Source organism: Pararobbsia alpina (assembly GCF_902859895.1).
GTDB classification, from domain to species: domain Bacteria; phylum Pseudomonadota; class Gammaproteobacteria; order Burkholderiales; family Burkholderiaceae; genus Pararobbsia; species Pararobbsia alpina.
In genome coordinates, this window is record NZ_CADIKM010000004.1 from 112,332 (window position 1) to 168,762 (window position 56,431).

54 protein-coding genes and 4 pseudogenes (2 of these 58 only partly in view) are annotated in these 56,431 nt (G+C 63.0%); 27 read left to right on the top strand and 31 right to left on the bottom strand.

Features of this window, described 5'->3' with window-relative positions:
- Positions 1–572, top strand: partial view of a class 1 fructose-bisphosphatase gene (locus tag HV670_RS06270; protein WP_175103806.1) — the 3' portion only. It extends 430 nt beyond the left edge of the window; the window shows 572 of its 1,002 coding nt (coding positions 431–1,002); the start codon falls outside the window, past its left edge; its stop codon occupies positions 570–572.
- Positions 573–617: 45 nt separating this feature from the next.
- Here the strand turns inward: HV670_RS06270 and HV670_RS06275 are convergent, their stop codons facing one another.
- Complete coding sequence (locus HV670_RS06275; RefSeq protein ID WP_246257067.1) at positions 618–896, bottom strand: hypothetical protein; 279 nt, start codon at positions 894–896, stop codon at positions 618–620.
- A 164-nt stretch (positions 897–1,060) separates the two neighbouring features.
- Between HV670_RS06275 and HV670_RS32005 the strand changes: the two genes are divergently transcribed.
- A complete protein-coding gene (locus HV670_RS32005) occupies positions 1,061–2,155 on the top strand; it encodes a 3'-5' exonuclease (protein ID WP_175103807.1) in 1,095 nt (364 codons plus the stop codon).
- Positions 2,156–2,313: 158 nt separating this feature from the next.
- Here HV670_RS32005 and HV670_RS06285 read toward each other — a convergent pair whose 3' ends face one another.
- A complete protein-coding gene (locus HV670_RS06285; RefSeq protein WP_175103809.1) occupies positions 2,314–2,907 on the bottom strand; it encodes a nitroreductase family protein in 594 nt (197 codons plus the stop codon).
- A 357-nt stretch (positions 2,908–3,264) separates the two neighbouring features.
- Between HV670_RS06285 and HV670_RS06290 the strand changes: the two genes are divergently transcribed.
- Complete coding sequence (locus HV670_RS06290; RefSeq protein WP_175104086.1) at positions 3,265–3,585, top strand: DNA-binding protein; 321 nt, start codon at positions 3,265–3,267, stop codon at positions 3,583–3,585.
- Positions 3,586–3,819: 234 nt separating this feature from the next.
- On the opposite strand, the gene HV670_RS06295 is transcribed toward HV670_RS06290, so the two are convergent.
- Positions 3,820–4,236: a hypothetical protein gene (locus tag HV670_RS06295; protein ID WP_175103811.1), complete on the bottom strand. Its 417-nt coding sequence runs from the start codon at positions 4,234–4,236 to the stop codon at positions 3,820–3,822.
- A gap of 391 nt (positions 4,237–4,627) precedes the next feature.
- On the opposite strand from HV670_RS06295, the gene HV670_RS06300 reads away from it, so the two are divergent.
- Positions 4,628–5,992, top strand: a complete 1,365-nt coding sequence (locus HV670_RS06300) for an MFS transporter (RefSeq protein ID WP_175103812.1) — start codon at positions 4,628–4,630, stop codon at positions 5,990–5,992.
- A 308-nt stretch (positions 5,993–6,300) separates the two neighbouring features.
- Positions 6,301–6,462 carry a hypothetical protein gene (locus tag HV670_RS06305; protein WP_175103814.1) on the top strand — a complete coding sequence of 54 codons (162 nt, stop codon included), beginning with the start codon at positions 6,301–6,303 and terminating at the stop codon, positions 6,460–6,462.
- Between the two features lie 91 nt (positions 6,463–6,553).
- Here HV670_RS06305 and HV670_RS06310 read toward each other — a convergent pair whose 3' ends face one another.
- Positions 6,554–6,817 carry a hypothetical protein gene (locus HV670_RS06310; RefSeq protein ID WP_175103816.1) on the bottom strand — a complete coding sequence of 88 codons (264 nt, stop codon included), beginning with the start codon at positions 6,815–6,817 and terminating at the stop codon, positions 6,554–6,556.
- A 593-nt stretch (positions 6,818–7,410) separates the two neighbouring features.
- Between HV670_RS06310 and HV670_RS06315 the strand changes: the two genes are divergently transcribed.
- Positions 7,411–7,857 (top strand): PA2169 family four-helix-bundle protein, encoded by a 447-nt coding sequence (locus HV670_RS06315; protein WP_175103817.1) that lies wholly within the window; start codon positions 7,411–7,413, stop codon positions 7,855–7,857.
- 164 nt (positions 7,858–8,021) lie between these two features.
- Here HV670_RS06315 and HV670_RS06320 read toward each other — a convergent pair whose 3' ends face one another.
- Positions 8,022–8,360 (bottom strand): BON domain-containing protein, encoded by a 339-nt coding sequence (locus HV670_RS06320; protein WP_175103819.1) that lies wholly within the window; start codon positions 8,358–8,360, stop codon positions 8,022–8,024.
- Positions 8,361–8,455: 95 nt separating this feature from the next.
- Positions 8,456–9,121, bottom strand: a complete 666-nt coding sequence (locus HV670_RS06325) for a BON domain-containing protein (RefSeq protein ID WP_175103821.1) — start codon at positions 9,119–9,121, stop codon at positions 8,456–8,458.
- 560 nt (positions 9,122–9,681) lie between these two features.
- Here HV670_RS06325 and HV670_RS06330 point away from each other — a divergent pair.
- A complete protein-coding gene (locus tag HV670_RS06330; protein WP_175103822.1) occupies positions 9,682–11,265 on the top strand; it encodes an RNA polymerase factor sigma-54 in 1,584 nt (527 codons plus the stop codon).
- Positions 11,266–11,304: 39 nt separating this feature from the next.
- On the opposite strand, the gene HV670_RS06335 is transcribed toward HV670_RS06330, so the two are convergent.
- From HV670_RS06335 to HV670_RS06370, 8 genes are all read right to left on the bottom strand, one after another.
- The gene (locus HV670_RS06335) at positions 11,305–12,204 is read right to left on the bottom strand and encodes a YihY/virulence factor BrkB family protein (protein WP_246257068.1); all 900 of its coding nucleotides are present in this window, start codon (positions 12,202–12,204) and stop codon (positions 11,305–11,307) included.
- Between the two features lie 123 nt (positions 12,205–12,327).
- Positions 12,328–12,549: a hypothetical protein gene (locus HV670_RS06340; RefSeq protein WP_175103826.1), complete on the bottom strand. Its 222-nt coding sequence runs from the start codon at positions 12,547–12,549 to the stop codon at positions 12,328–12,330.
- Between the two features lie 136 nt (positions 12,550–12,685).
- Entirely contained in the window at positions 12,686–12,919 is a 234-nt protein-coding gene (locus tag HV670_RS06345) for a hypothetical protein (protein WP_175103827.1), read from the bottom strand.
- Positions 12,920–13,151: 232 nt separating this feature from the next.
- Positions 13,152–14,546: a sigma-54-dependent transcriptional regulator gene (locus HV670_RS06350; RefSeq protein WP_175103829.1), complete on the bottom strand. Its 1,395-nt coding sequence runs from the start codon at positions 14,544–14,546 to the stop codon at positions 13,152–13,154.
- 250 nt (positions 14,547–14,796) lie between these two features.
- Positions 14,797–15,156: a hypothetical protein gene (locus tag HV670_RS06355; protein ID WP_175103830.1), complete on the bottom strand. Its 360-nt coding sequence runs from the start codon at positions 15,154–15,156 to the stop codon at positions 14,797–14,799.
- On the bottom strand, positions 15,153–15,524 hold the full coding sequence (locus HV670_RS06360; protein WP_175103832.1) for a phage holin family protein: 372 nt from the start codon (positions 15,522–15,524) through the stop codon (positions 15,153–15,155). Before HV670_RS06360 ends, HV670_RS06355 begins: the two co-directional genes overlap by 4 nt.
- Before the next feature lie 15 nt (positions 15,525–15,539).
- Positions 15,540–15,857, bottom strand: coding sequence for an ElaB/YgaM/YqjD family protein (locus HV670_RS06365; RefSeq protein WP_175103834.1), 318 nt, complete (start codon positions 15,855–15,857; stop codon positions 15,540–15,542).
- A 34-nt stretch (positions 15,858–15,891) separates the two neighbouring features.
- Positions 15,892–16,272 carry a hypothetical protein gene (locus tag HV670_RS06370; RefSeq protein ID WP_175103836.1) on the bottom strand — a complete coding sequence of 127 codons (381 nt, stop codon included), beginning with the start codon at positions 16,270–16,272 and terminating at the stop codon, positions 15,892–15,894.
- Between the two features lie 396 nt (positions 16,273–16,668).
- Between HV670_RS06370 and HV670_RS06375 the strand changes: the two genes are divergently transcribed.
- Positions 16,669–17,751 (top strand): sigma-54 interaction domain-containing protein, encoded by a 1,083-nt coding sequence (locus HV670_RS06375; RefSeq protein ID WP_175103848.1) that lies wholly within the window; start codon positions 16,669–16,671, stop codon positions 17,749–17,751.
- A 206-nt stretch (positions 17,752–17,957) separates the two neighbouring features.
- On the opposite strand, the gene HV670_RS06380 is transcribed toward HV670_RS06375, so the two are convergent.
- Together HV670_RS06380 and HV670_RS06385 are read right to left on the bottom strand one after the other, a co-directional pair.
- On the bottom strand, positions 17,958–19,307 hold the full coding sequence (locus tag HV670_RS06380) for an ABC transporter ATP-binding protein (RefSeq protein ID WP_175103849.1): 1,350 nt from the start codon (positions 19,305–19,307) through the stop codon (positions 17,958–17,960).
- Between the two features lie 10 nt (positions 19,308–19,317).
- Positions 19,318–21,063 carry an ABC transporter permease gene (locus tag HV670_RS06385; RefSeq protein WP_175103850.1) on the bottom strand — a complete coding sequence of 582 codons (1,746 nt, stop codon included), beginning with the start codon at positions 21,061–21,063 and terminating at the stop codon, positions 19,318–19,320.
- Positions 21,064–21,265: 202 nt separating this feature from the next.
- Here HV670_RS06385 and HV670_RS06390 point away from each other — a divergent pair, with 202 nt between their 5' ends.
- Positions 21,266–23,005, top strand: coding sequence for a sensor domain-containing diguanylate cyclase (locus tag HV670_RS06390; protein WP_175103857.1), 1,740 nt, complete (start codon positions 21,266–21,268; stop codon positions 23,003–23,005).
- A gap of 96 nt (positions 23,006–23,101) precedes the next feature.
- Positions 23,102–23,368, top strand: coding sequence for a hypothetical protein (locus HV670_RS06395; protein WP_175103859.1), 267 nt, complete (start codon positions 23,102–23,104; stop codon positions 23,366–23,368).
- A gap of 137 nt (positions 23,369–23,505) precedes the next feature.
- Here the strand turns inward: HV670_RS06395 and mog are convergent, their stop codons facing one another.
- Positions 23,506–24,147 carry a molybdopterin adenylyltransferase gene (mog, locus tag HV670_RS06400; protein WP_175103861.1) on the bottom strand — a complete coding sequence of 214 codons (642 nt, stop codon included), beginning with the start codon at positions 24,145–24,147 and terminating at the stop codon, positions 23,506–23,508.
- A complete protein-coding gene (yjgA, locus tag HV670_RS06405) occupies positions 24,134–24,739 on the bottom strand; it encodes a ribosome biogenesis factor YjgA (protein ID WP_175103863.1) in 606 nt (201 codons plus the stop codon). The genes mog and yjgA overlap by 14 nt, the downstream gene beginning before the upstream one ends.
- A gap of 73 nt (positions 24,740–24,812) precedes the next feature.
- Between yjgA and pmbA the strand changes: the two genes are divergently transcribed.
- A complete protein-coding gene (gene pmbA / locus HV670_RS06410; protein WP_175103865.1) occupies positions 24,813–26,171 on the top strand; it encodes a metalloprotease PmbA in 1,359 nt (452 codons plus the stop codon).
- A 204-nt stretch (positions 26,172–26,375) separates the two neighbouring features.
- Here pmbA and HV670_RS06415 read toward each other — a convergent pair.
- The 6 genes and pseudogenes from HV670_RS06415 to HV670_RS06440 form a co-directional block, all read right to left on the bottom strand.
- A pseudogene (locus HV670_RS06415) lies at positions 26,376–26,807 on the bottom strand (dihydrofolate reductase); the annotation flags it as partial.
- A 167-nt stretch (positions 26,808–26,974) separates the two neighbouring features.
- Positions 26,975–27,280, bottom strand: coding sequence for a hypothetical protein (locus HV670_RS06420; RefSeq protein WP_175103868.1), 306 nt, complete (start codon positions 27,278–27,280; stop codon positions 26,975–26,977).
- Entirely contained in the window at positions 27,264–28,724 is a 1,461-nt protein-coding gene (locus HV670_RS06425) for a sigma-54 dependent transcriptional regulator (RefSeq protein WP_425511390.1), read from the bottom strand. Before HV670_RS06425 ends, HV670_RS06420 begins: the two co-directional genes overlap by 17 nt.
- Before the next feature lie 105 nt (positions 28,725–28,829).
- Positions 28,830–29,313, bottom strand: a pseudogene (locus tag HV670_RS06430) (hypothetical protein); the annotation flags it as partial.
- On the bottom strand, positions 29,207–29,926 hold the full coding sequence (locus HV670_RS06435; protein WP_175103872.1) for a hypothetical protein: 720 nt from the start codon (positions 29,924–29,926) through the stop codon (positions 29,207–29,209). The pseudogene HV670_RS06430 and the gene HV670_RS06435, both read right to left, overlap by 107 nt.
- Before the next feature lie 299 nt (positions 29,927–30,225).
- A complete protein-coding gene (locus tag HV670_RS06440) occupies positions 30,226–30,468 on the bottom strand; it encodes a hypothetical protein (RefSeq protein WP_175103874.1) in 243 nt (80 codons plus the stop codon).
- A 595-nt stretch (positions 30,469–31,063) separates the two neighbouring features.
- On the opposite strand from HV670_RS06440, the gene HV670_RS06445 reads away from it, so the two are divergent.
- Positions 31,064–32,443, top strand: a complete 1,380-nt coding sequence (locus HV670_RS06445; protein ID WP_175103876.1) for a sigma-54 dependent transcriptional regulator — start codon at positions 31,064–31,066, stop codon at positions 32,441–32,443.
- Between the two features lie 12 nt (positions 32,444–32,455).
- Here the strand turns inward: HV670_RS06445 and HV670_RS06450 are convergent, their stop codons facing one another.
- From HV670_RS06450 to HV670_RS06460, 3 genes are all read right to left on the bottom strand, one after another.
- Positions 32,456–33,289 (bottom strand): thymidylate synthase, encoded by an 834-nt coding sequence (locus HV670_RS06450; protein WP_175103877.1) that lies wholly within the window; start codon positions 33,287–33,289, stop codon positions 32,456–32,458.
- Positions 33,290–33,396: 107 nt separating this feature from the next.
- Entirely contained in the window at positions 33,397–34,680 is a 1,284-nt protein-coding gene (locus HV670_RS06455) for an ATP-binding protein (protein ID WP_175103879.1), read from the bottom strand.
- A gap of 29 nt (positions 34,681–34,709) precedes the next feature.
- Positions 34,710–35,435, bottom strand: coding sequence for a response regulator (locus HV670_RS06460; RefSeq protein WP_175103881.1), 726 nt, complete (start codon positions 35,433–35,435; stop codon positions 34,710–34,712).
- A 193-nt stretch (positions 35,436–35,628) separates the two neighbouring features.
- Here HV670_RS06460 and HV670_RS06465 point away from each other — a divergent pair, with 193 nt between their 5' ends.
- The 6 genes from HV670_RS06465 (at position 35,629) to HV670_RS06490 (ending at position 41,801) form a co-directional block, all read left to right on the top strand.
- Positions 35,629–36,186 carry a Spy/CpxP family protein refolding chaperone gene (locus HV670_RS06465; protein ID WP_175103883.1) on the top strand — a complete coding sequence of 186 codons (558 nt, stop codon included), beginning with the start codon at positions 35,629–35,631 and terminating at the stop codon, positions 36,184–36,186.
- Positions 36,187–36,923: 737 nt separating this feature from the next.
- Positions 36,924–37,697: an ABC transporter substrate-binding protein gene (locus tag HV670_RS06470; protein WP_175103885.1), complete on the top strand. Its 774-nt coding sequence runs from the start codon at positions 36,924–36,926 to the stop codon at positions 37,695–37,697.
- 144 nt (positions 37,698–37,841) lie between these two features.
- The gene (locus HV670_RS06475; protein WP_175103886.1) at positions 37,842–38,528 is read left to right on the top strand and encodes an ABC transporter permease; all 687 of its coding nucleotides are present in this window, start codon (positions 37,842–37,844) and stop codon (positions 38,526–38,528) included.
- Positions 38,525–39,238, top strand: a complete 714-nt coding sequence (locus tag HV670_RS06480) for an ABC transporter permease (RefSeq protein ID WP_175103888.1) — start codon at positions 38,525–38,527, stop codon at positions 39,236–39,238. Before HV670_RS06475 ends, HV670_RS06480 begins: the two co-directional genes overlap by 4 nt.
- A gap of 34 nt (positions 39,239–39,272) precedes the next feature.
- Entirely contained in the window at positions 39,273–40,040 is a 768-nt protein-coding gene (locus HV670_RS06485; protein WP_175103890.1) for an ABC transporter ATP-binding protein, read from the top strand.
- Positions 40,041–40,676: 636 nt separating this feature from the next.
- The gene (locus HV670_RS06490; RefSeq protein ID WP_175103892.1) at positions 40,677–41,801 is read left to right on the top strand and encodes a porin; all 1,125 of its coding nucleotides are present in this window, start codon (positions 40,677–40,679) and stop codon (positions 41,799–41,801) included.
- A 60-nt stretch (positions 41,802–41,861) separates the two neighbouring features.
- Here HV670_RS06490 and HV670_RS06495 read toward each other — a convergent pair whose 3' ends face one another.
- From HV670_RS06495 to zwf, 3 genes are all read right to left on the bottom strand, one after another.
- Positions 41,862–43,790: a bifunctional transcriptional regulator/glucokinase gene (locus HV670_RS06495; protein ID WP_175103894.1), complete on the bottom strand. Its 1,929-nt coding sequence runs from the start codon at positions 43,788–43,790 to the stop codon at positions 41,862–41,864.
- Positions 43,768–44,457 (bottom strand): 6-phosphogluconolactonase, encoded by a 690-nt coding sequence (gene pgl, locus HV670_RS06500; RefSeq protein ID WP_175103895.1) that lies wholly within the window; start codon positions 44,455–44,457, stop codon positions 43,768–43,770. The genes HV670_RS06495 and pgl overlap by 23 nt, the downstream gene beginning before the upstream one ends.
- Before the next feature lie 91 nt (positions 44,458–44,548).
- A complete protein-coding gene (zwf, locus tag HV670_RS06505; protein WP_175103897.1) occupies positions 44,549–46,006 on the bottom strand; it encodes a glucose-6-phosphate dehydrogenase in 1,458 nt (485 codons plus the stop codon).
- 611 nt (positions 46,007–46,617) lie between these two features.
- Here zwf and HV670_RS06510 point away from each other — a divergent pair.
- The 5 genes and pseudogenes from HV670_RS06510 to hpaR form a co-directional block, all read left to right on the top strand.
- Complete coding sequence (locus HV670_RS06510) at positions 46,618–47,859, top strand: ABC transporter substrate-binding protein (protein ID WP_175103899.1); 1,242 nt, start codon at positions 46,618–46,620, stop codon at positions 47,857–47,859.
- A 236-nt stretch (positions 47,860–48,095) separates the two neighbouring features.
- Positions 48,096–48,962, top strand: a complete 867-nt coding sequence (locus HV670_RS06515; RefSeq protein WP_175104087.1) for a carbohydrate ABC transporter permease — start codon at positions 48,096–48,098, stop codon at positions 48,960–48,962.
- Positions 48,955–49,809, top strand: coding sequence for a carbohydrate ABC transporter permease (locus HV670_RS06520; protein ID WP_175103901.1), 855 nt, complete (start codon positions 48,955–48,957; stop codon positions 49,807–49,809). Before HV670_RS06515 ends, HV670_RS06520 begins: the two co-directional genes overlap by 8 nt.
- Positions 49,810–49,886: 77 nt before the next feature.
- Positions 49,887–51,005: an ABC transporter ATP-binding protein gene (locus HV670_RS06525; RefSeq protein ID WP_175103903.1), complete on the top strand. Its 1,119-nt coding sequence runs from the start codon at positions 49,887–49,889 to the stop codon at positions 51,003–51,005.
- A 269-nt stretch (positions 51,006–51,274) separates the two neighbouring features.
- Positions 51,275–51,694 (top strand): annotated as a pseudogene (gene hpaR, locus HV670_RS06530) (homoprotocatechuate degradation operon regulator HpaR); the annotation flags it as partial.
- 114 nt (positions 51,695–51,808) lie between these two features.
- On the opposite strand, the pseudogene HV670_RS06535 reads toward hpaR, so the two are convergent.
- Positions 51,809–52,746 (bottom strand): annotated as a pseudogene (locus tag HV670_RS06535) (glycerophosphodiester phosphodiesterase family protein).
- A 258-nt stretch (positions 52,747–53,004) separates the two neighbouring features.
- Between HV670_RS06535 and hemL the strand changes: the two are divergent.
- From hemL to HV670_RS06555, 4 genes are all read left to right on the top strand, one after another.
- Complete coding sequence (gene hemL / locus HV670_RS06540) at positions 53,005–54,288, top strand: glutamate-1-semialdehyde 2,1-aminomutase (RefSeq protein ID WP_175103906.1); 1,284 nt, start codon at positions 53,005–53,007, stop codon at positions 54,286–54,288.
- Positions 54,288–55,421: a bifunctional diaminohydroxyphosphoribosylaminopyrimidine deaminase/5-amino-6-(5-phosphoribosylamino)uracil reductase RibD gene (gene ribD / locus HV670_RS06545; protein WP_175103908.1), complete on the top strand. Its 1,134-nt coding sequence runs from the start codon at positions 54,288–54,290 to the stop codon at positions 55,419–55,421. The genes hemL and ribD overlap by 1 nt, the downstream gene beginning before the upstream one ends.
- 18 nt (positions 55,422–55,439) lie before the next feature.
- Positions 55,440–56,078, top strand: a complete 639-nt coding sequence (locus tag HV670_RS06550) for a riboflavin synthase (protein ID WP_175103910.1) — start codon at positions 55,440–55,442, stop codon at positions 56,076–56,078.
- Positions 56,079–56,263: 185 nt separating this feature from the next.
- Positions 56,264–56,431: the start of a hypothetical protein gene (locus HV670_RS06555; protein ID WP_175103911.1), read on the top strand. 180 nt of this gene lie beyond the right edge of the window; the window shows 168 of its 348 coding nt (coding positions 1–168); the start codon lies at positions 56,264–56,266; its stop codon lies off the right edge, out of view.

Genomic DNA, 56,431 nt, shown 5'->3' on the forward strand with positions numbered 1-56,431 from the left:
CCGAGCAGTCCTTCCTCCAGGAAGGCACGAAGCAGGTCGCGGCCGGCTACGCGGTCTACGGCCCGCAGACGGTGCTGGTGCTGACGACCGGTAACGGTGTGCAGTCCTTCACGCTCGACCGCGAACTGGGCTCCTGGGTGCTGACCACGCGCAATATGACGATCCCGGCAGACACGCACGAATATGCCATCAACGCGTCGAACGCGCGCCACTGGTATCCGCCGGTCACGCGTTATGTAGGCGAACTGCTCGCCGGCAAGGACGGCCCGCGCGGCGCCGATTTCAATATGCGCTGGACCGCGTCGATGGTCGCCGACGTCAACCGGATCCTGGTCCGCGGCGGCATCTTCATGTATCCGGCCGACAAGCGCGATCCGTCGCGCCCGGGGCGCCTGCGGCTGCTCTATGAAGCCAACCCGATGTCGTTCATCGTCGAGCAGGCCGGCGGCGCCGCGACGACCGGCACCACGCGTATTCTCGACGTCAAGCCCCAGCATCTGCACGAACGGGTCGCGGTCTTCCTCGGTTCGAAAAACGAAGTCGAGCGCGTGACGGGGTATCACGCGCCATAGTCTCTGACAGCTCGGTCCGAGCAGCGGTGTCGCGCGCCCTTTCGCTCAGCGCGCGCACCGCTGCTCCGTCCCCACGCAGCTGCCATCGCAGCCTTGGCAATAGTACCGGTCGTGGACACAGACCGCGTGCCAGGCCTGGCCCGCCCCGGCATCGGCAAGCGCCGTGCCGATGCGGCGGCCCGCCTCGGCCGCGAAAAACAGCGGTTCCCCGCCGAGCCCGCGGCTCAGCGACGGGTCGACCGAGTCACGACCGAATGCGTCTCGCAAGGCGTCGATAAACCGCGCGACCTCCGGCATTTCCTCACGAAGTGGCTTGGCACTCATTTATTCACCCGCTGCAGGTAAGGATAAGGTCGACGCATGAAACTTGGCCGCTCGAGGCGACAATGCTGGGCGAAAACAACTGACAACATGCGTGCGCGGCTTGCCCATAGCGACCGCACAGCAGATACTGTACAAATATACAGCACCCGGCGGTAGGATGATCAATGGAAAGTAACGCGGCCCCGGCTTCGGCTGACTTGCCGGAAGACCCGGTATTCGAGCAGATCCGGCAGGAGGTCGCCCGGCTCGGCCGCTCTCAAGACAATGCACGGCTCGACCGGCTGCTCGGCGAACTCGAGACGCCGATCGTCTTTGTCGACCTGGAAACCACAGGCGGCAATGTTCAACTCGACCGGATCACCGAGATCGGCCTGGTCGAGATCAGCCGCTCGGGCGTCGATTCCTGGACCTTGCTGGTCGATCCAGGGCAGGAGATTCCGCCCTTCATCCAGGATCTGACCGGCATTTCGAATGAGATGGTCCGGGGCCAGCCGGCTTTCGGCGCGCTCGCGGACAGCCTCGCGGCCCGGCTCGAGGGCAAGCTGTTCGTCGCCCATAACGCGCGCTTCGACTACGGCTTTTTGCAGCATTCGTTCGAACGGGCGGGCATTCGCTTCGAGGCGGATATGCTGTGCACAGTCCAGCTCTCGCGCAGGCTGTTTCCAACGGCCGCGCGGCATGGACTCAGTGCCCTGATCGAACGGTTCAGCCTCGAGCCCTTGGGACGCCATCGCGCGCTCGCCGACGCCGATCTCATCTGGCAGTTCTGGCAGGTGATCCACGCGCACCATCCCGCCGAACGCATCCAGACAGCGATCGAATCGCTGACGCGACGCCCCGCCAGGGAGACCAAGGAACCCGGGGATTCGACCCGGCAGGTCCAATCGACGGTAGCAGTGCAGTCGACGGTCGCCGCGCAGTCGACAGTTGCCATGCAGTCGATCGAGCCGATCCCATTGAGAGAGCAGATGCAGCAGACAAAGGATAGTGACGGGACCTCGCCGTTGACCGGCATTCAGCCAGGGCAACTGTCGAATTGGGGAACGGAAATGGCAGCAGATCTGGTAGCGGAATTCGCATTGGTCGGCGACAGCCCGCCGGCCCTGCGCAAAACACGAGCTTCGACCGAGCGTCCACGAGCACGTCGCCGCGCGGCGGAGCCGCTGGTCGCGCAAATGTCGTTCGAGTGGGGAGACTCGCCAAACGTCACCGGCGAGGAACGATCCCCCGACTCTGTGCCGCAGGCCGGACAAGGCTGATCAGGTGTGCCCGCAAGCGGCGTTATCCATGCCAGTTGCGTATTCGAAGCGACTCGTGCCACCGGCAATGCCGAGGTACGACGGGGGCCTCTGCGGCCGGATGCCCGTCGTTCACTTTGCAAGGGCCGCGCTCAGCTCTCGCGAACGCGGCACGTTCATCAGGGAATGAACTTGCCTTCCGAGGCGATCTCGGCGAGCAGCTTGCGGGAGCTCGGCGATTCGCGCTCCTGCAGCGCGGCAGGCAACACCGACTTGTCCCCCAGCTTGCCAATCGCAATCCCGGCCTCGACCGCGTAGTTCTCGGGCAGACCGAGTTCGGCGCGGATCTTGTCCTTCAGGATGCCGGCCATGCCGTGCGCGGGCCAGCCCGAGGACCAGGCCTGCAGGGCGAGAAACCCCCAGGCGGCGCCTGTATCGAACGAATGCGTCGGCCACGGTACTTCCGTGGTCCCGCCCGGCGGCAGCGAAGTCGTCTTCGAGAGCACGATCACGAGTGCCGAGGCGTTCTTCGCCCATGATTGATTGAACTCGTTGAGAAAGCCGAGAAACTGATCCCAGTGCGGCGTATTGCGACGCGCGTAGATGAAACGCCAGGGCTGCGCGTTGGACGACGAAGGCGCCCAGCGGGCGGCTTCGAACAAGGAGCGGAGTGTCGCTTCAGGAATCTCTTCACCACTGTAGGCACGCGGCGACCAGCGTTCGAGAAACTGCTTGTCGATCGGATGGTCGGCAGTGCGCGAATGAGTGCTCATGCGTGTGTCCTGTGTTATCGAGGGAAAGCTGCCGAAAGGCGACCGGTGGTCCGCTCCATGCCATGCCGTGAGGAACGACAGGCCCATGGGGACGGACCGATGGCCGTGTGCGGCACGAGCGCCGCAACGGATGTCATGGTACCTGCTTGTACGGAGGTTTCGGGGAAGCGGGAATCGCATCGGGCCGACTCGATGAGACGGGCTCACCGGCTAAGGCGTGATTCAAATCCGTTACGTTTTTGCACCGAACCCGCCGCAATGCCACGCCCAGCCCCGCACAAGCGCCTGCCATGGGACCTGGAACGGATCGTGCATCTGATCGCATGAGACGATCCACCAGGGGAAAGAATCATGACTATGCAAGCTCAACCCAATCAGGACGAAGAGCAAAAATTCCGTTCGATGCTCGATAAGCTGCTCGACTTCCCGCGCTGGACCTCGAAGCAGCAACTCGAGTTGGAAATGGCCCGCGATGCGGCGAACACCATGTTGCACGCGGCCGAATCGATGCGCCACGGCGCGCCCGATACCCTTGCAGCGCTGCGGGTATTGCGGCTCGCGAAAGCCGTCGACTATGTGCTGACTGCCCTGGCTGCCCAGCGCGACATCCGTCCAGCCACGCTGCGCGCCGTGTTCAATCTGGCGGGTCTGCCTGTCGATCCGGCCTACGGTCGTTGAGAAAGGTGACGTCCTCCCCTACTTGAAGGAAGGGAATTCCCACTTCAAGGTGCCGTATCTATCCGTGGGTCGCGGCTGCTGGTTTCCATCCCCGCACGCGCGTCGCTTCGAAATGGACCTCGCCCGGAATGCCGGTGGGTGCCGCATGCAGACGCATACCATCAGGCAGCATCGGCGATTTCGGCATATGGGAGCTGACCATCTTCGCGAGCAATGCCCACAACACCGGGTTCTTCACCGCGAAGTGGTACGGGCGCCGCCGTCGCACGGTATGGATGGCGGATGGGCCATGTCGGCACTGCCGTCGCCCGAGTTCACCTGGATGGGTATGGCCGTCATTCGCCGACGCCCGGCGGCGCGGCGGCGGACGCGCAAACGCGCGGCACGCGGGGTCATCACTTCGTACTGGGTGCAGTGCTCGAACAAGAGGCTGAACTCGTCATCCCCCACCTTGAGGTTGACGGTCGGCACGAGTGGAAACGCGCTCGTCTTGTTGAGTTCGTCAATATAGTTGCAGGCAGCTGATGTTTGCGCGAACGCGCGCGAGCGTCGCCGCTGTTCGCCGCGAGCCGCATTGCGACGCTGTTCACGCAACGATAGCCATGCCAATGCCGTACAGGCGATCGCCAGGATCGCTAGAAATTCCGCCATGCAAGCCTCCGCTGACCGTCGAAACGACTCGTCGAAGCGGGATGCTATCGGGTGGATTCAACTTTTTATGTGCTGTTCCGAACATCCCATCGCGTTCGGAAAGCAACTCTTCAGACAAAACTCAATCTTGCGCGCTGCCCTGTCCGGCGCCGACGTTCGCGGACTCCGAGACCGGTCGAACCCGACATCATGTGCGCAAGCGCACAAGCCGTGTATCGCTTTCGAAACATCTCCGGCAAACGCCTAGTGCGGTCCCTCGCTTCATGGCTCATCGGGATCCGCTCGACTCGATCACGCTCACGGGTCTGTACGAGCGCAAGTAACGCACACGAGGGAGCCAAACCCGGAGCTTCGCTACAATGTCGGCTTTGCCGCACTCTCCCGCCCATTCATGCTCCATCCCGACGGACTTCCGACGCCGCGCCGCTACTGGGCGTTGCTCGCGCTTGCGCTAGGCACCTCGCTCGCCGTACTCGATGGCGCCATTGCCAATATCGCCTTGCCCACCATCGGGAAGGTACTCCAGTCCGATCCGGCCACCTCCGTCTGGGTGGTCAATGCCTATCAGATGGCGATCATGATCTCGCTGCTGCCACTCGCGTCGCTCGCCGAACGGGTCGGCTATCGGCGCGTCTTTCTCAGCGGTCTCGTGCTCTTCACGGCGGCTTCGCTCGCCTGCGCGCTGTCGACGAGCCTTGGCACACTGATCGCCGCGCGGGTGATCCAGGGGTTCGGCGCGGCCGGCCTGATGAGCGTCAATATCGCGGTATTGCGAATGATCTTTCCGGTCAGGCAGCTGGGCCACGGCGTCGCGATCAATGCAAGCATCGTCGCGGTCGCCTCGGCGATCGGACCGACCATGGCCTCGGGGATTCTAGCGATCGCGAGCTGGAACTGGCTGTTCGCGGTCAACGTGCCGATCGGCATCGCCGCATTCGCGGTCGGCCTGCGCGCGCTGCCGAACAACGAACTGCACAACCGCCCCTATGACTATTTGAGTGCCGTGCTCAATGCACTGACTTTCGGGCTGGCGATTCTTGCCGTCGACGGTCTCGGCCATCGCGGCGGACAAGTCTGGGTCGTCGCCGAATTCCTTGGGGCGATCGTCATCGGCATCATCTTCGTGCGACGCCAGCTCTCGCAAGCCGCCCCGCTGCTGCCGGTCGACCTGCTGCGCATTCCGCCGTTCGCGATGGCGATCGGCACCTCGGTCTGCGCGTTCATTTCGCAGATGCTGGCCTTTGTGTCCCTGCCCTTCTATCTGCAAGACGCGCTCGGCCGCTCACAGGTCGAGACCGGACTGCTGATGACACCGTGGCCGCTGACGATCGTCGTGATCGCGCCGCTCGCGGGTTATCTGTCGGGCCGCATCGCGGCGGGCATCCTCGGCGGCATCGGCCTGATCGCTTTCGCACTCGGCCTGCTGCTGCTTGCGACGTTGCCGGCCCATCCGTCGGCGTTCGACATCATCTGGCGCATGGCAATCTGCGGTTTCGGCTATGGCATGTTCCAGACGCCGAACAACCGCGCGATCCTCTCGTCGGCGCCGCGCGAACGCTCCGGCGGCGCAAGCGGCATGCTCGGCGCAGCGCGGCTGACCGGACAGACACTCGGCGCGGCATTCGTCGCGGTGATCTTCGGCGTGCTGCCCACGCACGGCACGACAGTCACGCTCGTGGTCGGTGCGGGCTTTTCCGCCTTGGCGGCCATCGTCAGCCTCGGCCGGCTCGCCAGCCGGCCTGTCGTGGCCGCTTGAGGCATTCAGCCCCAATGTTTCAACCGCTTATCGTTTTCGGCGAATCCGCGGTCCCCGCCATCATGCTCCAGTCCCCGCCCCGTATCAAACCGATCTTGGAATGAACCTTGCTTAATAGTGGCAGGTGATTTTTCCTGCCAAAGGGTGTGCCATTGGCTAAAGTGAAAGCAGCGGCGCAACACACTGGCGATCAGGCAGATTGATGTAAGCATACCGTCGCATGGAAACACACACTCCGCGGCGGCATCGGAAGTTTAGGCAGGTCACCTGAGTGCCCTGGGCTGTTCAATCCGGTAAGCGAGGCCACCATGAGCATATTTGCGTATCGCCGTCACCTGCGTTTCCTAAGTCATCAACAACGGCGCGTCTGGTGGGATCAACGCAAACGCCTGACGCCGCGCGTCAAAATCGGCGGCGCCTATGTGCCACCGAACGTGTCGCGCGCGTTCACCTACGTCAAGGTCGGTTGAGCACGTCGCACGAGGCGCGCAGACCGGCTCCCTCGCGCGATGTGGCCAGCGTCAGGCAGGTATGCCGATGCGCCGGCCCTTGGCGATTGACCTATCCGACCAGCCCATCGCTGTATCCGGAAAGGCGGCGCAGGCTGCTGATTGCCGCATGCGCGGCGCTGTGAAGACTCTCGGACCTGGGCGGCACGGCCGCCTTGGGGAGGGTGCTATTGGGCGCTCCCGCCGCCTCCATGCCTGAGTCCTCTGGAGCCGGGGCCACGACCGATTCGATCGGGTACCGGACGTGCAGGAACAGTGCGCTGGCCACCAGCACGAAGAACAACAGCCACTGTCGAATCTGGGATTTCGTTTTCATGACTGCCTCTCGATCGTTTTTTTATCGTGACGCGCCCGACGTTGTTCGATGTCACAAGCTGTGAGGCTGTGCCCGAGGTACGTCCGACTGTGTCACGCCTTGCCCCGTCTTCGTTCTGTCTTTGAGCTGGATTCCACCTGGCTCTTGAGACGCGCCACCTTTCCCGCCGGGGACGCAGTGAGAAGCAAGGTATGTGCCGATTCTCTCGAACCTGCTCGCAGGTCGGCGCGGGGGAAATGCGGGCGACAACGCTCCCGTGCTTTGCGCGTTGCGTCGCCATAGCTGCGCGGATGCGCTTGCAGTGGAAGACTTACCGGGGTGCTGTAACTTCGCGCCATCGACGATTCCGGACGTTCCGGCCGTATTCCGCCCTCGGCGCGACCAGCCTTTCGATTCGTAAGGCTAACGGGAAGGCGGAGAGCGCATTGCCCATCCGTCCCCCTCGGTATCGCAAGATGCGAATGCGAGCCGAGGGGATTCAGGCACGGTCGATGCATCGACAGAGCGTGCGGTGGTCGTCGGACCGGGTATGTCCGGGCTCTGACCGCGCGGGCCGCATCCACGGCCCGATTCCCCAGAAAAGGAGAACAGCGATGACGAATACCGTTTCCGTGCTCAATGACCTCATTGAAACCTCGAAGGACGGCGAGCAAGGGTTCTTGAAGGCAGCTGAGGATGCAAGCGATCCGAAGCTTAAAACGCTCTTCGCCGGACGCGCGGAAGAATGTGCGCGAGCGGTGCGTGAGTTACAGGCGCGCGTGGTCCAACTCGGCGGCAAGCCGGAAGACCGCGGTTCGGTCAGCGGCGCGCTGCATCGAGGCTGGGTCGACGTGAAGTCGGCACTCTCGAATCGGGATAACCATGCGATTCTCGCCGAATGCGAACGCGGTGAAGATGTCGCGAAGAAGCGCTATCGCGACGCGCTCGACAAGGACTTGCCGGCCGACATTCGCGCGCTGGTCGAGTTGCAGTTTCAGGGCGTCATTCAGAACCATGACCGCATCCGCGATCTGCGCGATCAGTACGCGGCACTGAAGTAAGGCTCCCCGACGTTTCGAAAGGGCAAAAAAGAAGCGACGCAAAAGCGTCGCTTCTCACTCCTGCCCGGGCACATGCCCGGCAGCCCGAACCGGCGCCTGAATCACGCGCCTGACGCGCCCGACAAGCTGTCGGGGCGCGCGGTTCACACCGCCAGTTGCCAGGTTTAGTTCGAACGAACCGTCAGCTTGTTCGACACCGACGTCACGCCCGCCACACCTTCAGCCGCCTTGCCAGCCAAATCAACCTGGCCTTGCTCAGGGACCGAACCCGTCAGCGTCACGACACCGCCGACAGCCTTCGTGTAGATGCGGGTCGGTTCGAGACCCTTCGTCTTGGCCAGGGCTTTACGTACGTTGCGTGCGAGCGCCTTGTTAGCCGCCTTTGAAGACGATGCGGCCGGGGCAGCCGGGGCAGTCGCGTCGCTTGCCTGTGCGTACACGTTCAACGCGAACACAACAGCGGCAACACCACCGAGCGCCTTCAGGAAATTCACAGATTTCATTCAATTTCTCCTTGTTTGTCATTAAAAAGCCAGTGCCCGCACGACCTCACTGAGGCGACCTACGCCGCCGCCCTAGAGAAGACGCGCCACACCGGTCAGGTGCCGATCGACAGTGTCGGCTCATCCTCGCCAGGCCGGTGCCTGACGTGAATGCGGTTGTCGATCTCGTGAACACCGGCACAGCGGTCCACGACATCTTCAATTGCATGCTGCATGAAACGATGCGGTACAAAACCTTCAAGAATCACGTTCGCATGCTCTACCGCAATCCGCACTTCCGAGATATCGAGCGACTCGGAATGCTTCAGGCGTCGTATCACCTCCGCCAGTATGTCGGCATCGGTCATGGCCAAAGCGGGGGATGGCGGCGCCGCGTCGTCGGCGCGCCTGGCACAGGATTCCTCAACGCTGGCAGCGTGCGGGACAACCGCGGCATGTGCGGTTTTCATCGGCGCGCTGCTGATGTCCGTCGGGGCCTGCTGGTCCTTTCCACCCCTCTGCTCCGATGTGTGCTGGACAATCTCCTGCGAGATTATGTTTTTACGGACTGGCGCGCCATCGGGACTTACCGCCTCATCGGGCAGCAGCTCTCCGGGCCGATGCGATTCCCGGTAACCCGGTTCGTGACTGCGTTCGAGGTCGCCGCGATTATGGTGCGGCCCGTCCCCGGGAATTTCGCCATAACCTCCGTCATGGTCTTCTGCCTCGGGCTCTGTCTCGCCGGGATTATAAATTTTACGCTGACGTTGCGAAGCGGTCATTACATACTCCTGTTATTTGCGTGGCCGCCGAACAACGCTCGCATATCGAGCATACTCCCAAGCACTCGCTATTAAGCATGCTTACCGAAAGCCCGCGCCGCGCTTTTAAAGCCGGCACCCCCGCGCAATTTTCCGAACTTCCTTGATGTATATGCCCGAAAGCGGGCGGCAACCTCGTCGCGACTAACCCCCACTGCATTCCGCCAATCGATTTCCGGCACCACCAGCCGAGTAAAACAGCAAGCTAGGGTAATCACGGAGCCGGCATCGCCGTATGCCAATCCACTCAAAGAATAGACCGATATTCCCGGCCCCGACAGAAAATCACGTGCCAGGCGGCGCAAGCGCAAACGACGCCCTGACGGATTACGCGCGGAGCCTTGACGGATAACCCGATCACTCGCGTCACTTCGCGGGCCGGCTTGTAAAAACTGCGTGCGCAAAGACTGGGCCCTCTCTGGCAATCCAGTGCAAGCGTCTGAATCGCGGGCGTTTACTGCCGCTGGTCTAAAGGTTGCTAAGAGTGGAGACCCTGACGTTTTTTCGCTGGAGCCGACCCGATGCATCCCACCGTTGAACTGCGCGCCAAACAAAGTCTGACGCTCACGCCTCGTTTGCAGCAATCGGTGCGGCTCTTGCAGCTGTCGTCGATGGAATTCGCGCAGGAGTTGCGCAATGCGCTCGATACGAATCCTTTTCTCGAATATGACGACGGACAGAATGCCGAGGAATCCGAAACGTCAATCGAAACCGACGAGCCGCATCTCGCCGAATCGGCAGGCGATGGAACCGGGCTGCTCGCAGCAGACACGCCGGGCGAAGTGTTGCCCGCCGCGGCCGATTCCTCGAGCGAGTTTGCTGCTGAACTCTCCCCCTATGAGAGCACGGCCGATTCGCAGGACATGCCGGCCGACGTTCTAGCCGACTCGCTCGCCGACAGCGCCGAGCCCGACGGGCTGAACAATGCCGATTTTCCGGTCGATCCGTATGCGCAGCGCTCGAACCGCAACGATGGCGAAGACAATGATCCGACCGAGTGGATCCGCGCAAAAGCCACCCTGCGCGAGCATCTTCACGAGTCGCTGCGCATGTGCCCGCTGTCGAGCCGCGACCGGATGGCCGCGCAGCTGATCGTCGAAGGTCTGGACGATGATGGCTATCTGCGCCAGTCGCTCGAAGAGCTCAGCGGACTTGTCGAGCTCGCCGAACTCGATCCGCCGTTCTCCGAAGCAGAACTGCATTGCGCGCTCACACTGGTCCAGCGCCTCGATGTGCCAGGGCTTGCTGCCCGTTCGCTTTCGGAATGCCTATCGCTGCAATTGCAGGCCTTGCCACCAGATACGGAAGGCCGCGACACCGCATTGACGATCGTCACGCATCATCTCGACCGGATGGCGCGCCGGGAACTCGCCGAACTGCAACGCCAGATCGGCGGCTCCGCCGACGAGATCCGCGTCGCCTGCTCGCTCATTCGGCGTCTCGATCCGCGCCCGGGCGACGCGTTCGGGCGGGACGAGAACAATTACATCGTCCCCGACGTGATCGTCCGGTCCGTGAAAAACCGCTGGGTCGTGCAAATCAACCCGGCTGTCCAGCCGCGCACGCGCATCCACCGCATGTATGCCGAGATGTTTGCGCAGTCAGGCGGCACGAGCCGTTCCCCGCTCGCTCAGCAACTGCAGGAAGCACGCTGGCTGATCCGCAACGCGCAACAGCGATTCACGACGATCCAGCGAGTCGCGGAATGCATCGTCGCCCATCAGAAGGCGTTCTTCGAGTATGGAGAGATCGCCCTCAAGCCGATGGTGCTGCGCGATGTCGCCGAGGAACTCGGTCTTCACGAATCGACGGTCTCACGCGCAACGGGCAACAAATACATGGCGACGCCGCGGGGCATTTTCGAGTTCAAGCATTTCTTCCCGCGCGAGCTCGGCACGGAAAGCGGCGGCACCTGTTCGTCCGCGGCGGTGCGCGCACTGCTCAAGGAAATGATCGCGGCGGAGAACACGACCTCCCCGCTGTCCGATGTCACGCTGGCCAAGCTGCTCGCCGACCAGGGCGTGATCGTCGCGCGTCGCACCGTTGCGAAGTATCGCCGCCTGATGAAAGTTCCACCCGCCGAAATGCGGCGCCAAAACGCTTAGCTTGGAGTGTCGGGACCCTGGACGCCTCAGGGCGATCGGTTACCGGCGCTGTTGCATTTTCGCCCTTTCCCGCCCTCGCAGCCTGCCGCTATACGCGGCAACCTCCGCGCCGAGCAGGAACACCGCCGACGAGTAGTAAAGCCACATGAGGATCACGGCGAGCGAGCCGGCCGCACCGAAGGCGTTGGCGGTACCGGCATGGGCAAGGTAAAGGGAGAACACGTTCTTCCCGCAGCCGAACAGCAGCGCCGCGGCGAACGCGCCGATCGTCGAGTCGCGCCATTCGAGCGGCGCATCGGGCAGGAACTTGAGCAGCGCGGAAAACGCGCAGATCAGCACCGCGAAACTCGTCAGATGCTGGGCCCAGTTCGCCAGTTCATATGACAGGCTTGTCTCACCCCACACCCAGCGCCCGAGCATGCTGACGACGGTATCGAGCACCTGGAGGACGACGACCAGAAAGCCGACGCCGATCACCAGACCGAACGATACGAGCCGGACCTTCACGAGCGAGATGATGCTCTGCGTCGGGGCGAAATTATCGGGAATCGGCCAGATGATGTTGAGCGCCGTGTTCAGCGAAGAGAATGTGGCCGATGCCCCGACCAGCACGGCAAACAGTGACAGCAGGGTGGTCCCGGTCGCGACATTCGCGTGCCGCGCATTCGCGACCATGGCCTGGATGCTCGCGGCCGCCTCGCTGCCGACCACGCCCTGGATCTGGTCGAACAGGCGCCCCTGGACGGCATCGGCGCCGTAGAAGAAGCTCGCGACCGCGATCACGATGACCAGCGTGGGGGCCAGCGAGAACGCCGTATAGAACGCGATCGCGGCGGCCGACGACGAGCCCCGATGGCCGGACCACGAGGACACGGGCTCGATGACCCATGCGGCCCAGCGCCGCAGGCGGGACGGCTCCAACAGATGGCGGATGTTCAAGATTCCGCTCCGGTTGCACGGCACCCGGCCACGCGGCCCGCAGGCGGAACCGGGCAGCCTGCTACGGCGCCCCCTCTCGCGACCGCTTCGCCGGTCGCTTCGGCATCCTGTTCAAGCGGCCTGTCAGGCGTCCTGTTCGGTGCCCAGTTCACGCTGATATTCAAGCCCCGCGGGACGCGCGCCACCCTGATTGTGATCGCCGTCATGCGGCGCCGCTGGATCGGACGGGTCCACACGCACCGCCGGCGGACGGCAACTCGCGGTATCGTCGGCAGGCGGAGTCTGAGCGGCGGGTGTCTGACTGGTTGGGTTCTGAGAGGAAGCAGGAACGTTGAGCGTCGGCATGATGGCCTCCTGTTCGATTTTCTCTTGGGGACATTCGGCATTAAGCATAGTCTCTTCTCGACGAAACGGCAGGGGGTAGATCCCGGCCATTGCAACCGCCCTCGCACGGTAACGCTTACGGACGATTTCCCAATTTTTACGAGACCCATCGACGCATACGACGTGGTGAGCAGACGGCACGCGATTGGGGAACCTGGCCCGGTCCGGCCGGCGGATCGCCGATCGGCGGCACATCAGGCGTGCCCGGCGGCGGTTCGCGCGTCGGCACGGGCGGCTCATCGGGTGGATCGAGCGGGGGCACCTCGGGCGGCACGGGGATCGGCGTGGGCGGCTCGGGACGGTGGAAGCCGTAGATGAGTGAATAGGTCATGGCGCTCTCCTGTCTTCCCGAAAGAACGCAAACCTCATGCCGCTTCGTCCTGACGCCCCACTCGGCGCCGTCCTGCACGTGACGCGATGGCCGTGCTGCAATCGGCACGGGCCCGCTTCAATGCCCCATTCGCGCGAGCGAAGTGCGGCCCCCTGCGCGTGCTGTCCCAGGGCACTGCATGAGGACTATGGTGCTGGATCGAGAGCATGGGTTCATCCACGCCCTGCCGATATCACGCGTCGAGATCGGCCTTCTCGCTGTTCGGGTCCGTGGCAGCCTCGGCTTTCGCGCTGTCGCCGTACTCGACCAGGCGGTTATAGAGCGTCTTGAGGCTGATGCCGAGAATCTCGGCCGCACGGGTCTTGACCCCGCCGCACTGCTCGAGCGTCGCGAGAATCAGCTGCTTGTCCGCTTCGGCCAGCGAAGTACCGAAGGGAATCGTGACCGAGGTACCGGGCGAAGGCTTGGACAGCGAGATCTGCAGCGGCACGGCGGCCGTGTTGATCGACTCGGCCCCGGCCATGATGTACGCGCGCTGGACATAGTTCTTGAGCTCGCGGACATTGCCCGGCCAGTTGTACGCGGCAAGCGCGTCCTTGCTTTCCGGGGGAAAGGTTTTGTTCGTCGTGTAACGCTGGTTCAGGTCGTCGAGAAAACCCTGCGCGAGCAGTTCGACATCCTTGCCGCGATCGCGCAGCGGCGGCAGGTGCAGCGGAAACACATTGAGCCGGTGATAGAGGTCGAGCCGCAGCTTGCCGTCGAGCACGGCCTCTTCGGGATCGCGATTGGTCGCGGCAACGAGCCGCACATCGGTCTCGATCTCCTTGGTCGTCCCCACGCGCATGAACACGCCAGTCTCGAGCACGCGCAGCAGCTTGACCTGCAGTTCGATCGGCATCTCGGTGATTTCGTCGAGGAACAGCGTGCCCCCGTTCGCGCGTTCGAAATAGCCTTTGTGCTGGCGATCCGCGCCCGTGAACGAACCGCGTTCATGGCCGAACATCTCGGACTCGATCAAGTTCGGAGAAATCGCGCCGCAATTGACCGCGACGAACGGATGCTTGCGCCGCAGGCTCAACTCATGGACCGTCTGGGCCGCGAGTTCCTTGCCCGTGCCCGATTCGCCGACGAGCAGCACCGATGCCGCGGTCGGTGCGACCCGGCTGATCTGGTCATAGACTTCTTGCATGGCCGTCGAGTTGCCGAGCATCAGGCCGAAACGGCCCATACGGCGCAACTCGCCGCGCAGATTGCCGATCTCGGCCTTGAGGTCGCCCGCGCGCGGAATGCGATTGACGATCGCCTTGACGCGCTGAAGGTTGATCGGCTTGACGAGATAGTCAGTGGCGCCCATCTTCAAGGCATTGACCGCACTCTCGACGGTCGCGTGTCCCGTGATCACGATCACTTCGACACCGGAGGGATCGAGATCCTCGAACAGGTCGACTCCGCTGCCATCGGGTAGCTTCAGATCGGTGAAAACGACCTCGGGCATCTGCCGCACGATCTGGATTCGGGCTTCGCGCAGATCGCCGGCAGTCACGCACGTGAGGCCGTCCTCGCGAATGACTTCCGCGAGCGCCTGACGTGTATTCGGATCGTCGTCGACAATCAGTGCATGTGGCATACGCATAAACCTGGTTGGGAAAGCGGACCGCACATCGCATCGCCGCAGCACGGCGAGTGGACTCGCGCCGCGCTTCACGATCAAAACGTGTGGAATCGCGTTTCGGATGCAGAAAATACCGAATCGGTACCTCGACGGTCGCTGCCGGCAACGCTTACCGGACGGCGACTGTGATCGGTTTGTGCATTTGATTATAGGGGGCTTACGCGCTAGGTGGAGCACTGCTGCGCGCATCAATCGCGGATCGCGATCAGGGCGGTCCCGCGTGCGCGCCTCGATGATGCGACGCGGCCGCGAGCAGCGGTGCCACCTGCCGGGCCAGGCGTAAGAAGCCGGCGCTGCGCAGTGACAGCCGCAACGCGCCCATCAACACGCTGCCGAACAGACGCCGCCCACGCACGAGCGCGAGCACGCCCACCGGCACCAGCGGCATCATCATCGGCGCGGCGGAGCGCGAGCGCTTGACGCCTCGGTCAAACGCGGCACGCAGGCGATCGATCTTGCGCACCGGTTCGAGAACGACCTCCAGCGCATCGATCACGTCGAGACGTCCGGCCGCGATCTTGCGCAGTACGCGTTCGCGGCGCTCAGCAAGCGTGCGTTCTTTCATTTGACTTGTTCCAGTGCGGCACGATCGCGCTCGAATTCGGCGAGGGTATGCGAGAACAAGGCAGTGGGCTCGTGCATCTTGCGCATGAAAAGTACGACCACCGTGGCTGAAATCACCGCGGCACCGATCGTCAGGCCACCAATCACACGCAAGCGGTAAGGCGTGTCCCAATACGCGGCAACCACCCAGAACGCACCGAACACGACGGTCAGGGCGACGAAGAAGGCCGCCGCCAGGGCAGACATCATCATCGCCATCACGCGCTCGCGTTCCTCGGCGATTTCGAGCCCCAGCAGCGCGAGGCGAGCGCTCGCCTGATCGATCAGGCCGACCGCGACATCCTTGACGGACTGTACGAAGCGGCTCATGGGGATCGTCCTCGCTTACCGCGCGGCCACCACGCCGAGCAGGATGCCGACGCCGACACCGATCCCGACGGCCTGCCACGGTTTGTCGTGCACATACTGGTCGGCATTGTCCGCGGCGACCTGATACTTCGCGCGAGCCGTGACCGAAGCGTCGGCCAGCGACGCCTTGGCATCGTCGAGCTGATTGCGCAGACGCGTACGCAGCACGTCAAGCTGCTCTCCGGACGCGCTGGCGGTCAGGCGCAACAGTTCCTCGGTATCGTCAACGAGGGTATGCAGATCGTCGGCAATCCTCTGACGGCCCAGCGACAATTGGGTGGAATGGTCGTTCATATCAAGACTCCTCATTGAGAAACTGACGGCGCGGCTAACGCCGCACCCCGTTCATCCGCGCCCGCAAGGCGGGCGAGCGCGGCATGTGCTGTTCGGCATGGCGGCGCGCAGCGCCAAGCCGTGTGCGCAGGAGCGCGCCCGTTGCGAGGACGCACGCCAGCGCGGCGAACAGATAGCCGGCGAGCGTCGTCACGGCGACCAGTGTCGCAGTGCCGGCCGCATAGCTGAGGACCCCGGCGGTGATCGCGATCACGAACGCCACGGCGGCCCAATAGAGCATCTCGAGCGCGGCGCCGTCGATCCGCTCGGCCTCGCGCGCGGGCCGCAGTGCGCCGCGCGATGAACAGGCGGGGCCCCTCCGGGCCAGCGCGGGCGACGACGATGCATGTCGCCAGGGGGAATGTAGATCGATCAAAGTCGGCCTCACGAAGCGCGCTATGCGGGCGAATCATATGTACGCCTCCTCGCAGCTTTCATGCCACGTGGTCCCGACCGACTCGAAAGCCAGGGCCGGCTCCCCTGGCGGCCCCGCCCGGAAGCGGGAGCCAAAGCCCGCTCCGACCCCACGCAGGGGCGACTCGATGAACTGCCGCGGCCCCTTCATCGCGTCCCTCGAACCCGCTCGACGCTCCATGCGAGGCCCCATTGAGCCCTGGCGCGTAAGTCTTACGGTTCGCAATGTAATTTGGCCGGCCGTGCCGCTACACGGTGTGGCCGGTCTGTACCGCGTTACTGTTTTAGCGCGAGGATTTCGGCTAGCATGGGACTTTAATTTCGAGACGATGGCCGTCGGCCTCTGTTGCGGACCTACATGTCTTCCATTGAAGCACCCGATATTCCCAGCAACGCCGAGCCAGCCCCGGCGCCGCGCCGCCGCAGTCACCGCCGTCATGTGGGCGCTGTCGCGGGGCTGAAATCGTTCGGCCTGCTGTATGGCTCATCGGCCGCGATGGAAGCGCTCTACAACCAGATTCGCCGTGTCGCTGAGACGGATGCGACCGCCCTGATCATCGGCGAGTCGGGTACCGGCAAGGAACTGATTGCCAGGACCATTCACGACCATAGCTCGCGCAAGGACGGCGCGTTTATCGCGGTCAACTGCGGCGCGATTCCCGACAACCTGATCGAGGCCGAACTATTCGGCCATGAACGCGGCAGCTTTACCGGGGCCGTGCAGAATCGTGTCGGCTACTTCGAACACGCCAACGGTGGGACGCTGTTTCTCGATGAGATCACCGAAATGGCGCCGGTGCGCCAGGTGAAGCTGCTGCGCGCGCTCGAGACCGGCACTTTCTATCGGGTCGGCGGCACCGAACAGCTTGCGTCGAATGTCCGTGTGATTGCCGCGACCAATCGCGATCCGGCCACCGCGGTCAAGGAAAACGGCCTGCGCGAGGACCTCATGTACCGGCTCGCCGTATTCCCGCTGCGTGCGCCGCCGCTGCGCGAGCGCGACGACGACCGTGAGTATCTGGCGCAGCATTTTCTTGCCGAACTCAATGCCCAGGAAGGCACGGAGAAAGCCTTCTCCAAACATGCGTTCGAGACCATGCGCACCTACTCCTGGCCGGGCAATGTGCGGGAGCTCAAGAACGCGGTCTATCGCGCGTTCATCCTCGCGGAGAAAATCGTCGAGCTGCCCCATCCGACTCTGGCGACACGCACGCGTAAGGCCGTGGCGCAGGGCGACGCGATGAGCGTCTGGGTCGGCACGCCGCTCGCCGACGCCCAGAAGCAGATCATCCTTGGCACCCTCAAGCACTGCAACGGCGACAAGCGCCGCACGGCCAAGGCACTGGGCGTGAGTCTCAAGACACTCTACAACCGGCTCGGTGCCTACGAGAATGAAGGCGCCCCGGAAATCGACGACAGCGAGCAAGCCGAGGCATCGTAGGCCCCGTCATGGCCCCGTTGCAGACCCCTCGCGGGCTCGACTCACGCCGGCAACAAAAAAGGCGCGTCGCCCCTTTCAGAACGACGCGCAACTCGCACTGCTCATACCTCACATACAAGCCGGTGACCGGCAATTCCGGTTCCCGACTCCCCTGTCTTAGCTCGCTGTATTAACAGCGAGCAGCAACCCGCATGCCGCCCCGCGGTTCAGCTTTCGATGTCCTCGAGGCTGAACATTTCAGCCTGGTCGCTATACGAAAAAATCTCCGCGTATCGTCCCCAGTTGATCACGGCGTCGAGGGTTTCCATCGCAGCCGAATCCGAGAGAAAGTCCTCAAGCTCCTGTTCGAAGCGCACGCGCGGCGCTCGGTGACCGGGGCGCTCGTTGAGCACCGTGCGGATACGCGCGGCAAGTGGGACATAGCGCTGCAGGTGTTCGGCGAACATGCGCTTGCGCTCGTCGGTGCCGTAGTCGGAGAAGATCTTGCCGGCCTGGGTCAGCATGATGTCGCCTTCGCGCATGTCGGCGAAGCCGAGGTGCTGCATCATTTCGGCGACTGGAAACAGGTCATCGACCTCGAGATGCAGGCTGCGTCCGAGCTCGGGCAGGTCGGCCTTGCCGTTGTACGGCGCCGCGGCCAGCGTCTCGATCAGGCCGGCCATCAGGTTGGTCGAGACCGGCGGCAGCCAGCTGCCGAGCGTCAACTGGCCCGGACGCGCCTGGTCGGCGATCACGCGTGCGGTCATCTTCGCGTAGATGTCGTCGACCAGCTGCCGGAACGCCGGGGCGAGCCGGTTGCGCGGGTGCGGGAACGGCACCTTGATCTCAGCGATCATGCGGCCCGGGTTCGACGACAGCACGAGGATGCGGTCGCACATGAAGACCGCTTCCTCAATATTGTGCGTGACGATCAGCACCGACTTGATCGGCAACTTCCCATCATTCCAGAGATCGAGCAAGTCGGTCCGCAGCGTTTCGGCAGTCAGCACGTCGAGCGCGGAGAATGGCTCGTCCATCAACAGCAGCGTGGGATCGACGACGAGCGCGCGCGCAAACCCCACGCGCTGGCGCATGCCGCCTGAAAGCTCGCGCGGATAGGCATTCTCGAAGCCGTCGAGCCCGATCAGGTCGATCGCCTTGAGGGCCCGCTCGCGGCGCACGCGGGCGCCGACGCCAAGCGCCTCGAGCCCAGCCTCGACGTTCTGCAGCACGGTCAACCACGGAAACAGCGCAAAGGTCTGGAACACCATTGCAACGCCCTCGGCCGGCCCGGTCAGCGGCTGGCCGAGATACTCGACCTCGCCGCCGGTCGGCTTGATCAGCCCGGCGATGATGCGCAACAGCGTCGACTTGCCGGAGCCCGAACGACCCAGCAAACCGACGATCTCCCCTTCCTTGAGACTGAGGTTCGCATCGTCGAGCACCAGCAATTCGCCCTGCGTCTTGTTGAAACCGCGTCGCACATGGCTGACGCGCAGGATCTCGACAGGCTGCTGTACCGGGGCGGCAGGCTGGCCTGAGGCAGCCGACGCTGCGGAGGGGGTCGGATTGAGCATGGCGGTTCGGTCAGTTCAGGCGAAGCTTTTCTTCGGCATACGCATACATCGGCCGCCAAAGCAGGCGGTTGAACAGCGTGACGATCAGCGACATCATCGCGATGCCGAGAATGATACGCGGATAGTCGCCTGCAACGGTCGCCGCCGCGATGAACGAGCCGAGGCCATGGGCGACCACGTTCTGGTGCCCCCATGAAACGGCTTCGGCGACGATGCTCGCATTCCATGCGCCGCCCGAAGCGGTGATCGCACCCGTCACGTAGTACGGGAAGATGCCGGGCAGCATGACCTGACGCCACCATTGCCAGCCGCGGATGCGGAAATTGGTTGCCGCTTCCTTGAAATCGTTCGGGTAGGCGGTCGTGCCGGCCACCACGTTGAACAGGATGTACCACTGCGTGCCCAGCACGATCAGCGGTGAAAGCCAGATGTCGGGGTTCAGGTGAAAACGCACGATCACCACGACGAACACCGGGAACAGCAGATTCGCGGGGAAAGCGGCGAGGAACTGCGCGAGCGGCTGGATCTTCTCGGCGAGCGCCGGGCGCAGACCGATCATCACGCCGAGCGGCACCCAGACGAGCGAGGCAAGCGCGATCAGCACGACCACGCGCAGCAGCGTGTACAAGCCGTAGAGCGCGACATGGCCGACGTCCGCCCAACTTGCGCCGGTCGACACATAGGTACCGACTCGCCACACGACGTACAGGGTCACCAGAAGCACGAACAGGCTCCAGATCGCGTCACCGACGCGCGAGGACGGGCGGGGAATCGTCGGCACCATCGGAAAGCTCGGCGCGCGCAGGCGCAACGGCACGCGCGCGGCGGTCGCGAACAGCCAGGCCCCCGGCACGAGCAGCCGGTGGATCAGGCGGGTGCGACGGACAAGGTCGAGCAGCCACGAACCGGGCGCCTCACCCGAGCTCGTGGTTTCCATGCGGAATTTGTCCGACCATGCGACGAGTGGGCGGAACAGGAGCTGGTCGTAGGCGAGGATCACGACGGTCATCGCAAGAATCACCCAGCCGATCGCACGAAGATTCTGCTGCTCGATGGCGAGCGCGAGATAGGCGCCGATGCCCGGCAGCGTGATCGAACGGTTGCCGACGGTGATCGCCTCGGACGCGACCACAAAAAACCAGCCGCCCGACATCGACATCATCATGTTCCAGATGAGGCCCGGCATCGAGAACGGCACTTCGAGCTTCCAGAAACGCTGCCAGGACGTCAAGTGGAAGTTGCGCGAGACCTCGTCGAGATCGCGCGGAATCGTGCGCAGCGACTGGTAGAAGCTGAACGTCATGTTCCACGCCTGGCTCGTGAAGATCGCGAAGATCGCCGCGCATTCGGCTCCCGCAACCCGCGTCGGGAACAAGGCGATGAAGAACGTCACGGTGAACGAGATGTAACCGAGCACCGGAACCGACTGCAGGATGTCGAGAATCGGCACGAGCACTTTGCCCGCGCGGCGGCTCTTTGCGGCGAGCGTGCCGTAAGTCAGGGTGAAGATCAGCGAGGCGACCATCGCCGCGAGCATGCGCAGGGTGGTGCGCAAGGCGTAATCGGGCAGGTTCGACGGATCGAGCGAAATCGCCTGGGTCTGCAAGGTCCCGATCGGCGCCATCGTCTGGTGGAAACCGATCGCGGCCATGGCGATGATCCCGATGATCAGCGGAAAGGCGACGAAATCCCAGCGATTCGGCAGCAGCCGCCACACGGACGCGTTCGGAGTGGGAAGTTCGAAACCAATAGGCATTGCCGCTCCAGTCAGAGAGGCACGACACTACTACAACCGGGATGACAGGCACAACCCTAGATTGCGAGGTTTCTGCGGCTCTGCAACATATGCACGCCGACAAGCCGGCGCCAGCGCTACGGAGGCCGCCGAAGTAAAGAAAAGCCGCCGCGCGCCGATAACTGGGAAACTGCCGTCAACTCGCTGCCGAGCCACCCCATAGATGCAGCACTCCGCTCGCCCCCGCGATTCCCGTCCGCCGCCGGAGCCTGGACGTGCGGCCTGCCTGCCGTATCTCGAACGTCTCGGGGCGATCGGCGCAAGCATGCTGCTCGTGTTCGGATCCTGGCAGATCGCGGGCGCGATCTCCGAACGCATGGTGCGCGGCGAGTTGCAGACCCAGATCGAAGCACGTCAACAGGTCACCTCGGCCGTGGCCAACAGCATCACCCAATCGCTCGACGCCGACATCGCCCTTCTCCACGGCATCCCGGGTGCGCTCGCTGTGATGCCCGAAGTCCACACGGCGCTCGCCACTGAACTTCCCCGCCAGCTCACGACAGTCACGCTATCGACCATGCAGACGCGCCGCGCCTTGCTCGAACACGACGCGACGCTCAGCCCGCTCAATCAGTTGTTCAAGCAAATCGGCGCGCTCTCGGGGCTCGACCTCATCTGGCTGGTAGACCAGCACGGCACCTGCCTTGCTTCCAGCAACGCGGGCGAAGTGGACTCCTTCGTCGGCTCGTCGTTTCTGAGTCGCTCGTACATGCGCGCCGTCGCGCGCGGCGAAGCCTCGATCGGCATGGCGCGCGGCCAAGCCACCGGCGTGCCGGGCCTCTACGTGACTTCGCCGATCTTCATGAAAGGCGGCTTGGCGGGCGCGATCGTCGGCAAGATCGACCTGCGCCGCGCGCGACACTGGGTCGCCCAGCGAGGCGCCTTCGTCACCGACGAGAACGGCGTGATCATCCTGGCGCACGATCCCACGTACGAGTGGCGCGCGCTGCCTGGCGCACCGGTACTGAAGATGGACCCGGCATTGCGCGACAGCATCTATCCGAACAGGACCATCCGGGCCCTGCGGATCAGGCCGCAGGGCGCGCAGTTGCGCGCGCAGGCTCCGTGGGTCTCACACCTGATGGCCGACGGTCTCGTCTCGATCGAGCAAGGCCCCCCCTCGCTTCTGCGCCTCAGCGTGAGCGAGCCGCACGGCCTGTCGACCGGCCTCGCCCTACCGTTCGATGCGTGGAACGAGGCCGAGCAAGACTATCGCCGCAACCGGATGCTGATCTTTTTCGCGACCCTCAGCACGATGGTGGTCTGCATCGTTTTGGGCGTCTCGTATTTTCGCGAACGGCGGCTGCACCGCGCCGCGCGCAACCTCGCCGTGCAATTGCAGGAGGCCAATACACGGCTCTCCGACGAGGCGCGCTACGACGCGCTGACCGGTGCGCTCTCCCGCCGCTATTTCCTCGACCTGCTGCGCACGGAATTGGGTGCGGCCCAGATGAGGCGACAGCCCTTGGCGATGATGATCGCCGACCTCGACCACTTCAAGCAGATCAACGATCGGCACGGACACGCGACCGGAGACCGTGCGCTCGAATATTTCATCCGGGTTTGTGAGCGGGTGCTGGCGGTCGATGCCGCAATCGGCCGGCTCGGCGGCGAGGAATTCGGCATCGTGATGCCGGGCGCCACTGCGGCTCAGGCCGAGCAGGTTGCCGAGCGCATTCGGCTGGATTTCCGTCGGGGACGCCCGCACTCGATCCCCGAAGACACCGGCCTGAGCGTCAGCATCGGGATCGCCGTTGTGCAGCGCGACGACTCGCCCGAACGGCTGCTTTCGCGCGCTGACCAGGCGCTCTACCTCGCCAAGGCGCGCGGGCGCAATCGCTGCATGGTGTTCGACCCGCCCCCCGCGCCGACAGAGCAGAGCGAGGCCGTCACGCGGAGTTGAGCGACCGCTCGAAACGCCAATCGCGATAGAGGTTTGCACGCGCCCCGGATTCAGCGGTTATCATCGGTGTTCACCGACTGCTGAAAGGAGACGCGCATGAAGGGAAACCTCGTCATAGTCTGTCGCGATCAGGACGCACACGACTTCGACGCAATCATGTCCGAGTATGGCGCGTTCCAATCGCGCCTGTCCTCCACTGCCTGGTATCTGAAACTCGAAATCGCGCCGGAACTGGTGCAGGAAGAGATTGTCCAGCGACTCGGGAAGTACGCGACCCACTACATCTTCGAGGCCACGTCGGTCACCTTCAACACGGTCGACAGTGAGGCCGCGGCCTCGCTGAATGCCTTGTTCGAAGGCTAGGACGACTGCCTCCGTCGCTACGCCCCCCGCCCCGAGGCGGGTTTTTTTTTGCCGGCCGAGGCTGGACCATTCCACTGCACCATGGCGAAGCGGCGTTCCACAGCGCCATGCCGCAGGGCCATGCTCATTGCGCCGCGCTATTTTTTCTTCGGCCTGAACGCCTTCACGACCTGTTCGTGGGTCTCCGCATAGGGGCCGCCGATCAGGTCGATGCAATAGGGAATCGCCGCGAAGATGCCCGCGGCGACGAGCGCGCCGTCGGGATCGCGCAAGCCCTCGAGCGTTTCGCGAATCGATTTCGGCTGCCCCGGCAAGTTGACGATCAGTGCCGCATGACCCTCGATCTCGCGAATCGCCGCCACTTGGCGCGAGAGGATCGCCGTGGGCACGAAACGCAGGCTGATCTGCCGCATCTGTTCGCCGAAACCGGGCATTTCTTTGCTGGCGACCGCGAGGGTCGCCTCGGGCGTCACGTCGCGGCGCGACGGCCCAGTCCCGCCGGTCGTCAGCACGAGATCGCAACGCATCTCGTCGACCAGTTCGACGAGCGTTGCGCGGATCTGCGCGGCCTCATCGGGAATCAGCCGGGTCTCATGTTTCCACGGGCTCTTGAGCGCGCTGCCGAGCCATTCGGTCAGCGAGGGAATGCCCTTGTCCTCGTAGACGCCCGTGCTCGCACGGTCGCTGATCGAGACGAGACCAATCCGCAGCGGCCGGTCAGCCGGCAAACGCGTTGCCTGCCCCGTTTTCGGCGCCGCGCCCGACTCAATAGTCGTCATCTTCTTCCTCCTGCGCGCCCCCCTCGCCCGGCTGCGGCGCGGCGCCGGCCTGTGCCGCCTTGATCCAGTGGAACAGTTCGCGGAAATGCTTGGGTGGGCGCTGCTGCTGCGTATCGCGGCGCGTATTGCGGATCAGGTTGCGGCCGGTCTGCACGTCGGCGGCCGGGTATTTCGCGATGAATTCGGTCAGCGCCTGGTCGTCGGCGAGGAGCCGCTCGCGCCAGCGCTCGACGGCGTGCATCTTCGCAGTCTCGGCCTTGCTCACGCCGTTGTAGGCGTCGAGCGCGGCGCGCAGTGCGGCGACTTCCTCGTCGTGCAGCGAACGCATGACCTTGCCGACGTACTGCATCTGCCGGCGCTTGCCTTCATGATCCGTAATGCGGCGAGCCTCACGAACCGCGTCGTTGAGGTTCTCGGGCATCGGCATCTTCTTGAGCGCGTCCTTCGACAGCTCGGCAAGTTCGGCACCAAGCGTCTGCAGGGCGTGCATTTCGCGCTTGAGCTGCGACTTGCTCGGACGGCCGTCGTACGGATCATCCTCGTCGTCTGCGACGGCGCGGGCGGGGGGCTGGGTTCGGTCTCTTTGCATCATGCCGCGTATTGTATCGCTGCGCCTTTGCGGAAAGGCTTGTTATGATCTCGACGATCAAGGAGAACCCACTGACATGGCTTCGCAACCGCGTTATTTCCCGCACACCCAGGACCAACTCAAAGAAATCGCCGCCGACATCCTGCGGCATGCCAAGTCTCTCGGCGGCACCGATGCGGCCACCGAGCTGTCCGAGGGCGACGGCCTGTCGGTCACGGTCAGGCGCGGCGAGGTCGAGACGATCGAGCACAACCGCGACAAGATGGTCGGCGTGACGGTCTTCATCGGCCAGAAACGCGGCAATGCGAGCACCTCGGACTTTTCGCCCGCGGCCTTGCGCGACACGGTCGCGGCGGCCTACAACATCGCGCGCTTCACCGCCGACGACGACTGTGCGGGACTCGCCGAGGCCGAACTCCTCGAAATGAACCCGCCCGAGCTCGATCTCTTCCACCCCTGGCAGCTGGCCGCCGACGATGCGGTCGAAATCGCGCGGCGCGCCGAGCAGGCCGCGTTCGACACGGATGCGAAGATCAGCAACAGCGAAGGCGCAAGCGTCTCGGCCCAGCACTCCCAGTTCGTGCTCGCGACGAGCCGGGGCTTCTCGGCAGGCTATCCGTTCTCGCGCCATTTCATCTCGTGCGCGCCGATCGCCGGTACCGGCCGCCATATGCAGCGGGACGACTGGTATACATCGCAGCGCAGCGCGCAGGCCCTGGCCGAGCCGGAAGCAGTCGGGCGCTATGCAGCCGAGCGCGCGCTCGCGCGCCTCGGTTCACGCCGGCTCGACACCCGCAAATGCCCGGTACTGTTCGAGGCGCCCCTTGCGGCCGGGCTGCTCGGTGCGTTCGTGCAGGCGACCAGCGGCGGCGCACTCTATCGCAAGACGAGCTTTCTCGCCGACAGTCTCGGCAAGCCGGTCTTCGCGCCTCATATCGATATCGTCGAGGATCCCCATGTCGCGCGCGCGATGGGCAGCTCGCCCTTCGACGAAGAAGGCGTGCGCACACGCAAGCGCGAGGTCGTCAGCGGCGGCGTCGTGCAAGGGTATTTCCTGTCGACCTATTCGGCCCGCAAGCTCGGCATGCAGACGACCGGCAATGCGGGGGGCTCGCACAACATCTCGCTGCGCAGCCGGCTCACGACACCCGACGATGATTTCGAGGCCATGCTGCGCAAGCTCGGCACCGGCCTGCTGCTGACCGAGCTCATGGGCCAGGGCGTGAACTATGTGACGGGCGACTATTCGCGCGGCGCCGCGGGCTTCTGGGTCGAGAACGGCAAGATCCAGTATCCGGTCGAGGAAATCACCGTCGCGAGCACGCTGCAGGACATGTTCCACCACATCGTCGCGATCGGCGCCGATACGCTCGTGCGCGGCACCAAGCAGACCGGTTCGGTGCTCATCGAGCGGATGACTCTTGCGGGCCAGTAGTCCACCGAGGGTTCAGACCGCCTTGCGCTCGTAGCGCACCCACGCGAACGGGAGCGCTTCGGCGGCGAGGTTCACCGCGGTGGGATTCGCGGTGGAGTTCGCCGTGGAAATCGCGGCGGAGTTGCCGGTGGGTTGGTCTGCGGGTCTATCCCCGGAGTGCGCTGGGGAGGTTCCCTTGGGCTTCTGCGCGGGTCTCTCCGGATACTCGCGCGACACCTCGTACCACACCGCGGGATCCGGCGCGGGAAACACCGCATCCCCCGCGACGTCAAGGTCGATCTCCGTAACAAGCAGCCGGTCTGCCCGCTCGAGCCCTTCGAGGTACAACTGCGCGCCGCCGATCAGGAAGGCTTCGGCCATGCCGTCTTGCTCGCAACGCGAGATGGCCTCCTCCAGGCTGCCGACCGTCTCGCACCCGTTGAAGCGACGCGACGCATCGCGCGTTACCACGAGATTGCGCCGGCCCGGCAGTGGCCGGCCGATCGATTCATGGGTCTTGCGGCCCATGATCACGGGCGCGCCCATCGTGGTTCGCTTGAAATACTTGAGGTCTTCCGGAAGATGCCACGGTAGCTGGTTGTCGCGACCGATCACGCCATTGCGCGCACGTGCGACGATCAGAATCAGATGGGTCATGGGGCAGGTTGCGCGGGGGGCGGCAAAGTGAGGTGAAGGCAAAGGCGGGATTTTACGCGACCCGCGGCCGAAAAATTCGCCCCACCCCCTCGTGGCGGGGGGACCGTCATTGACACGACTCGCGCCGTGCCGCGGAGCCCTCGTACCCGCCCTGCGGTAATCCGGCCTCAGATCGGCACGCAGACCGCGCGCCTCTGGTCGACGGGTCCGACCGGCGTACGCTGGAGCAACGGGTGGCGCGACACCGAAGTGCCGCACGCCCCCGTGACCATCATCGTGCGGTCGGAACCCCCGAGGTCGGCATCCTCTTCGCTGGATGCCGTATCGGGCCAGACGGGCCACACCATCCCGCACACGCGCGACATCGCGTTGCTGAATCCCGGGGGAATCGCGCCGGATGCGCCGCTTGCCTCGGACGCGCCGGCAGCATGCGGCGCATCCTGCACGCCCGGCACATCACGCGGGATCTTCATTGACGGATTTGTCTTCATCACCGCCCCTCAATCCATGAGTACTCATTAGACGATACAGGGTCACGCGCGAAATCCCAAGGTCGCTCGCTGCCTCGTTCAGGCGATGGCGGTGCCGCAGCAGCGCCAGTTCGATCGTCTTGCGTTCGGCTTGTTCGCGTGCCTGCAAGAGCGTGACCGGCAACTGGCTCGTATAGGCGCCGAGATCGAGATCCTCGGCCGAGATCAGGCGCCCCTCGGCCATCACGATAGCCCTTCGCACACGATTGATCATCTCGCGAACATTGCCGGGCCATCCGTAGTTGTAGATCGCCTCGATCGCCGACGCGGTGAAACCACGGATCCTGCGCGTATTGTCGCCGCAGAACTTCTGCAGCATATGGTGCGCAAGGATCTCGATGTCCTTGCCGCGCATGCGCAGCGGCGGTTCGTCGACGCGCACCACGCAGAACCGGTGGAACAGGTCCGTGCGAAAGCGCCCGTCGCTCATCGCGGCATGCAGGTCGACGTGTGTCGCCGAAATGATCCGCACGTCGACACAGATCGACTCATGTCCACCGAGCCGTTCGATCTTGCCTTCCTGAAGGAAACGCAGCAGCGACGCCTGGCTCTCGAGCGGCAGGTCGCCGATCTCGTCGAGAAACAGCGTGCCGCCGTGGGCCGCTTCGACGCGGCCGATCTTGCGTTGGTTCGCGCCCGTGAAGGCGCCGCGCTCATAGCCAAAGAGTTCGGACTGCAGCAAATGATGCGGGATCGCGCCGCAATTGATCGCGACGAACGGGGCCTTGCGCCGCTCCGAGCGTTCATGGATCGCGAGCGCGGTCAGCTCCTTGCCGGTACCCGACTCGCCCGCGATGAACACCGATGCGTCGGTATTGCCGAGCTTGCGGATCGTACGGAACAGCTGCTGCATCGCATCACAGGTCCCGACCATCTCGTCCGCCCCGGTCGCCGCGACCGCTTGCGCGATATCCATATCGGACAGGCGGATCATCCCGAACGCATGGCCGAGCACGAAGTTGAGCGACTCGTTGCTACACGGCGTCTTCACGTAGTCGAAGCAATAGTTGCGGATCAGCCTGCGCAGGCCGAGATCGTCGAGCTGCGCGGAGGGCGTCATGGCGACCCAACCGACTGTCGCATGGCGCAGGCAGGTTTCGAGCACGGCGAGGTCGCGGTTGCCGAACCCGTTCACGATATCGACGAGCCCCGCGCACACCTCGTCGTTGCGCATCAGCCGCGCCGCATCGACCACCGAGCGAGCGGAGCGCACGCGCCAGCCTCGCACGCCGAGGTAGGCCGATAGTTCTTCGCAGGGCTGTCGCGACAGGTAGATCAGCGAGCGTTCGGCCGGAACAGACAGCGCCTTGACACTGCCTTCGGGACTCGTCAACGTGGGACGTCCGCCCGGCGCTTCACCTTCCGCGGCCGCGATAATTTGAGGCACGCTATCCTGAGGCACACTATCGATCCCGTCCTCAAGTCTTCTCGCAACCGGATGAACTCTTGTTGAATGAATGGGTTCGCGCACGATAGCCTCTTCTTTTTGCTGTCAAAAGGTGTACGGGAAACGCAACTCGACCACGAAGTCCGGCGCATCGGGGGTGAGTCCATGCTGACTGAGCCATTGATCGTCAGATGCTTGTTGATGACAGTCCAAAATTCATGGTGGACGCATTGGTCTGGCTGCCGGGGACGCTCACATACCCGGAGCCTGTATCCGTCTTGGTTTCCGGCTCGATCGCCGTCGTGAATGACAGGCTGGCCGAAGTTTTGTCGGACAGCGCGATGGCCGCCCCCGCACCGATCTGAAAGATGTCGCCGAGCTTGACCTTCCCCGGCTCGACTTGCCCCTGCACCGATGAAATATCGGCAAACGATGTAGCAACGTTATAGGTATAGGACAAGCTACCGAACAGCACCACCGGATCATAGGTCTTCAGCACGGACACCCCGGCGCTGAAGTTCCAGATGCCCGTGCCGGTCGGCAGCTTGGCCGGCGTGATCAGATTGTTGTTGTTCGGGTCTGCGCTCACCGAGCGCACACGCTTGACGAGCGGCACGCCCACCGAGGAAGTGGTATCGAGCGCCATCTGGGCGGCGCAGGGTCCTGCGGCGCCCAACAGTGTCCCGGCTACCCGGCGCAAGTGGTTTTGCCTTGTTGTACACCTGTGCATTGCCGAACACATTGCCGCTGTCGATCGACGACAGCGCGGCATTGTTCGACTGCGCGTTGTCGATGCCGCTTGCGATGTTCCCGCCGACATTGCCGGTCGCATTCGCGAGTGACCCACTACCGATCGAGGCGGTCGAGGTACCGGGAGCCTGCGTGTTCACATATTCGGTCACGCTGCCGTGCACATGGGTCTTGCCCCAGTCACGCGACGATTCCGACGCCCATCCCCAATCGGAGGCGCTATGCGATTCCTTGCTGCCCTGCTTGTAAAACGCATAGCTCTGGCTCTTCGAGCTCGACGAGTCGCTCATCGAGGTCTTCGAGCCATAGATGTAACCCGAGCCCGAACCCGAAGCGGCGTCGGTCGAGCTTCTGTTCGTGGTCTTCTGCACATAGGCGCCCAGCGTGAAGCCCGCGTTCAGTGAGGCTGCGACGGCGGCATTGCCGCTCTTTGAATGGGTGATCGAGAACACCGGATAGAAGGTGGTGGACTCGACTTCGGAAACGTCGTCACGCGTACCGTGACGGGATCGTCTTTCTTCGGCACGACGTCATAGGCAATACGCGCGTAATCGTGCGCGCGATGATGAGGTCACCCGGTTCGTCGGCCCCCGCGGGCAGCGCCGGCCACATCGCCGCGGCGCCTGCGAACGCAATGCCGACCAGCCATGCAGCCCGCCGCATCGGCCTGCCACACGTCTGCGAGGCAGCATCATTAGATGAGGAGTGCGTCATAAACAGGACGACAAGGAGGGAAGTGGAAGTTTTCGTCTCACTTCCTGTTGTAGGTGACGATGTTTCCGGTCTGCGCACGTGCAGCGTCGGTCGGCTGCGGAGTCTGCACCGGCGGGCCGATTTCGTCCCAGAGGGTGACCGAGTTGCCACGAAATCCGTTGGGCGTCGCCGCGACCATGATCATGGCGACTGCACGGCCGCGCTGATGGTCGAGCATGCGGTCGTCCAGGGTCGCGATTGCCAGGTACGCGTTATGCGAATTCGATGTGTCCTTGCGCATGATCCCCTCCTTCACGGAGGGTGTTTAGCGATAAGCGTGCCATTGGACGCAAAAGGTTACGCGGTGCGGCGCTCAAGGGAACGCGTGCGACAGGACACGCGATAGACTGTCGAAAATGTTTCAGAACTGAAACGAGCGTCAGACTGTAAAATAGTTTGAAACAACGGCAAGCCAAGGCGGCGGAACACGCAGCCTGGCAGGCGGGATTCCCGCAAACGGAAATGGCCCTAAAGTTTTGAGGATGCGCTGCCGTTAAGGAGCTATGTACGAAAGAAAAGCCGATGGGCTGAAGCTGGCGTTGCCGGACAAAACACCGCAATATTGCCCGCCCAGGCAAGCTTTCATACGGTCGCGGGCCGTGGCTGTACTATAGTAAGCACAGTCGCTGGCTGCTCGAAGTCAAACGCAAGAGCCGGAGTCAACCGGCACTGCAGTACATCATGCCATTCGGGGACCCGCAGTCGAAGCTAGTGAAGACGATCGAAATCGTCGGACGCAAGACGTGGCGTCGCACCTGTGAAAAGCGCCGCGAGCCGATGTGCGTGGTCAATCACGATCGCACACGACTGGATGAATTGACGACAGGGTCACGTTTATGGAAACCGGACAACGACGGCAACTGGTGTATGTCTCCCGTCAGCCCAATGAACAACTGCATGATCTGCTGCGCGCGCGCGGTTGGGACGTCAAGTTCGCCTCGACGGCGCGCGAGGTCCAGCGTGCGGTCCATCAGGATGGCCCGACTGGAGGATTGTTCGACGTCAGCAGCGGCTATGGCACGCATGAACTCGGCGCGTTCGAGAGCTGCCTGACGCTGCCCAACGTCGGTTGGGTCGCGACTGCGGGAAGCGGCCAGCTTGCCGACCGGCTGGTGCGACGCCTGATTCGCGACTACTGCTTTGACTACCTGACGGTCCCCTATTCCGGCGAAAAGATCGTCGACTCGATCGGCCATGCGTATGGCATGGTTGCGCTCGGCGAGCAGGAACTCTCGCTGATCGGCAGCTCGCGCGACGAGGAAATGGTCGGCAGCTGTGACGCCATGCGCCAGCTGTTCCGCACGATTCGCAAAGTCGCGAACACGGATGCAAGCGTGTTTATTGCTGGCGAGTCAGGGACCGGCAAGGAATTGACCGCACGGGCGATTCACGAGCGCTCAGAGCGCCGCAAAATGCCGTTTGTCGCCATCAACTGCGGCGCGATTCCCCATCATTTGTTGCAGTCGGAACTATTTGGCTATGAGCGCGGCGCGTTCACTGGCGCCAATGCGCGCAAGATCGGCCGGGTCGAGTCAGCCCATGGCGGCACCCTGTTTCTCGACGAAGTCGGCGACCTGCCGCTCGAGAGCCAGGCGAGCCTGCTGCGCTTTTTGCAGGAGCGCAAGATCGAACGGCTCGGCGGCCAGGATTCGATTGCCGTCGATGTTCGTGTGATCGCGGCGACGCATGTCGATCTCGAACACGCGATGCGTGACAACCGCTTCCGCGTCGACCTGTTTCACCGCCTTTGTGTGCTGCGTGTCGATGAACCGCCGTTGCGAGCGCGCGGCAAGGATATCGAATTGCTCGCGCATCACATGCTCGAACGCTTTCGCACGGACAATGCGCGGCGCCTGCGGGGGTTCTCGGCGCCGGCGATCGAGGCGATGTACAACTACGGCTGGCCGGGGAATGTCCGTGAGCTGATCAATCGCGTGCGCCGTGCGATCGTGATGGCCGAAGGCCGCCTGATCACCCCGGAAGATCTCGAACTCCAGAGCTTCGCGTCGCAACGCACGGTGACGCTCGCTGAAGCGCGCGAAGAAGCCGAGCGTCATGCGATCGAGGCGGCTTTGCTGCGCCACCGGCATCGTCTCAACGAGGCCGCGGTCGAACTCGGCATCTCGCGCGTCACGCTCTACCGACTCATGGTCGCGCACGGCTTGCGCAGCCCCAGCGAAGACCGCCTGCCGATCGAACGCGTCGCGCAGGGCTGAACGCCCGCGCGCTCAGACTGCGATCGGCGCCTTGATGGCCGGATGGTAGACGTAGTCGACGATCTCGAAATCGTCATAGCGATAATCGAAGATCGACTCGGGGCGGCGCTTGATCACAAGCTTCGGCAATGCAAATGCTTCGCGCGCAAGCAATGTGTCGACCTGTTCGAGATGATTCAGATACAGGTGGCAGTCGCCACCCGCCCAGACAAGCTCGCCGACCTCGAGATCGCACTGCTGGGCGAGCATATGGGTCAGGAAGGCATAGCTCGCCCAGTTGAACGGCGTACCGAGGAAAACGTCCTGGCTGCGGCAGAACAACAGGCAGCTCAGCTTGCCTTCATTGACATAGAACTGCGCGAAGCAATGACACGGGGTCAGCGCCATGCGGCCGATATGCGCGTTCTCCGAGGGCGAGAGCGATTCGTCGGGAAACGCGGCCACATTCAACGCGGTCAGCAACAGCCGCCGCGAATGAGGCCGGGTCCGCAGCTGGTGCACGAGTTCACTGACCTGGTCGACGGTCCCGCCGTCGGGCTTCGGCCAGAAGCGCCACTGGTATCCGTAGACCGGACCGAGTTCGCCGTTCTCGTCCGCCCATTCGTCCCAGATCGTCACGCCATTCTCGTTGAGATAGCGGATATTCGTATCGCCGTTCAGGAACCACAGTAACTCGTGGATCACGCTCTTCAAGTGGATGCGCTTCGTCGTGACCAGGGGAAAACCTTCGGCGAGATCGAAACGGACCTGACGCCCGAACACGCTGATCGTCCCAGTGCCCGTACGGTCGTCCTTCTTCGCGCCATGGGCGAGAATGTCCTTGATCAGGTCGTGATATTGCTTCATGGGCGGCAGTGGCGATAAGTGGCGGAAAGAGGCCGAGACCCGGAAACCGAAACCGGGGACCCGAACCCAAGGCTCCAGTCAGCCGCCATTGTATCAACGCCAGCCGATCATGCCCGGATCGGAAAACTCAGTGTGACCTGCAGCCCGCCCTCGGGCCGGTTGTCGATCTCGCACACGCCGCCCGCGTGGCGTGCGAGCCGGTCGACGATCGCGAGGCCAAGCCCGCTGTGGCCATTGCCGCCGCGCGCGGGGTCGAGCCGCACGAAGGGGCGCGTCGCCGCGGCGAGATTGGCCGGTGAGATGCCCTGCCCCGAGTCGCAGACACGCAGATACCAGCGGCCCGTCTCACGCCACGTCGAAATCCTGATCGGCGCCGCACCATAGGCATGGGCGTTCTCGAGCAGGTTCATGAGCATCCGGTCGAGGGAGGCCTCGGGCAGCGCGAAGTCCGGGCCTGCGGCAAGATCGAGCTCGATCAGCGCATCGGTGGGATACACGGCGTGATAGTTGCGCGCGGCACGTTCGCAGAGCGCTTCGACGCTGGTCGGCAAGGACTGGTCGGGTGCGTCGTTCGCGAACATCAGGAACTGGTCGACGATATGCGTGAGAGAGACGACATCGCGGACCACGCCGTCGCGCACGCGTGGTTCGTCCAACATCTCGGCACGCAGGCGCAGGCGTGCGAGCGGTGTGCGCAGATCGTGCGCGACACCGGCGAGCATCACATTGCGGTCGCTCTGGGTCTGCGAGATGTCGCTGACCATCTGGTTGAAACCGCGCGTGAGCTGACGCAGTTCGCGTGGCCCCGACTCGATGACCGGCCCGACCAGCTGGCCGCGCCCGAAGCGCCCAACCGCCGCGACCAGCGTGCGCAGCGGCCGCTGCACCTGCCAGGCGGCGAACAGCCCCGACATCGCAGCGCCGATCGTGATGAAGATCAACCAGAACAGCATCTTGTCGAAGGTGCGCGGACCTCGCAGCGGCTGCAGCGGCACCACGATCCATTGCGAATCTTTAGGCATGAGCACCCACAGGCGCGGGGGCGCCTTGCTGTCGTCGACTCGCATCATGGTGCCGTCGGGCATCGCATCGCGCAAGTCAGAGAGGAATCGCTCGAATGTCGGCTTTTGGTCGGCATCGGGCGGCGGCACCGACGATGCGCCCTGGTCGACCAGATGCACGCGAGAAGGCAGCGGCAAATTCGGCGTGCGCGCCTGATGCTGCTTGACCGCGTCGACAAGAAAAGTGGTCTCCTCGACGGCGTAGTGCGTCTGCATTTCAGAGCGTTCGAAACGGATCGCCGTGTACCAGGCGAAATGCGAAAGCAGCAGCACGCCGACGGTGAATACCGACAGCCGGCCGAACAACGAATCAAAAGGACGGAACCTCATGGCACGCGCAAAGTGAGCTCGTAGTGTGATCACGTCGCCGCGGATGATTCATGCTCCCCGTCGGGCACGAACACATAGCCGCGCCCGCGGACGGTCTGGATGAAGCGCGGTGCCGAAGGATCGCCTTCGAGAATCCGGCGCAGCCGCCAGACCTGTACGTCGATGCCGCGATCGGTGCCGTCGTATTCAGGGCCGTGCAGCAGTTCGAGCAGTCGCTCGCGCGTGAGCGTGCGCATCGGGTAATTGACGAAAATCTTCAGCAGCGCAAACTCGCTGCCCGAGAGTGGCACCGCGGCGCCCGAATGGGTCAGCGTGCGCCCCTGGAAATCGAGCACGAAGCGGCCGAAGCCGTACGGCTCGCGCTGTTCGGGCGCGGCACTGGGAATCGTCTTGCGCCGGCGCAGCACGGCCTGCACACGGGCAAGCAGTTCACGCGGATTGAACGGCTTGCCGAGATAGTCGTCCGCGCCGAGCTCGAGGCCGACGATCCGGTCGACGTCGTCGGCGCGTGCCGTCAGCATGATCACGGGGATATCGTCCCCGGTCGCGCGCAGCTGGCGCAGTGCGGTCAGGCCGTCGACACCCGGCATCATCAGGTCGAGCACGATCAGGTCGGGTCGTTCGCGTTCGAGGCGCCGCTCGAGCGAGGCCGCGTCGTGAAGGACCGAAACCTCTATGCCCTGGCGATTCAGGTAGTCGCGCAGCAGGTCCCGAAGTTCGGGGTCGTCGTCGATGACAAGGATTTGAGTAGCCATGATGTGTAGTGTAAACGCTCGATGAGCGGTCAATGATTGGACCAAAGCGACGCCGGACGCAGGGGCAATTACGAGAGGTTACGACCCGGGCCAGGGTAACTCCGCGTAATAAAGAAAAGCCAGAACGTAATCAGTATTGGGGCGCGAATAGCTACGCTCGCGTTACGCAATCAAACGTTTCAAGGAGCACAGTATGATCCGCAGAACCACAATTAGTGCCGCGCTTGCCGGCCTCGTCACCGCCCTCGCCCTCTCGAGCGGCACCGTCTATGCGGCGATGGCTGCACCCGATACGGCCTCCGAAGCGCATGCGCACGCCCACGGACACTTCAAGCACGGTCGCCATGGCGACTTCGAGAAGCAACTCGAGAAGCTGCATGCCCAACTCAAGCTGAATTCTCAACAGGAAGCACTCTGGAAGACTGCCGTCGACACGATGCATGCGAACCGTGAGCAGATGCGCGCGCAGCACAAGGCGAACAAGGCGCAGATGAAAGCGGCCATGCAGCAGCCGATCCTCGATCTCGCCGCGATGCATGCCGCGCGCGAGCAACAGGCCCAGCAGGCTCGCCAGCTGCATGAGCAGACGACGCAAGCCTGGCTCAACGTCTACAACGCGCTCGACGATCAGCAAAAGACGATGGTCAGCACGGCACTGAAGACCCGCTGGCAAAAAATGGCGCAACACCGTGCCGAGATGCGCGAACATCAGGAGCATGATGAGGCGGCCAGCATGCCGGCCGCGCAGTAAGGTCCCCCGCTGCGGCGCCGCTGTATGGCCCTGCTGTATGACCGCGCCGTATGCCCCGTGTATGGCTGCACCGCAACACTAGTCACTCGACGGTAACCTGGCGATGGCCGGGCAGCAACTCATAGGCGCCCAGCGATAAGGGGGCCGTTGCGGAGATCCTGCTCGGCCGTTCAGGTCTCTGAAGGGGCCCGCGGAAGAGATCCTGCTGAAGAGATCCTGGTGAAAAGCCCCCTTTGAAGAGACCCCGGTGAAGAAACCTAGCGGAAAACTTTAGCTGAAAAATCCAGCTGAAGATATCTAGCTGAAGAGATCCATAAAGGTATCCGGGAAAACCCGAAATCGACCTCCCCCGGTCTCCTGCCGGACTGTCGCCCGTCTGCGCAAGGGTGTTCCCTAATCCCCATCCTACCCACCTGTCACCGACTGCCGATTCGTTCCTGGGAATAACCCTAATACATAGGGAAATCCGCGGCAAAACCCACGGCAAAACCCGCCCCCGCCCCGCTTTTATCCCCTAACGCTTCCGGTAAAATCCGGCCTCGTTTGAGGGTAGCCGCACGAGTCGATAACGCAAATATTTACGCGTGATTTACGGGTGGCGTGCGTGTATGCGACATCCGATGGGCGCTTCTGCAGGTTCGATGCCCATTGGCATTTTGTCCGTCTACAATGAATTTAGGTAGCCCAGCAAAATGGGCCAGCATTTAGTTCGGCTCACTCTCGCAAGTCAGGAAAACATGAAAAAAATCGCTTTGTGCCTGTCGCTCGCCTTGGTCGCTTTCGCCGCCCAAGCCAAGGACTATTCAACGTTGCGCTTTGGCGTCGACGCCAGCTATCCGCCGTTCGAATCGAAGGCATCGAACGGGGACATCGTCGGCTTCGACATCGACCTCGGCAATGCCCTGTGCGCAAAGCTGAAAGCGAAGTGCGTGTGGGTACCACAAGACTTCGATGGCCTGATTCCCGCGCTCAAGGCACGCAAGTTCGACGGCATCATCTCGTCGCTGTCGATCACCGGAGCGCGTGAAAAGGAAATCGCGTTCTCGAACAAGCTGTTTGACGCACCCGCACGGATGATCGCGAAGGAAGGTTCGTCGCTCAAGCCGACGCCGGATTCGCTCAAGGGCAAGCGCGTCGGTGTCGAACAGGGTACGACGCAGGAAACCTATGCGAAGACATACTGGGCACCTGCCGGCGTCAACGTGGTGCCTTACCAGGACCAGCAGCAAGTCTATGCCGACCTGCTTTCGGGCCGCCTCGACGCGACGCTCCAGGATGAAGTACAGGCCGACGTTGGCTTCCTGAAGACCCCGCAAGGCAAGGGCTTCGCCTGGGCCGGCGCGGAAATCAACGATCCGAAGACGATCGGCGCGGGTACCGGCATCGGTCTGCGCAAGGAAGATACGGAACTCAAGGCCATGCTGAACAAGGCAATCGCCGAGATTCACTCGGACGGCACGTACGATAAGCTGCAGAAGAAATACTTCGACTTCAATATCTATACGAAGTAAGAAGTAAGAAGTAAGAAGTCAGCAGCAAGCAAGCAAGACAGAGCGATCGCCGCGCGGCAGGGACGGGTGGGCCGCGGGCGATCGCCCGATCGACATCAATCGAGCGTGTGGTGAGAAACCGGACGCCCTCCTAAAAGGTTTTCAATGCTGGCAGGCTATGGCCCGCTGATTCTACAAGGCACGTGGCAGACAATCCAGTTGTCGCTGCTCTCGCTGGTCGTCGCCTTCGTGCTCGGCCTGTTAGGCGCCGCTGCCAAGCTATCGAAGAATGGTGCGATGCGTGGGGTGGCAACGGTCTATACGACGCTGATTCGCGGCGTACCCGACCTGGTCCTGATGCTGCTGCTGTTCTTCAGCCTACAGATCTGGCTCAACCAGATCACCGATCTGCTCAATGCCAACCAGATCGACATCAGTCCGTTTGTCGCCGGCGTGATCACGCTCGGCTTCATCTACGGCGCCTATTTCACCGAGACGTTCCGAGGCGCGTTCTTATCGGTGCCAAGCGGCCAGCTCGAAGCCGCCGCAGCCTACGGGATGTCGCGCTGGCAATCGTTCTCGAGAATCCTGTTCCCGCAAATGATGCGTTTCGCGCTGCCCGGCATCGGCAATAATTGGCAGGTGCTCGTCAAGTCGACCGCGCTCGTCTCGATCATCGGCCTCGCCGACGTCGTCAAGGTGACCCAGGATGCGGGCAAGGCGACCTTCAATATGTTCTTCTTCGTGATGGTCGCCGCGCTCGTCTACCTCGCGATCACCACCCTCTCCAATCTCGTGCTGCTCTGGCTCGAGCACCGCTATGCGACCGGCGTACGCCGAGCCCAACTATGATCCAGCTGATTCAGGATTACTGGCGCGCCTATCTGTTCACCGATGGCGAACACATCACCGGTGTCGCGATCACGCTGTGGCTGCTGGTCGTCTCGGTCGGCCTGGGATTCTGCCTGTCGGTGCCGCTCGCGGTATTCCGCGTCTCGACCAATCGCTGGGTATCGGGTCCGGTGTGGCTCTTCACCTATGTTTTTCGCGGCACCCCGCTCTATATCCAGCTGCTGTTGTTCTACACGGGCCTCTATTCGCTCCAGGTAGTCCGCGACCACGCAACGCTCGATGCGTTCTTCCGCAGCGGCATGAACTGCACGCTGCTCGCGTTCACGCTGAACACCTGCGCCTACACGACCGAGGTGTTCGCGGGCGCGATCAAGGCGACCCCGTATGGCGAAGTCGAAGCGGGACGCGCCTACGGCATGTCGCGCTTCACCTGCCTGCGGCATATTGTGATTCCGTCGGCGCTGCGCCGCGCGCTGCCGCTTTACAGTAACGAAGTGATCCTGATGTTGCATGCGACCACGCTCGCCTTCACCGCGACCGTGCCGGACATCCTCAAGATTGCGCGCGACGCGAATTCCGCGACCTATCTGTCGTTCGAGGCCTTCGGCATCGCCGCCCTGCTCTACCTCGCGATCTCGTTCGCGCTGGTTGCCCTGTTCCGCCGCGCCGAACGCCACTGGCTCGCGTATCTCGCGCCGCGGCGACACTGAGGCCCAACCCGGACCCACTTCGTTCAGGATCGATATGGACAAACTGTACGTCGACGACATTCACAAGCAATACGGCGATCACCAGGTGCTCAAGGGTGTGTCACTGCGCGCGCGCGCAGGCGACGTCATCAGCATCATCGGCTCGTCGGGCTCCGGCAAGAGTACGTTCTTGCGCTGCATCAACTTTCTCGAACAGCCCAATGCGGGACGCATTTTCGTGAGCGGCGAAGAGGTATGCACGGTCAAGGACCGTCACGGCGCGCTGAAGGTCGCCGATCCGCGCCAGCTGCAGAAGGTCCGCACGCGGCTCGCGATGGTGTTCCAGCATTTCAACCTCTGGGCCCACCTGGACGCGCTCGAGAACGTGGTGGAAGCGCCGATGCATGTACTCGGGCTCTCGCGCGCCGAAGCCGAGGAACGCGCGCGCACCTATCTCAGGAAGGTCGGCCTCGCACCGGCGGTCGAGAAGCAGTACCCCGCGCATCTGTCCGGCGGGCAGCAACAGCGAGTCGCGATCGCCCGCGCGCTCGCCATGCATCCCGATGTGATGCTGTTCGACGAGCCGACCTCCGCGCTCGACCCCGAGCTCGTGGCCGAAGTGCTCAAGGTCATGCAGGCACTCGCCGAAGAAGGCCGCACGATGATCGTCGTCACCCATGAAATGGGATTTGCGCGAAATGTCTCGAACCATGTCGTCTTCCTTCACCAGGGCCGCATCGAAGAAGAAGGTGCGCCTGCCGAAGTGCTTGCGCAGCCGAAAAGCGAACGCCTGCGCCAGTTTCTTTCGGGCAGTCTCAAATAGCAGCGACTCCTCCTGTATTTCCATCAGCCCTCATCCACCTTCGGGCTCCCTGCTTAATCACAAAGCGCTCCTTGCGGTGCGCTTTGCATGATTTATCGTCAATAGTTAGTTTCCCTTATCCGGCAACGGCCTCTTCAGAAAAGTGGCGTCTGCTCAGGCATTTAAACGAAACTTAGGTGTCCCGCCGAATCTTGTCCGAGTATGACGCTTGGCGTTTGCGCTACACCTCCTTACGAGAACGCTTCGATTGGTGTGCATGCTTATCTTTTGATAGATTGATATCCGGTAATCAAACGACGAATAAACCCCATGAAAAGAGGTAATTTCACTCCAAATCCTGGGACACACGGAGACGCATACGAATTTTCAAGACGAGGAGTCTGCCAGGTTTGCCCGGTCGCCAATCCGTCAGCCATCGTCTTTTCGCATATTGCCTGATTCCAGAATCGTGGTCGCCGCCGCTGGGGCTACGATCGCGCGCTGGGGAGCCGCGGAATCAGGTTGCAGGAATCCGGCGTTGCACGTCGCCGGAGGAGGCGTCCGGTGCCGCTGGGGGCGCCGGACAATTGGCGCCTGGCGCCAAGCGCTAGGTGGTCCAACTGCTTACGCGCTTCACAGGGTACGGAGGAGTCAACTATGAAGAAGGCATTGCTGACAGCATCGCTGCTGGCTGCGGGCATCGTGACCGCTCATGCACAGAGCAGCGTAACGCTGTATGGTCGCTTGGACGGCGGTATCGAATACGTGAACGGCCTCAAAAACGGCCATCGTGTTCAAGCCCAATCCGGCGACTGGGGAACGAGCCTCTGGGGTATGAAAGGCGCTGAAGATCTCGGCGGCGGCACGCAGGCGATCTTCAAGCTCGAATCGGGCTTTCTGATCCAGAACGGCACTGTCGGCGGCGTCGCTGGCAGCCTGTTCAATCGATATGCTTTGGTTGGCCTGACCAACCCGGTCTACGGTACGTTCCAGATGGGCCGCTCGCTGTTCATTTCGAATGGCGTGTGGGACTTCGACCCGTTCGTTCAGGAAAACTGGTCGTCGGCATCGCTGGTGCGCGGTCGTAACTGGCCTCAGGTCAGTAATTCGTTCAACTATCAGTCGCCGAGCTTCGCGGGTCTGGACTTTTCCGGTCAGTATGCGCTGTCGAACAGCACGAACTTCAACGGCAACAACAACGCCGGAACCCCCGGGGCCGTCTCGACGACCGGCCGCGCCGCCGGTGCGCAGATCACCTACACGAGCTCATTCATTCAAGTACGCGGCATCTATGACGAAATCCGCGACGGCAACGGACAGTTCTCGAACCTGTTCGCCTTCAGCCGCGAGTACACGGTAGGTGTGAACCTGACGTTCGGGCCGGTCAAGGTCCAGGCCGCCTACCAGCACTTGAACGCGAATGCCGTGACCGATGGCAGTCCGACTTCGGCCGACCACGAATGGCTCGGTGCGACCTACCAGTTCACGCCGGCTGCGGCGCTGACCGTGGGCGGTTATCACGTCAACTTGAACAAGGGTGGTGGCAATGCGACGCTATACGAAATGACGGGTACCTACAACCTGTCCAAGCGCACCTTCCTGTATATCACGGGGGCGACGGTGCAAAACAGTTCGACGGCGAACTTCTCGCTGTTCGCCGAACCGCCTGACAACAGCGCGGCGTTCAACACGAACAACGCGACCGCGATCGCGAACAGCCAGAACCCGTTCCCGGGACATAGCCAATCGGGCGTCTTCGCCGGTATCGATCACTCGTTCTAAGCGCGGCGAAGGACATTGGACGGTGCGTAACCCACGAGGTTACGCACCGTTTTTTATCTGCTACTCCCTCGGCCTCTTTGACGGCGCAACGCCGTGGCTCAGCCAATCGAGCACCGCGAGCGCCTCTTCATTGCCATCGTCGCGCGCACGCTTGACCGCCTTCTGGACCTCGGCCTGCGGCGCCGCACGGCGAATCGCGACACCGACCGCGAGCACGTCGATCATGACCAGATGCAGGATCCGCGAAATCATCGACAGCTGAGATTCCCGGATCTCGATATGGTCGGTCTCGAGCGCGACCGTCGCCTTCTTCGCGAGCGGCGTATTGCTCGAAGTGATCGCGATCACCTTCGCCCCTGCTTGCATCGCGACCTCGAGCACGCGCAGCAGTTCGGGCGCCTTGCCCGACTTCGAAATCGCGACGATCACGTCGCCCTCACCGAGCAGCGCGGCCGACGCGGCCTGCATGTAGACGTCACCGTAGGCGATCGTCGGGATGCCGAAGCGGAAGAACTTGTAGTGCGCATCCTGCGCGACGATATTCGAGTTACCGAGGCCGTAGAACTCGACGCGTCGCGCACTGTTCAGGAAGTCGATCGCCTTCTCGACATTTTCGAAGTTCAGATGCTCGCGCAACTGCAGGATCGACGACACGGTGTTGTCGAGCACCTTGGTGCCGAAGTCCGTCGCGGTATCGCCAAGATGCACCTGGCTGTGACTCATCGGGATCGTGCCCGTGAGACCGGTCGCCAGCTTGAGCTTGAAGTCGGACAGTCCCTGGCAACCGAGCGTGCGGCAGAAGCGAATCACCGTCGGCTGGCTGACCGCCGCCTTGCGCGCGATATCGACGATCGGATCGTTGATGACCGAACGCGGATGATTCAGCGCAAGATCGGCGACGCGGCGTTCGGCCGGCGTCAACGCATCGCGCATCTGGCGAATCCGTTCGAACACGGCCGAGCCGCCGCTGCCGCGGTCGCTCAGTTGCTCGTGGAGAATCGCCGACACGCCGAGAAAGGCCGGGTATTCGGCCGTGATCACGTAGATGGGGATATTCGACAGATACTGCTCGAAACGCCCCTTCGATTCGAAACGCGTGCGAAATGACGAATTCGCGAAGAAATCGCCGAGCCGCGGCACCACGCCACCGCCGATATAGATGCCGCCGAGCGCGCCGAGCGTCACGGCAAGACTGCCCGCGAACGTGCCGAGAATCCCGCAGAAACAGTCGAGTGCCTCAAGCGCTAGCGGATCGTCTTCCTCGAGCGCGCGACGTGTGACTTCGGCCGGATCGACATTCGCGCCAACGCGCTTCTTCGCGCGCGCGGCCAAGCCGCGATAGATCAGCTCGACACCGGGCCCCGCGCACATGCGTTCATACGAGACGTGCGGCCACTTCTTCTGCGCATATTCGAGCAGATAGATTTCGCGCTCGTCGACCGGTGCAAACGTCGCATGGCCGCCTTCGCTGCCGAGCGCGATCCAGCGGTCATCGGCCGGAATCAGGCCCGACACGCCGAGACCCGTGCCCGCGCCGAGCAGGCCGATCACACTGTTCTGTTTCGCCTTGCCGCCGCCGACCTGAATACGCTGCTCATCGGACAGTCTCGGCAGGGACATCGCGAGCGCCGTGAAATCGTTGACCACCAGCAGCGTGTCAAAACCCAGCGCGCGGCGCGTGGCCTCGATCGAGAAGCTCCAATGATGGTTGGTCATCTTCACTTCGTCGCCATCGACCGGGTTAGCGATCGCGACCGCCGCATGGTTGACGTGGCCGATCTTCGTATCCTTCAGATACTTTTTCACCGCGTCCGCGACGCCCGGATAGTCGACACACGGATATACACGGATCTGCTCGATCTGGTCCGGTCCGAATTCCAGCGCAAAACGGGCGTTGGTTCCGCCGATGTCGGCAAGAAGCCGCGGGCCATCCGGGTGCGGATTTTCTCGCGCCGCCGCAGTGGTCTTATTCCGCTGACCAGTAGACATCGAGTGTTACTCCCTTATCATTCGCCAGCTTCGAGATGGCATTGTCGAGTGGACTCGCGGCGGCTTTCTCCAGAATGTCGAGCTTGCTCTTGCCTGCGATCAACAAAAACAACCGGTCGATGCGCTTGAGTGCGGACATCGACCAGCTCACACGTGCATGCGGTGCGGCACGGGGATGGACCAGCACAAAACGCTGCTCGGTCGTGATGGCTTCGCGCCACTCGGGCGCGTCCGCGAAAATGGAGGCGGTATGGCCGTCCTCGCCCATGCCGAGCACAGCCACATCGGGCAGCGCGGGCTCGAGCGACGCATTGAGCCGCGCGATCTGGTCGGCGGGGTCGCGCGTCACGTCGACAAGCGGCATGAAGCGTGCCTGCGCCGCCGCGTTCTGCAACAGGTTCTCGCGCACGAAGCGCACGTTGCTGTCTTTGTCATCGTCGGGAACCCAGCGGTCGTCCACCAAGGTCAAGTCGATGCGCGACCAGTCGAATGGCTGGCCCGAAAGCACGCTCAGGAAACGGCGCGGACTGCTACCGCCCGATACCGCAAATGTTGCATGGCTGTGCGCCGCACCTTGGCCGAGGCGCGCCTGGAGCGCCTCGCCAACGTCCCGCGCCAACGCCTTCGCCTGGACGATCGGGTCGTCGAATGCATGAAGCTCGATCACTTCTCCTCCGTCCAACGTTTATAGGAATGGGGAACCCCTGGACGCGACCCGGCCGGTATGCCGAACACCGCAAAGCCACCGGACGGCGCGTTCAGTTCTCTTCTTCAAGCCAGCAAGTGCCGTGCTGCGCGAGCATCGCGCTCGCCGCCGCCGGCCCCCAGGTACCGGCCGCGTACGGCTTGGGTCCCTTGTTCTGCGTCGCCCATTCGTCGAGGATCGGCTCGACCCAGCGCCATGCGGCTTCCTGCTCGTCGCGTCGGACGAACAAGGCAAGGCGGCCGTTGATCACGTCGAGCAGCAGGCGCTGATAGGCCTCCATCCGGTTCTCCTTGAAGAACTGGTCGAAGGCGAGATCGAGATGGACCTGCGCAAGGTCCCAGCCTTCGCCCGGCTGCTTCGCCTGGCAATAGAGCCGGATAGATTCATTGGGTTGCAGGCGGATCACCAGCCGATTCTGTCCGGCCGGCATATTGCCGAGCGCCGGATGCGGAACCTGACGGAAATTCACGACGATTTCCGCGACACGATCAGCGAGCCGCTTGCCCGTGCGCAGGAAGAACGGCACGCCGGCCCAGCGCCAATTCTCGATCTCGACCTTGAGCGCGACAAAGGTCTCGGTCGAACTGTCGGGCGGCACCCCTTTTTCCGCCGCATACGCGGGCACGTGCGTGCCGCGGATCACGCCCGCATGATACTGGCCGCGCACCGCCACCTTGCTGATGTCGCCGCGCTGCACCGGCTTGAGCGAACGCAGCACACGCAGCTTCTCGTCACGCACGCTGTCCGATTCGATCGCATGCGGCGGCTCCATCGCCACAATCGAGAGCAGCTGCAGCAAATGGTTCTGCACCATATCGCGAAGCGCGCCGGTCTGATTATAGAAATCGCCGCGCCCCTCGACGCCGAGTTCTTCGGCAATCGTGATCTGAATGCTCTCGACCCACTCGCGGCGCCACAAAGGCTCGAACAGCACGTTGCCAAAACGCAGCGCGAGCAGGTTCTGCACCGACTCCTTGCCGAGGTAGTGATCGATGCGGTAGATCTGTTCCTCGGCAAAGATCTCGCCGACCGCATCGTTGATCGCATTCGATGAAGCGAGGTCATAACCGAGCGGCTTTTCGAGCACGATGCGCGCGCCTTCGTTGAGGCCCACGTCCGCGAGCGCACGACAGATCGGCACGAACAGCGAAGGCCCGGTCGCGAGATAGAACACGCGAATGCCGCTCGGCAACGCAAGGAGCTGATCGCGCAACAGCACGAAGTCGCCTTGCTTCGAAAGATCGAGCTGCACATATTCGATGCGGCTCAGAAACCCCTGCCAGACCGTCTCGTCGAAATCCGATTTCGGCACATGGCCGCGCACATGCTCTTCGATCCACTGCAGGTATTCGGCCTTGTCGTGCGCGACGCGCGCCACGGCCACGATCTTGCCGCTCTCGTCGAGCATGCCGCCCTTATGCGCTTCATAGAGCGCCGGCAGAATCTTGCGCATTGCGAGATCGCCTGTTCCACCGAACAGGACGAAAGTAAAACTCGAATCGTTTTGCATGTGTCTCCGCGGTTCGTTTGGCCTTCCATCAGTTTGACGATCGTCCGATGCGTGGACCAAAGCCTGCGATGATGACCACAGTCTGTTCACACCCGGGATAGGGACTTGCCCTAGCCCCAGGTAGTCCGACCGATAAAATTTTTGACACTGAATTGTAGTTTAACTACAATCGAATTCAAGGGGTATCCCACGTTTTCGGCAAGGCGTTTGATGTACGTTTGATGCCAATGGCATGTCGCTCGACACGAGGTCATGCCGATGTCATCGACCGGTTTCCGGTCCGTTCATCACACCGCACCGCGTGGCGATCCGCCCGGCGATAGGGGAGTGGGTAAACGGCGCGGCTGGCGCGGTTTCCTGCAACGAAGGCAGCGGCCCCGGCCGCACTTTCACATCGCCAGGCCCCCTCGACCGGACACGCAACAACCTCGAATTTCAACAAGAGGTTCGGTCAATATCAAAAGAGGAGACTGGTCTTTGTTGCACGCTATGTTCATCTCTTGAGAGCCGCGGACGATCGCGCCGCCGCTCGACCGTCCCCGATGTTGTTAAAACAACGCCCGCGAGGGTTAACCATTCGTTTTTCATCTGGTGTCTGGAGGAGATAAGCAATGAAAGTCCGTACGATCATCGGCGCGCTGTGCGCAGCCGGAATGGTGTGTGGTACCGCGCACGCAGCCGAGCAGGTCGAAGTGCTCCACTGGTGGACGTCGGGCGGCGAAGCGAAAGCTGTCGGCGTGCTCAAGACGGACCTGGACAAGCAAGGCTATCAATGGAAGGACTACGCGGTTGCAGGCGGCGGCGGCGCCGCGGCGATGACCGCGCTCAAGACGCAGGTCATCTCGGGCAATCCTCCCTCGGCTGCCCAGATCAAGGGCCCGCTGATTCAGGATTGGGCGCAGCAGGACGTGCTCGTGCCGATCGACGCTTCGGCGACCGACTGGGACAAGAACCTCCCGCCCGCCATCGACAAGATCATCAAGTATCAAGGCAAGGTCGTCGGCGCACCGTTCTCGGTGCACCGTGTGAACTGGCTGTGGCTCAACAAGGCCGCGCTTGACAAGGTCGGCGCACAACCGCCGACGACGTGGCCGGAATTCTTCGCGCTGGCCGACAAGCTCAAGGCCGCGGGTTATGTGCCGGTTGCCCATGGCGGTCAGCCGTGGCAAGACCTGACGATCTGGGAAACCGTCGTGCTGTCCCAAGGCAACGACTTCTACAAGAAGGCAATCGTCGACCTCGACCAGAAGACCCTGACCTCGGACCAGATGGTCGGCGTGTTCGATACGGTCCGCAAGATCGAAACGTATTTCGACAAGGGCTATAGCGGCCGTGACTGGAACCTGGCGACCTCGATGGTCATCCAGGGCAAGGCCGGCATGCAGTTCATGGGCGATTGGGCGAAGGGTGAATTCGCGAACGCCGGCAAGGTTCCGGGCAAGGACTACATCTGCTCGCCGGCACCGGGCACCGAGAAGGGTTACACCTTCAACGTCGACTCGTTCGTGTTCTTCAAGGAAAAGGGTCAGTCGGCCGCGACGCCCGGTCAGCTGGCACTCGCCAAGACGATCATGACGCCGGACTTCCAGGAACAGTTCAGCCTGAACAAGGGCTCGATCCCGGTTCGCCTGGGTGTCGACATGAGCAAGTTTGACGACTGCGCGAAGAAGTCGTACGCGGATGAGCAAGCAGCGATCAAGGTCGGCGGTTACGTGCCGTCGCTGGCCCACGGCATGGCCCAAGGCGATGCGGTTGCAGGCGCGATCACCGACGTCGTCACGAAGTTCATGAACTCGACCGAAGATTCGAAGGCCGCGGTTCAGGAACTCGCGAAGGCTGCGAAGACGAAGTAAGCAAAGCAGACGCAGCAAAGTTGTAGAAGAAGATGCCTGACCCTGCGGGGCAGGCGGCCGGGCTGCATTGGGCAGACCTGGGTAGCGCCTCCCCGGCGCCCGCCCCGCGACATGGTTCGATTGATGTGAGTTCTCGTACCGGCACGTGCATCTGTCTCGTGCCGGTACGTTTTTAGGAGCGTGTTGTGGCTGTCTCCTTAAGCCGATCGGAACGACGCGCGTCGTCGTTGAGTGCAATGGCGGACCGCTGGATCCCGAAGCTGGTGCTATCGCCCAGCATCCTGATCAGCCTGGTCTTCGTCTATGGTTTCATCCTGGTTACCGGGTATCTGTCGCTGTCGACCTCGCGGCTGATGCCGAACTACACCTTTGCCGGCTTCGCCCGGTACGAGGAGTTGTTCCAAAACGACGTGTTCTGGACTTCGGCCAAGAACCTGGCCTGGTTCGGCATCCCGTTCATCGTGATCTGCACGGCGCTGGGCCTGTTTCTCGCGATCCTGCTCGATCAGAAGATCCGGACCGAAGGCGCCCTGCGCGCAATCTTCCTGTACCCGATGGCCCTCTCCTTCATCGTGACGGGCACGGCGTGGCAGTGGATCCTGAACCCCGGCATGGGCCTCGAGAAGGTGTTCCATGACTGGGGCTGGGTGTCGTTCTCATTCGACTGGCTCGGCAATCCCGACAAGTCGATCTTCTGCGTCGTGATCGCCGCGGTCTGGCAATCGACGGGCTTCTGCATGTCGCTGTTCCTCGCTGGGCTGCGTGGCGTCGATAGCGAAATCTTCAAGGCGGCTCAGGTCGACGGTGCCTCGCTGCCGCGCATCTACCGCAAGATCGTGATCCCGAGCATGCGGCCGGTGTTTTTCTCGGTGCTGCTGATTCTCTGCCACATCACCATCAAGACCTTCGACCTCGTGATCGCGCTGAATGCCGGTGGCCCGGGTACCTCCTCGTACCTGCCCGCCATCTTCATGTACACGTTCTCGTTCAACCGCGGCCAGCTCGGGCTGGGCGCCGCGTCGTCGATGATGATGCTGCTCACGGTGGTCGCCGTGCTGGTACCGCTGATGTATATGGAGTCGAGGAGCACGCGCAATGCATAAGCCTACGTTCAGTCGCGCGTTCATCTATGCAGTGCTGATCCTGTTCGCGCTCTACTTCGTGTTTCCGATCTACGTGATGCTGTCGACGTCGTTCAAGGACCTCGATACCCTGCGCGCGACCAACTTGCTCACGCCGCCGTCGCATCCGAGCTTCGCGCCGTGGGTGCGGGCGTGGAGTGAAGCCTGTACCGGCGTGCGCTGCGACGGGATGCAACCGTTCTTCATGAACTCGGTGAAGATGGTGATCCCCGCCGTGCTGCTCTCGTCGATCATCGGCGCGTTCAACGGCTATGTGCTCACGCACTGGCGCTTCCGCGGCGCGGACGGCCTGTTCACGATGATCCTGGTCGGGTGCTTCATTCCCTTCCAGGCGATCCTGCTGCCGATGGCACGCCTCGAAGGCGTGCTCGGCCTGTCGAATTCGACGACCGGCCTCGTCATCGTCCACGTGATCTACGGGATCGCATTCACGACGATGTTCTTCCGCAACTTCTATGTGTCGATACCCGCCGAACTCGTGAAGGCCGCGCGGATCGACGGTGCCGGCTTCTTCATGATCTTCACGAAGATCCTGCTGCCGGTGTCGCTGCCGATTTTCATGGTGTGCCTGATCTGGCAATTCACGCAGATCTGGAACGACTTCCTGTTCGGGATCGTGTTCTCCGGTGTCGATTCGATGCCGATCACGGTGGCGCTGAACAATCTGGTGAACACGTCGACCGGCGTGAAGGAGTACAACGTCGACATGGCGGCCGCGATCATCGCCGCACTTCCGACGCTGCTGGTCTATGTGATCGCCGGCCGCTTTTTCGTGCGCGGGCTCACGGCCGGCGCGGTGAAGGGTTGACGATGCGCGCGGCCCGCATGCAAGCAGGCCGCGCACTCGCCCAAACTCAGAGAATTGATTGAAAAGGATTCAACCGCATGGCCAGCCTATCCATTCGTGATGTCTACAAGACCTACCCGAACGGCGTCGAAGTGCTCAAGGGCGTCGACATCCACATCGAAGACGGGCAGTTTCTGATTCTTGTCGGCGGTTCCGGCTGCGGCAAGTCGACGCTGCTCAATATGATCGCGGGCCTCGAGACGGTGTCGCGCGGCGAGATCAAGATCGACGACCGGGTCGTCAACGACCTGTCGCCGAAGGATCGCGATATCGCGATGGTGTTCCAGTCGTATGCGCTCTACCCGTCGATGACGGTGCGCGAGAACATCGCCTTCGGTCTGAACATCCGCAAAGTGCCGCAGCAGACCCAGAAGGAAATCATCGGCCGCGTCTCCGAGATGCTCCAGATGAGCCACCTGCTCGATCGCAAGCCCGGCCAGCTCTCGGGCGGTCAGCGCCAGCGCGTCGCGATGGGCCGGGCCCTCGCGCGCGATCCGAAAATGTTCCTGTTCGACGAGCCGCTGTCGAACCTCGATGCGAAACTGCGTATCGAGCTGCGCTCGGAAATCAAGCTGCTGCATCAGCGCCTCGGCACGACGATCGTCTACGTGACGCACGACCAGATCGAAGCGATGACACTCGGCGACCGGATCGCCGTGATGAAGGACGGTGTGGTCCAGCAGTTTGGCGCGCCGCAGGACATCTACAACAGCCCCGCGAACCTGTTCGTGGCCGGCTTTATCGGCGCACCGTCGATGAACTTCGTCAAGGGCGCGCTCGTTGAATCGGGTTCGGGAGTCGGCATGCAAATCGACACCGGTGCGCAGCGGACAGTGCTGAACCTGCCATTCAACGCGAACGCGCTGCGTGCCTCGATCGGCAAGGAAGTGATTCTCGGCCTGCGCCCGGAACGCATCACCGACGACCGCAGCGCGCACAACGTCGCCGATGCGCAGCTTCAAAGCATCGAAGTGAAGGTCGATGTGATCGAGCCGACCGGCCCGGATACGCTTGTGTTCTTCAAGCTCAACGGTAACCGTGCGATCAGCCGCGTGCATCCGCAATCGAACCCGCAGGCGAACGCAACACTGACGTTGCTGTTCGATGTATCGAGGGCCGTGCTCTTCGATCCGGTGACCGAGGCGCGCATCGCCTGAGCGATCTTCAAGCAGCCGGCGTCATGATCTGTCATGGCGCCGCTTACTGATCGCGCTTGTCGAGCGCCGGCGGGTCGGCCACTAGGTCGCTGATGGGTCATGAATCAGCTGCTTGCAGGACGGAACCGCGATCCGAAGCAATTCGAGCAATACAAGTAGTTCAAGCAAGACCGACAATAAGAAGAACCACGACGGAAGTCGAGCGGCGGCCGCCATGCGGTCCTCCGGGGGCCGTGCATGCGGCGCTACCAGCGATACTGGGAAGAATCATGACAAGCGAGATCCAACACCGCAGTTTGCCGATGTTGCTGCTACAGGCTCGTGAAGCCGCGCTTGCGGTATTCCGCCCGATTCTCAAGCAGTTTTCGCTGACCGAACAGCAATGGCGGATCATCCGTGTGCTCAACGACCACCCGACCGGAGAAATGGAAGCGGGTCAGATCGCGAAGGAATGTTTCATCCTGAGCCCGAGCCTCACTGGCGTGCTTGAGCGCATGGAGCGCGACGGTCTGATCCAGCGGATGCGGCCGCCCTACGACCAGCGCAAGGTCATGGTCTCGCTGAGCGAGCACTGCAAGACCCTGGTCGACCAGATCAGCCCGCTGATCGAGGCACAGTATTGCTCCATCGAACAACAGATCGGCATTCCGCGGCTCAACCAGCTCTGCCAGGAGCTCGACGACCTCGTCGCCGGACTCGCGCCGGCCGATCAGGTCACGACCCGTCCACGCGGCGGCGAAGCCTCGTTCACCGTCGTGCGTTCGGGCGACGGCGTGGACGTGGCGCGCGAACTCGTACGTTAGTTAGGGCAGCGCGCCCTGAGCCGCACAATCGAACGATACCGCGAACTGTGCGCGCCACTCGCGTGCCGCCTTCGGTGAATCGACCAGTACCCCTTCGACGCCCAGGCATGCGGCCGCGTGAAAGTCGTCGATATTGTTGACGCCGAACGCGACGACATGCGCCGAGCCTCCCGCATTGAAACAGCGCATCGCGGCAGGTGTCCATAGATTCGCGCGAACTGGCGTCCTGGCTTCACCTAGCGCGAACGTCTCGACGACCGTCATATCGCGCGACCATTCGAAACCCGCCCAGACGCCCGCTTGCAGCGGGGCCTCGCAGCGTTGCGCGAGCGCGACGTTGAGCAGGCGCGCACGCGTCGCATCGCGCGTTTCGAACTGGCGCGCCTGGGGATAGTTCGCCCACGCTTCACGATACGACGCATCGGTCGAATATAAACGCAGGCGCGACCACGCCCGATGTTCGTCGAGCACGCGCGCGACCGCCGCGACCTGCGGGGCCGCGGGCAAGGCCTTCATGTCGAGGATGATGGGCATCGCGCCCGGTACCGAGGCAAGCGCATCGGACAGTGTCGGTATCGGCGTGGGTGAGGTGCGATAAGGGAATTCCGTGCTGCCGTCGGGCAGGGTTTTCCGGAAATTCCATCCCGCATTGAGCCGGACGAGTTCCGCCGCGGTCTTGCTCGCGACCGGTCCACTCGCGGGTGTCAGCGCTGAGAGATCCGCGGGCCGGTAGAGCACCGGCACGCCGTCGGCGCTCAACTGTACGGTCAGCCAGATCTGGTCCGCGCCGTTATGCAGGGCGCCATCGATGGCGCGCAAGGTGTTCTCCGGGTAGTCCGCGTCCCGCCCCGGTGCGCGACGATCGCCGGCAGGCGTGGGCCGCCGCCTTCGGCTTCCGCGAGATTGCACCCCGTCAGCGAGATCCCCGCGAACGCCATCAGACCCAGTATCCATCGTTGCATCCATTCCTCCTGAAGGCATTGCCGCCTGCCCTCAGTATCGCGCGGTGGGCAGCGCGCCGCCCCCCTCAAAAGCTGACTAGTTATTTTAAGAAAGTTGAATATCACAAAGGGACGCGCAGCCATGGCGGCTGAGGGGAACCCCAGCTTGACCGATGCCAAATGACCCGCTCCGGTACAATCCCGCTTGGCGAGACACCGGCTCTCGCATCGGCCGGCACCCTTTTGCAGAACTCCATGTCGCGAAACCAAAGCCTCTTCGAACGCGCTCAGCGCACCATTCCCGGCGGGGTCAACTCCCCCGTGCGGGCATTCCGCTCAGTCGGCGGCACACCCCGCTTCATCGAACGCGCAGAGGGCCCGTACTTTTGGGATGCCGACGGCCAACGCTATATCGACTACATCGGTTCATGGGGACCGATGATCGTTGGCCATCTCCATCCCGAAGTGCTCGAAGCCGTGCAGCGCTCGCTCACGAGCGGCTTCAGCTTCGGCGCGCCGACCGAGGCCGAAATCGAGATCGCCGAGGAGATCTGCCGCCTCGTGCCGTCGATCGAACAGGTCCGGCTCGTCTCGAGCGGCACCGAGGCGACCATGAGCGCGCTGCGCCTCGCGCGCGGTTTTACCGGGCGCAGCCGCATCGTCAAGTTCGAAGGCTGCTACCACGGTCACGCGGACAGCCTGCTCGTCAAGGCGGGCTCGGGCCTGTTGACCTTCGGCAATCCGACCTCGGCGGGTGTCCCGCCTGAAGTCGCGCGTGAAACGACCGTGCTCGAATACAACAACGTCGGACAACTGCGCGAGTTCTTTGCAAGCCTCGGCGACGAAACGGCCGCCGTGATCATCGAGCCGATCGCTGGCAATATGAATCTCGTGCGCGCCACGACGGAGTTCCTCGATGTCTTGCGTGAACTCTGCACGGCACACGGCACGATTCTGATTTTCGACGAGGTGATGAGTGGCTTTCGTGTCGCGCTCGGCGGCGCACAGGCCCTGTTCGGCATCACGCCCGACCTGACCTGCCTCGGTAAGGTGATCGGCGGCGGCATGCCGGCCGCCGCATTCGGCGGACGCCGCGACGTGATGGCCATGCTCGCGCCACTCGGCGCGGTCTACCAGGCCGGCACGCTGTCAGGCAATCCGGTCGCGGTCGCTGCGGGCCTTGCGACGCTGCGCATCATCTCGCGTCCTGGCTTTCACGACGATTTGAGCCGTCGCACCGAACGTCTCGTTGCCGGCCTCGTCGAGGCGGCCCGTGCGGCCGGCGTGCCGTTCGCGGCCGACTCGATCGGTGGCATGTTCGGCCTTTATTTCGCCGAGCGCATTCCGAAAAGCTTCGCCGAAGTCACGCAATCGGACATCCCACGCTTCAACGCCTTCTTTCACAAGATGCTCGACGCGGGGGTCTACTTCGCACCGTCGGCCTACGAGGCCGGCTTCGTCTCGAGCGCCCACGACGACGCGGTGCTCGACGAAACCGTCGCACGCGCGCGCGCCGCGTTCTCCGCCACGGCTTCCTGATGTTCTCGGACGTCGACTTCGCCCATATGGAGCGGGCGCTCGCGCTCGCCGTGCGGGGGCTCTATACGACCAGCCCGAACCCGCGGGTCGGGTGCGTGCTCGTCAACGGTGGCGTCGTGATCGGTGAAGGCTTCACGCAGCCCGCTGGGCAGGATCATGCCGAGATTCGCGCGCTCAAGGATGCGCGTGCGCGCGGCCACGATCCGCGTGGCTCGACCGCCTATGTGACGCTCGAGCCCTGCAGCCATTTCGGCCGCACGCCGCCGTGCGCCAACGCGCTGATCGAAGCGAAGGTCAGCCGCGTGATCGCGGCCATGGAAGATCCGAACCCGCAGGTCTCCGGGCGCGGCCTGCAGAAGCTGCGCGCGGCGGGCATCGAAGTCCGCTGCGGCCTGCTCGAACGCGAGTCGTATGAGCTCAACATCGGTTTTGTCTCGCGCATGACGCGCCGCCGGCCGTGGGTTCGCGTCAAGGTCGCGGCGAGTCTCGATGGCCGCACCGCGCTGCCCGACGGCGCGAGCCAGTGGATCACCGGCGAGGCCGCGCGCGCCGACGGGCATACGTGGCGAGCACGCGCCTGCGCGATTCTCACCGGCATCGGCACGGTGCTCGGCGACGATCCGCAGATGACCGTGCGCGCGGTCGAAACGCCGCGCCAGCCGCTGCGGATCCTGGTCGACCGCAATCTCGATGTGCCGGCTGATGCGCGCCTGCTCGAAGGCCCTCCTCCGCTGGTGTTCTGCGCACGCGACGACGGTGAATTCGCGCCGCGCGCCGCAGCGCTGCGGGAACGCGGCATCGAGGTCGTCGCCGTACCCAATGGCGAGGGCAAGGTCGACTTGACCGCGATGATGCTCAAGCTCGGCGAACGCGCGATCAATGAACTGCATGTCGAGGCGGGCCACAAGCTGCACGGGTCGCTGCTGCGCGAGGGCTGTGTCGACGAACTGCTCATGTATGTCGCGCCGAGCCTGCTCGGCCACGCGATGCCCATGTTCAACCTTGCCGCGCCGGCCTCGCTCGACGAACGGACTCGACTCGTATTTCACTCGGTCGACCGGATCGGCGATGACCTGCGCATCATCGCGCGTCTCGCCGCCTCGGTATCGCAGCAGGATTCCCCTAAGGTTTGATTTCAGGCTCAAGCATTCATGTTTACAGGCATCGTAGCGGCTGTGGGCCGCATTGAAACCGTCGAACCGCAGCAGGCTGGAGGCGCCGATGCGGGCGTTCGCCTGACCATCGAAGCCGGCACGCTCGATCTCTCCGACGTCGCGCCGGGCGACAGCATCTCGATCCAGGGCGCGTGCATGACTGCCACTGTGATCCAGGGCAGCCGTTTCACCGTCGACGTCTCGCGCGAGAGCCTCAACTGCACGGTCGGTCTTGACGTGCCGGGCGACGTCAATCTCGAGAAGGCCCTACGTGCGAACGACCGGCTGGGTGGCCATCTCGTTTCCGGTCATGTTGACGGGCTCGGGACCGTCACCTTTTTCGGGCCGGTCGGCGAATCGCATGAATTGCGCATCCGCGCGCCGCGCGACATCGGCCGGTATCTCGCGTTCAAGGGCTCGGTCACGGTCAACGGGGTGAGCCTCACGGTTAACGCAGTTGATGACCTGGCTGAGGGCTGCGAGATCTCGATCAATCTCATTCCGCATACCGTTGAAGTGACGACGCTTAAGCGTCTGCGGGCGGGTAGCCAGGTTAATCTTGAGATTGATCTGATTGCGCGGTATGTGGAGCGGATGCTCAGCACGTCTCAGGATGGCTATAAATCGTTGAAGTAGTTCGATTTTGCAAGTATCTACCGTCTACTACGTCTCGCTAGAACTAGCTAAATCTCCGGGTTGGTGACGGTAGCTCGCCTGCGATCACCTCGGCAATCGTCAGCCTCCCATAGCGATCTACACACAAATATGTGCAACACATAGTTGCGTGGTACGATTGCCGCTACTCGAAGGAGGATCCCACCATGGCCGAAACCGTTAACTTCACCGGAGCAGTCGATCGCGACCTGCTCAAGCGCGCCAAAATTCTCGCTGCGAAGTCGGAAACATCCGTCAACGCACTGTTCAACGCTGAACTGCGCTATCTAGTCGAGACGTTCGAGGCGTCAGAAGCCAGCGGCAACCAGAACTTC

Coding starts and splice junctions, on each gene's coding strand:
- HV670_RS06520 (WP_175103901.1), top strand. CDS start 48,955: ATGCATAAGCCTACGTTCAGTCGCGCGTTCATCTATGCAGTGCTGATC.
- HV670_RS06295 (WP_175103811.1), bottom strand. CDS start 4,236: ATGGCGGAATTTCTAGCGATCCTGGCGATCGCCTGTACGGCATTGGCA.
- HV670_RS06360 (WP_175103832.1), bottom strand. CDS start 15,524: ATGAGCCGCTTCGTACAGTCCGTCAAGGATGTCGCGGTCGGCCTGATC.
- HV670_RS06385 (WP_175103850.1), bottom strand. CDS start 21,063: ATGCCTATTGGTTTCGAACTTCCCACTCCGAACGCGTCCGTGTGGCGG.
- HV670_RS06445 (WP_175103876.1), top strand. CDS start 31,064: ATGGAAACCGGACAACGACGGCAACTGGTGTATGTCTCCCGTCAGCCC.
- hemL (WP_175103906.1), top strand. CDS start 53,005: ATGTCGCGAAACCAAAGCCTCTTCGAACGCGCTCAGCGCACCATTCCC.
- HV670_RS06525 (WP_175103903.1), top strand. CDS start 49,887: ATGGCCAGCCTATCCATTCGTGATGTCTACAAGACCTACCCGAACGGC.
- HV670_RS06340 (WP_175103826.1), bottom strand. CDS start 12,549: ATGCCGACGCTCAACGTTCCTGCTTCCTCTCAGAACCCAACCAGTCAG.
- HV670_RS06515 (WP_175104087.1), top strand. CDS start 48,096: ATGGCGGACCGCTGGATCCCGAAGCTGGTGCTATCGCCCAGCATCCTG.
- HV670_RS06440 (WP_175103874.1), bottom strand. CDS start 30,468: ATGCGCAAGGACACATCGAATTCGCATAACGCGTACCTGGCAATCGCG.
- HV670_RS06300 (WP_175103812.1), top strand. CDS start 4,628: ATGCTCCATCCCGACGGACTTCCGACGCCGCGCCGCTACTGGGCGTTG.
- ribD (WP_175103908.1), top strand. CDS start 54,288: ATGTTCTCGGACGTCGACTTCGCCCATATGGAGCGGGCGCTCGCGCTC.
- HV670_RS06395 (WP_175103859.1), top strand. CDS start 23,102: ATGAAGGGAAACCTCGTCATAGTCTGTCGCGATCAGGACGCACACGAC.
- HV670_RS06390 (WP_175103857.1), top strand. CDS start 21,266: ATGCAGCACTCCGCTCGCCCCCGCGATTCCCGTCCGCCGCCGGAGCCT.
- pmbA (WP_175103865.1), top strand. CDS start 24,813: ATGGCTTCGCAACCGCGTTATTTCCCGCACACCCAGGACCAACTCAAA.
- HV670_RS06380 (WP_175103849.1), bottom strand. CDS start 19,307: ATGCTCAATCCGACCCCCTCCGCAGCGTCGGCTGCCTCAGGCCAGCCT.
- HV670_RS06350 (WP_175103829.1), bottom strand. CDS start 14,546: ATGCCACATGCACTGATTGTCGACGACGATCCGAATACACGTCAGGCG.
- HV670_RS06450 (WP_175103877.1), bottom strand. CDS start 33,289: ATGAAGCAATATCACGACCTGATCAAGGACATTCTCGCCCATGGCGCG.
- HV670_RS06355 (WP_175103830.1), bottom strand. CDS start 15,156: ATGAAAGAACGCACGCTTGCTGAGCGCCGCGAACGCGTACTGCGCAAG.
- HV670_RS06325 (WP_175103821.1), bottom strand. CDS start 9,121: ATGACCGCTTCGCAACGTCAGCGTAAAATTTATAATCCCGGCGAGACA.
- HV670_RS06420 (WP_175103868.1), bottom strand. CDS start 27,280: ATGAAGATCCCGCGTGATGTGCCGGGCGTGCAGGATGCGCCGCATGCT.
- HV670_RS06475 (WP_175103886.1), top strand. CDS start 37,842: ATGCTGGCAGGCTATGGCCCGCTGATTCTACAAGGCACGTGGCAGACA.
- HV670_RS06460 (WP_175103881.1), bottom strand. CDS start 35,435: ATGGCTACTCAAATCCTTGTCATCGACGACGACCCCGAACTTCGGGAC.
- HV670_RS06275 (WP_246257067.1), bottom strand. CDS start 896: ATGAGTGCCAAGCCACTTCGTGAGGAAATGCCGGAGGTCGCGCGGTTT.
- HV670_RS06310 (WP_175103816.1), bottom strand. CDS start 6,817: ATGAAAACGAAATCCCAGATTCGACAGTGGCTGTTGTTCTTCGTGCTG.
- HV670_RS06455 (WP_175103879.1), bottom strand. CDS start 34,680: ATGAGGTTCCGTCCTTTTGATTCGTTGTTCGGCCGGCTGTCGGTATTC.
- mog (WP_175103861.1), bottom strand. CDS start 24,147: ATGACGACTATTGAGTCGGGCGCGGCGCCGAAAACGGGGCAGGCAACG.
- HV670_RS06485 (WP_175103890.1), top strand. CDS start 39,273: ATGGACAAACTGTACGTCGACGACATTCACAAGCAATACGGCGATCAC.
- HV670_RS06320 (WP_175103819.1), bottom strand. CDS start 8,360: ATGAAATCTGTGAATTTCCTGAAGGCGCTCGGTGGTGTTGCCGCTGTT.
- HV670_RS32005 (WP_175103807.1), top strand. CDS start 1,061: ATGGAAAGTAACGCGGCCCCGGCTTCGGCTGACTTGCCGGAAGACCCG.
- HV670_RS06290 (WP_175104086.1), top strand. CDS start 3,265: ATGCAAGCTCAACCCAATCAGGACGAAGAGCAAAAATTCCGTTCGATG.
- HV670_RS06480 (WP_175103888.1), top strand. CDS start 38,525: ATGATCCAGCTGATTCAGGATTACTGGCGCGCCTATCTGTTCACCGAT.
- HV670_RS06345 (WP_175103827.1), bottom strand. CDS start 12,919: ATGACCTATTCACTCATCTACGGCTTCCACCGTCCCGAGCCGCCCACG.
- HV670_RS06465 (WP_175103883.1), top strand. CDS start 35,629: ATGATCCGCAGAACCACAATTAGTGCCGCGCTTGCCGGCCTCGTCACC.
- HV670_RS06330 (WP_175103822.1), top strand. CDS start 9,682: ATGCATCCCACCGTTGAACTGCGCGCCAAACAAAGTCTGACGCTCACG.
- HV670_RS06365 (WP_175103834.1), bottom strand. CDS start 15,857: ATGAACGACCATTCCACCCAATTGTCGCTGGGCCGTCAGAGGATTGCC.
- zwf (WP_175103897.1), bottom strand. CDS start 46,006: ATGCAAAACGATTCGAGTTTTACTTTCGTCCTGTTCGGTGGAACAGGC.
- HV670_RS06490 (WP_175103892.1), top strand. CDS start 40,677: ATGAAGAAGGCATTGCTGACAGCATCGCTGCTGGCTGCGGGCATCGTG.
- HV670_RS06305 (WP_175103814.1), top strand. CDS start 6,301: ATGAGCATATTTGCGTATCGCCGTCACCTGCGTTTCCTAAGTCATCAA.
- HV670_RS06315 (WP_175103817.1), top strand. CDS start 7,411: ATGACGAATACCGTTTCCGTGCTCAATGACCTCATTGAAACCTCGAAG.
- HV670_RS06470 (WP_175103885.1), top strand. CDS start 36,924: ATGAAAAAAATCGCTTTGTGCCTGTCGCTCGCCTTGGTCGCTTTCGCC.
- yjgA (WP_175103863.1), bottom strand. CDS start 24,739: ATGATGCAAAGAGACCGAACCCAGCCCCCCGCCCGCGCCGTCGCAGAC.
- HV670_RS06495 (WP_175103894.1), bottom strand. CDS start 43,790: ATGTCTACTGGTCAGCGGAATAAGACCACTGCGGCGGCGCGAGAAAAT.
- HV670_RS06375 (WP_175103848.1), top strand. CDS start 16,669: ATGTCTTCCATTGAAGCACCCGATATTCCCAGCAACGCCGAGCCAGCC.
- HV670_RS06510 (WP_175103899.1), top strand. CDS start 46,618: ATGAAAGTCCGTACGATCATCGGCGCGCTGTGCGCAGCCGGAATGGTG.
- HV670_RS06550 (WP_175103910.1), top strand. CDS start 55,440: ATGTTTACAGGCATCGTAGCGGCTGTGGGCCGCATTGAAACCGTCGAA.
- HV670_RS06285 (WP_175103809.1), bottom strand. CDS start 2,907: ATGAGCACTCATTCGCGCACTGCCGACCATCCGATCGACAAGCAGTTT.